The following is a 50,635-nucleotide window of genomic DNA, read 5'->3' on the forward strand; positions in this document are numbered from 1 at the left end:
GAACTGCCACCACAACTATGTGCAGAAGGAAACCCACTTCGGCCAGGACGTGTTCGTGACCCGCAAGGGCGCGGTGAGCGCGAAGAAGGGCGAGCTGGGGATCATCCCGGGCAGCATGGGCGCGCGCAGCTACATCGTGCGTGGCAAGGGCAACGCCGAGAGCTTCGAAAGCTGCTCGCACGGCGCCGGTCGCACGATGAGCCGCGGCGAAGCCAAGCGCCGCTTCACGCTGGCCGACCACCGCGCCGCGACCGAAGGCGTCGAGTGCCGCAAGGACAAGGACGTGATCGACGAGATCCCGATGGCCTACAAGGACATCGACGCGGTGATGGATGCGCAGAAGGACCTGGTCGAGGTCGTGCATACGCTGAAGCAGGTGGTGTGCGTGAAGGGCTGAGCCCCTGGCGGGCGGCAGCCCGTGCATCAACCAAGAACAAGAGAGGGAAGAAAGATGATTGAACTGGACGGCTCCGTCGGCGAAGGCGGCGGCCAGATCCTGCGCACCGGGCTGGCGCTGGCCATGTGCACCGGCCAGCCGCTGCGCATCCACAGCATCCGCGCGAAGCGCCCGAAGCCGGGCTTGATGCGCCAGCATCTGTCGTGCGTGCAGGCCGCGCAGGCGATCAGCAGCGCGGTGGTCAGCGGCGCCGAGTTGGGCTCGTCGTCGCTGCAATTCGAGCCGGGCGCGGTGCGCGCTGGTGACTACCGCTTTGCCGTCGGTTCGGCGGGCAGCTGCACGCTGGTGCTGCAGACGGTGCTGCCGGCGCTGATGCGCGCCAACGCGCCCAGCCGCATCGAGCTGAGCGGCGGCACGCACAACCCGATGGCGCCGCCGTTCCACTTCATCGAGCGCTGCTTCGCGCCGCTGCTCAAGCGCATGGGTGTGGGCTTGGCACTGCAGCTGCGCCGACACGGCTTCTATCCAGCCGGTGGCGGCGAAGCAGTGGCGACGATCACGCCCGCCGAGCACGGCCTGCAGCCTTTCGACCTGCTGCATCGCGGTGCGCTGCGTGAGGTGTATGCCGAGTGCCTGGTGCCGGGCCTGCCGCGTGGCGTCGCGACCCGCGAACTGTCGACGCTGGGCGAGGCGATGGGGTGGTCAAACGATCAGCTGCGTACGCCGGCGGTTCGGCAAGACGAGGGCCCCGGCAATGCGCTGATGGCGACGCTGGCCTACGAGCAGGTGACCGAGCTGGTCACCGCGTTCGGCGAGAAGAACCGCAGTGCCGAAAGCGTCGCAGCAGCGGCGGTGGCCGAGCTGCGTGTCTTCCAGGCCGGCAGCGGCGCAGTAGGCCCGCACCTGGCCGACCAGCTGGCCTTGCCGCTGGCGCTGGCGGTGCACGACAGCGGCCGCACCGCCGCCTACAGCTTCACCGAGCTGACCGAGCATGCCCGCACCAACTTCGAGGTCATCGAGGCGTTTCTGCCGGTGCGCTGCGAGACGCAGGGTGCTGATGGCGCCTGGCGCGTGACGATCAGCCCGCATTGATCGGGCCGAAGCGGCCGTCACTGGTAACAAGCGCCGGTGTGCAGCCGCTTTTCAGCCGATCGCGCGGGTGCTTTCACGGCGATGCTGGAGGCCTTCGAATGCGACTCGCGTTTGGCGACCCCACACCATGCCCTTGCCCGCTTCCTCCGGTCAGATCCTCTACGTGCTCGACGTGGCGCAGAAGCTGCACGAGATGGAAACTGGCCGCCTGCCGCTGGACCCGGTGGCCTACAAGCTGTTCGCCCGCCGCCTGAAACAGGCGCTGGCTGGCTGCTCGGCGCGTGACTTGCCCGGCAATGTGTCGCAGGCGCCGGCGCTGCGCGAAGCGATGGCCGATCGCTACTTCGTCGAACACGGCCACTTCATGAACGGGCAGGCCGCAGCCGACATCGTCTGGGCGGTGATCGACCGCGTGCAGGATCGTCTGCGCGGCTGAGTCGACCGACCACTCTAGCGGGCCCGCGCGCGCAGCTCGCGCACGCCGTGCCCCAGGCGCTTGCGCAACAACGTGCGCAGCGTCACACCATCTGCATAGCCCACCTCGGCCGCGATCTTCTCGATGTCGGCCTGGCTGGTGCGCAGCAAATGCACGGCACGTTCGACGCGCAGATCCTGGAAGTACGACAGCGGCGACTTGCCCAGCACGGCCTCGAGCCGGCGCTGCAAGGTGCGCTTGCTGGTGGCCAACGCATCGGCGGCTGCGTCGAGCGAAAACCCCTGGTCGAGCCGGCCTCGGGCCCAGCGCTCGAAGCGCTGCACCAGCGGGTCGGCATGGGCCAGGTGGTCCGGGATCATGAACGCGGCCTGTGACGGCCGCGAATCGACCAGCAGGTAGCGCGCCACGACAGCGGCCAGCTCGGGGCTGAGCTGGCGCACCAGCCACAGCGCGAGGTCGAGGTGTCCGATGGCCGCGCCGGCCGTGACGAAGTCACCCGAGGGAACCAGCATGCGCGACTCGTCGAGCCGCACGCCCGGGTAGCGTTGGCGAAACAGCGGCCCGAGCCACCAGGTGGTGGTGGCCTCGTGGCCCTCGAGCAGGCCCGATTCGGCGAGCAGAAAACCACCGATGCAAGCCGCGGCCACGCGTGCACCGCCGCCATGCCAATCGCCCAGCTGGGCCGCGCCGTCTCGGGTGTCGGGCCGCGCCAACGCATGCACCAAAGGCTCGGGCATCTTGGTGCCCAGCGCCGGTACGACGACCCAGTCCGGTTGCGGGCAGGCGCTCACCGGCTGCACCGGCACGTGCAGGCCCAGCGCGGTGCTCACCTGCTTGCGCACGCCGACGATCGTGATGTCGAAGCACGGCGCCGGCAGTTGTTGCAGCGCGGCGAGTTCGTTCGCGGTGGTGAAGGTGTCGAGCACCGATGCCAACCCGGTATCGAAAACGCCATCGAGCGCCAGCACGGCAATCTTCATGGCGTATATGGTATCGAAAATGTCATTTGCGGCAATGGCGTGATGGGGCTTCGATGCCGACACTGGCCCCCGTCGAATCACCGACGAACCCTTCAATCAGGAGTCACCCCATGATCAAGCTCGCCCTGTTCGCCCGCCTCGAAGCCAAGCCCGGCAAGGAAGCCGAGGTCACCCAGTTCCTGCAAGCCGCGTTGACGATGGCGCGCGATGAGCCGGCCACGCCGATCTGGTTCGCGCTGCGCTTGTCGCCGACCACCTTCGGTGTCTTCGACGCCTTCCACGACGAAGCCGGCCGCCAGGGCCACCTGACGGGCCCGATCGCGCAGGCGTTGATGGCCAAGGCGCCTGAGCTGTTCGCCAGCCCGCCTTCGATCGAACCGATCGAGGTGTTGGGCCTGAAGAACAGCGGCGCGGTCTGACCTGAATCAGGCCGGTGCAGCCGGATGTTGCGCTGCCCGGCGCGACAGTCGAACCGTGCCGGCCGCGTCGACCGACACCGTGCTGTAGTTCGCCGCGTACAAGCGGCGCAGGCGCACCACGTCCTTCTCGTAGTCGCGGGCGAGCTGCGCCTTGTGGCGCGCGCTCAGCAACCGACCGCCGACCTTGAAGAACTTGCGCTCTTCTTCACCCAGGTGGTGGTGCACCTTGTGGCTGAGTGCGGCCATCGTTGCGGTCCACTCGTCGCTGGCCTTGTCGCGCACGCTCAGGTCTTCGCACAACTCTTCGATGTCGTGGTGTTCGGACAAGGCGTGGCGCGTCGCGCTGAGGCCGGCGTCCGTCATCAGCATCGGCACGTACAAGAACCGTTCCTCGGCCGCCGCGTGCGCTTCGAGCTCGACCTTGAGCTGCAGGAACAGCATCTCGCGCCGCTGCGGGTGGCGCGTGTGCGTCAGGCGACGACACAGGCTGCGCTGGATTGCGTGGCTGTCGCGCAGGGCGTCGAAGAGCGTGGGTGCTGTCATGAGGTGAATGTCCTGGGATGTGCCGACTGCGGGCGACGGCCACTGCGGCCCAGTGTGGGCGGTCACGCCGAGGCGCCGCGTAGGCGCCGGGCGACTCACGTTGTAGGACCGTTCGCCGCGTCAGTGGTGGGCGCGCGGTGGGCCAAAGGCGGGTGCGCGGCTGCGCGGCGGCGGCAGGCCCTCGGGTGGCATGAACTGCTCGTCGGCCGCCAGGCCGGTGGGCAGGCCCAGCCGCTTCGCCAAGTGCGCCGCGTCGTATGGTGCGTGCACCTTCACATCGTTGTCGAAGTAGCAGTAGACGTCGCGCCTGGCGCGGCGTGATGCGGCCTTGGGCGACGCGAGTCGCGCGTCGGCCACCTGCCGGCCGTTGCGCCACGCGGCAATGCGCTGGGCCCAGCGGTCGAGCGCCGCGTCGCTGTAGCCGCTGGCATACAGCTCCTTGTCGCCGTGCAGCCGCAGGTAGACGAAGTCGGCGCTGAGGTCTTCCAGCTGCGGCCATTTGCCGGCCGTGTCGGCCACCACCAACGCTACCCGGTGCCGCCGCAGCATAGCGATGAAGCCGGGGTCGATGAAGCTGTCGTGGCGGATCTCCAGTGCATGGCGCAGTGGCTGCGAATGCCGCACCCGCAGCAGGCTGCGGCCGTTCAGGCGCTCGTCGTGCCCGCGCGCCAAGGCGAGTGCCGCATCGGTGTCATGCGGCAGCAGCTTCAAAAAGGCCTCGAAGCGCGCTGGGTCGTAGGGCAGGTGAGGTGGGCATTGCCACAGCAGTGGCCCCAGCTTGTCGCCAAGCGCAAAAACCCCCGAGGCGAAGAAGTTCGCCAGCGGTTGCCGCGCATCCTTCAGGCGCCGCATGTGCGTGATGTAGCGCGGGCCCTTGACCGCGAAGACGAAGTCCTCGGGCGTCTCGTCGTGCCACTGCTCGAACGACTCCGGCCGCTGCAGCGAGTAGAACGTGCCGTTGATCTCGATCGTCGGCAGCATGCGCGACGCGAACGCCAGCTCCTGCCGTTGCGGCAGCTTGGGCGGGTAGAACACGCCGCGCCACGGCGCGTAGCGCCAGCCCGAGATGCCGATGCGGATGTCGCCGTGTGCTGCAGCCATGCCGTGGCCCGGCAATCGGCGCGCCCGCAGATCGGACCGCATTCCAGTTAAATGGATCATTGTTCCTGTAAACTGGAAGACATGGACATCAACATCCGTATCGGTCGCCGCGTGCGCGAGCTGCGCGACGCGCACGGCCTGTCGCTGGACGCGCTGGCTGAGCGCAGCGGCGTCAGCCGCTCCAACATTTCGCTGATCGAACGCGGCCAGAGCAGCCCGACCGCGGTCGTGCTGGACAAGCTCGCCGCCGCGCTCGGCGTGACGGTCGCCTCTCTGTTCGAAGACAGTGCCAAGGTCTTGACCGAGCCCTCACCGATGGCCCGCGTCGCCGAGCAACCGCTGTGGACCGATCCGGCCACCGGCTACGTCCGGCGCAATGTGTCGCCCGCCGCGCGCTCGCCGCTCCAGCTGGTCGACGTGATCTTCCCGGCCGGCCAGCGCATCGCCTATGACAGTGGCCCGCGCGAGACCGAGGTCCACCAGCAGGTCTGGATGATCGACGGCACGATGGAGATGACGGTGGGCGACACGCACTGGCGGCTGGAGACCGGCGACTGTCTCGCGATGCGGCTGGACCAGCCGATCGTCTACCGCAACCCGACCCGCTCACCCGCGCGCTACCTGGTCGCGCTGGTGACCCTGCCTTTCATGCCCACCCGGAGAAACGGATGACCGAGCAAGTGACGATCCGGCGCGTCGGCGCCAACGAAGCCGCGGCCTGTGTCGAGGCACTGGCCGATCTGCTGATCGACTGCGTCGAAGGCGGCGCGTCGGTGAGCTTCATGGCGCCGCTGCCGCGCGAGCGCGCATTGGCCTTTTGGCGTGGCGTCGCCGAGGGGGTGGCCAAGGGCGAGCGGGTGCTGCTGGTGGCCGACGATGCGGGCGGCCAACTGGTCGGCACCGTGCAGCTGATCACCGGCTTGCCTGACAACCAGCCGCACCGCGCGGATGTGGCGAAGATGCTCGTGCACCGGCGCGCGCGGCGCCGCGGCATCGCGCAGCAGCTGATGGCCGCGCTCGACGACGAGGCCCGCGCCGAAAGGCGAACGGTGCTGGTGCTCGACACCGTGACCGGCGGCGATGCCGAGCGGCTGTACCAGCGCGCCGGCTGGCAGCGTGTCGGCGACGTGCCGGCGTATGCGCTGATGCCGAACGGCGAGCCCTGCGGCACGACCTTCTACTTCAAGCACCTGCCGTGAATCTTCCGTTCGAAGTCTGGGTCGGCTGGAGGTATTTCAGAAAGACCAAGGGGCACGGTGGCGGACCGCTGTCGTTCTTTTCGCTGATCACCACCGTCGGCATCGCGCTGGGCATGGCGGTGCTGATCACGGCGCTGTCGATCTTCAACGGCTTCGAGCAAGAGGTTGCCCGCCGCATGCTGGAAGTGGTGCCACATGTCGAGGCCTTGTCCACGAGCACCCGCCTGGCCCCAGCCGCGCTCGATCAGGCCATCCGCAGCGCCGCGCCGGACACGGTGGTTGCGACCGCCCCGTTGCTGATCGGCGACGCGCTCGCGATCCGTGGTGACCTCATGCGCGGCGCGCGCGTCAGGGGCATCGACCCGGACGCCGAGGCGAAGGTCACCGCGCTGGGTGGCCAGATCGCCCGCGACGCATTCCAGACACTGAAGCAGCCGGGGAGGAACGTGGTGCTCGGCTCGGCGCTGGCCGAACAGCTGCAGGTTCAGGTGGGCGACACGGTGGTCCTCACGGCGCTGCACGGCCCCGTCAACCCGAATCAGAAGACCGAGCTGCGCCCGTACACCGTGTCGGGCCTGTTCAGCGCGAACCACCATCTGTTCGACAGCGGCTACGCGTTCTGCTCGCTGGCGACAGCCAAGGAGTTGTTCGGCGACGCCGGCGTGGCGGGCGTCGAGATCAAGGTGATCGACCCGAGCGCCGCACGCAGCGTGGCCGAGCGGCTGGCCGCGGCGGACGAGGTCCAGCAACTGCCCGCCCCGGCCCGGTTCCGCGACTGGACGCAGACCAACCGCGCCTGGCACGACAGCCTGCAGCTGCAGAAGCGGATGATTGCGCTCATCGTCAGCCTGATCATCGCCGTGGCGGCCTTCAACCTGGTCAGCACGCTGGTGATGTCGGTCGAAGACAAGCGGGCCGACATTGCCATCCTGCGGACGATCGGGGCCTCGCCGGCGTCGATCATGCTGATCTTCATGGTCAACGGTGCGGCCGCCGGCGTGGCGGGCACGTTCGGCGGGTTGGCGCTGGGCCTGCTCGTCACGAGCCACATCACCGAGATCGTGGCCGGCATCGAAGCGCTGGTTTCCACCACCATCCTGCGCTCCGACATCTACCTGATCGACCACATGCCGAGCGACCCGCAGGCCGGCGAGATCGTCGCCGTGGCACTGATGTCGATCGTGCTGTCGCTGCTGGCCACGCTGTACCCCAGCTGGAAGGCGAGCCGGCTGAACCCTGTCGAAGGGCTGCGCCACGAGTAGCGCGTTCACTCAACCCCTAGCCTCGGCGGCCGTGCATGCCCCCCGGCTGCTGCATCATCGCGGGCTGAACCACAGGAGAGGCGCCCCGATGAACAACAACCTGCTCCACTGCGCGCTGGCCGTGTCGATGGCGCTGATGGCGCTTGCCGCCGGCCCGGCCACGGCCGTGACCGTGCAGACCTTGTCGCCGCAAGGCGAGGTGGCCCAGGTGCGGCAGGTGCGCGCCACGTTCAGCGAGGCGATGGTGCGCTTCGGCGACCCGCGGTTGCCGGCGCCGTTCGACGTCGCGTGCCCGGCGCCGGGCAGCGGCCGCTGGGTCGACGACAAGACCTGGGTCTTCGACTTCAAGGAAGACGTGCCAGCCGGCAGCGCCTGCCAGCTGACCGCCAAGACCGGGCTGAAGGCGCTGGGCGGCAGCGACCTCACCGGCACCACCCGCTACGCCTTCAACACCGGCGGCCCGATCGTGCGGCGAGCCTACCCGAGCGACGGCGGCAGCGGCTACGGCGGCCGGGTCGAGGAAGAACAGGTCTTCGCGCTGCTGCTCAACGGCGCGGCGACGCCCGAGAGCATCGAGCGCTTCGGCCACTGCCAGGGGTCGTCACTGGGTGAGCGCATTCCGCTGAAGGTCATCACCGGCAGCGTGCGCGACGAGATCCTGAAGGCGGTCAACCTGCGTGCGCAGCAGGCGCGCGTGGCCACGGTGCGCTGCGCGCGGCCGCTGCCGCCCGGCGCCAAGCTCGAGCTGGTCTGGGGCAAGGGCATTGCCACACCGTCTGGCGTGCCGAACTCGGCCGACAAGCGCCTGAGCTACGAAGTGCGGCCGCCGTTCAACGCCAGCTTCACCTGCGAACGCGAGAACGCCCGCGCCGATTGCCTGCCGATCCGGCCGGTGCGCTTGGAGTTCTCGTCGCCGGTGCCGCGCAGCGTGGCTGAGAAGGCGGCGCTGGTGCTGCCTTCGGGCGAGCGGCTCGCACCGCAGCTCGAAACCGGCCGCGGCGACCAGACCGAGCAGTTGCTGTCGTTCTGGGAGCGCGGGGTGCAGCGCTTCCTGTTGTTGATCGGCCGCAGCCCTGGCAAGACGAACGACGTGGCCGAGCTGCGCGCGCAGGAAGGCGTCAGTGCGGCGCACTGGAAAGTGGCTTTGCCCGAAGCCGCGGCGCTGCGCGTCGAGCTGCCGCCTGACTTCAAGGACGACGCCGGCCGCGCGCTGGCGAACGCCAACCGTTTCCCGCTCACGGTGAAGACCGCGAGTGCGCCGCCGCTGGCCAAGTTCGCTGCCGCGCCGTTCGGCGTGCTGGAGTTGAACGCCGAGCCGCTGCTGCCGGTGACGCTGCGTCACGTCGAAGCCGATCTGGCCGTGAAGGGGCTCAGCCCGGCCGGCCCGTTGCCGGTGCGCGACATGCGGCTGACCGACGACAGGCAGATCGTCGCCTGGCTCGCCAAGGTCAAGCGTTACCAAGAGCGCTGGCTGCCGCGCGACGAGGTCGAGGCCGAGCTGAAGCGCAAGCTGCCGCCGCCACCGCCCAAAACCAAGCCGGCGAAGCCGACCAAGCGTTATGGCGAAGACCTTCCGGAAGGCGAGGGCGATGAGGGCGAGTACGGCGACTACACGCCGCCCGACGAAACCAAGGCGGTGCAGACCCGCGCGGTGGGCCTGCTGAGCGGCGAGCCGAACGCCCGCCGCCTGTCGCTGCCGGCCAGTGATGCGAAGGAAGGCCGGCCGTTCGAGGTGGTCGGCATCCCGCTGCGCGAGCCGGGGCTGCACATCGTCGAGATCGAGTCGCCGCGGCTGGGCCGCTCGTTGCTCGACCGCGAAGCGCCGATGTACGTGCGCACCGCGGCGCTGGTCACCAACCTCGGCGTGCATTTCAAATGGGGCGCCGTCAATTCGGGCGTCTGGGTGACCACGCTCGACAAGGCCCGGCCGGTGGCCGATGCACAGGTGCAGATCTCGGACTGCCATGGCGTGCCGCAGTGGAGCGGCCGCACCGATGCCACCGGCTTTGCGCTGGTGCCGGTGAAGCTGCCGGAGCTGAACTGGGAAGCCTGCAACGGTGCGCGCGGCGACCTGGGCCGCGAGGTCGGCTACTTCGTCAGCGCCCGCAAGGCCGACGCGACCAAGGGCTGGACCGACATGGCTTTCGTCTGGTCGACCTGGAACGAAGGCCTCGAGGCGTGGCGCTTCCACCTGCCCATGGCCGGCCGCTGGGGTGACCCCGACGAACGGGCCACGCGGCTGCACACCGTGATGGACCGCACCTTGCTGCGCGCCGGCCAGACGGTGTCGATGAAGCACTTTGCCCGCCAGGAACAGCTGGCCGGCATCGGGATGGCCCGTGCAGATCAGTTGCCCAGCCAGCTCGTCGTCACCCACGACGGTTCGCGACAGGAGTTCAAGTTCCCGCTCGTCTGGCGCGCGGGGCGCTATGCCGAATCGACGTTCGAGATCCCACGTGACGCCAAGCTCGGGCGCTACGCCGTGGCGCTCGCTGGCGATGGCCGGGTGACGATGCAGGAGACCGGGGGCTTTCGCGTCGAAGAGTTCCGCCTGCCCTTGATGACCGGGCGCTTGGTGCCACCGAAGGGCGCGCTGGTGCAGCCGGCCGAGGTGCCAATCGACCTGCAGGTCAACTACGGCAGCGGCGGCGGCGCGGCCGGGTTGGACGTTCGCGTGTCCGCGCAGCTGCGGCCGGCCAATGGCGACACGTCGCGGCGAAACCAGGCCTACCCCGGCTTCAGTTTCGAGAGTCCGCGGCAGGCACGCGATGCCACCGTCGCACCGTATTTCGAAGAAGAATACGTCGACGAGAACGACGACGGGCGCATGCTCTCGCGCCGCGGCGGCACCGATGCCAAGCTGGTGGGCGACAAGCTCGCCGTCACGCTGGACAAGAACGGCGCCGGCCAGGTCAAGCTGACCGGCCTGCCTGCCGTGCAACGCGCCTCCGAGCTGCTGCTGCAGGCGACCTACGCCGATCCGAACGGCGAGATCCAGACGCTGACGCAGACCGTGCCCGTTTGGCCCTCGGCGGTGGTGCTGGGCGTGCGCACCGACCGCTGGGTGTCGGTCAAGCAGTCGCTACCGACACAGGTGCTGGCGCTCGACACGTCGGGCAAACCGATCGCGCAGCAGCAGGTGTCGTTGCGTGCCGTGCTGCACAAGGTGCAGTCGACGCGGCGCCGGCTGGTGGGCGGCTTCTATGCCTATGACAACCAGCGCGCCGACGAAGAGCTGGGCGAGGTCTGCACCGGCCGCACCGATGCGCGCGGCCTGCTGCTGTGCGACGTGAGCCTTAAGGTAGCCGGCGAGATCGAGCTGATCGCCAGCGCGACCGATGCCGGCGGCCACGCGACCCGCGCCGCGGCCAGCGCGTGGGTCACGCGCCAGGGCGAAACCTGGTTCGGTGGCGACAACGACGACCGGATGGACGTGATCCCCGAGCAGCGCTCGTACGAGCCGGGCCAGACCGCACGCTTCCAGGTGCGCATGCCCTTCCGCCACGCGACCGCGCTGCTGGCGATCGAGCGCAACGGCATCCTCGAAACGCGCACGATCGAGCTGCACGGCAAAGACCCGACCATCGACCTGCCCGTCAAGCCCGAGTGGGGGCCGAACGTCTACATCTCGGTGCTCGCGGTGCGCGGGCGGTTGCGCGAGGTGCCGTGGTATTCGTTCTTCCAGTGGGGCTGGAAATCGCCCTCGCAGTGGTGGAGCGACTACAAGCAGGCCGACGAACCGGTGCAGCCACCGACCGCGATGGTCGACCTGGCCAAGCCGGCGTTCAAGTACGGCATCGCCGAGATCCTGGTCGGCACCGCGGGGCACAAGCTGAAGGTCGACGTGACGACCGACAAGCCGAGCTACCCGATCCGCGCGCAGGCGCAGGTGAAGCTGAAGGTCACGCTGCCGGGTGGCCAGCCGGCGCCCGCTGGCACCGAGGTGGCGGTGGCCGCGGTCGACGAGGCGCTGCTCGAGCTGATGCCCAACGACAGCTGGGACCTGCTGAAGGCGATGATCCGCCGCCGCGACTACGACGTGGAGACCTCGACGGCGCAGATGCAGATCATCGGCAAGCGGCACTTTGGCAAGAAGGCGGTGCCGGCCGGCGGCGGTGGCGGCCAGTTCCCGACGCGTGAGCTGTTCGACACGTTGCTGCTGTGGAACCCGCGCGTCACGCTGGATGCGAACGGCCAGGCCTCGCTGACCGTGCCGCTCAACGATGCGCTGACGAGCTTTCGCATCGTCGCGGTGGCCGATGCGGTGCAGGGCGCGAACGCCGGCCTGTTCGGCACCGGCCAGGCCAGCATCCGCAGCACGCAGGACCTGCAGATCCTCGCCGGCCTGCCGCCGCTGGTGCGCGAGGGCGACCGCTACCGCGCGAGCGTCACGCTGCGCAACACGACCGCGAAGGCGATGGACGTCAAGCTCAGCGCCAGCGTCGACAGCAGCGAAGGTGCGCAGACGATGGCGCCGCAGACGCTGCGCATCGAAGCCAACGGTGCGCAAGAGGCGGCGTGGGACGCGCTGGTGCCGTTCAACGTCAAGTCGGTCGAGTGGACGCTGCAGGCCGAGAGCGCCGCCGCACGCGACAAGATGAAGTTCACGCAGAAGGTGGCCGAGGCGGTGCCGGTGACGGTGCAGCAGGCCACGCTGACGCAGCTGGACAAGGCGGCGTCGCTTTCTGTGGCGCCACCGCAGACGGCGCTGCGTGATGCCAAAGGCGTGATGCGCGGCGGCATCGAGGTCAACCTGAAGCCCAAGCTGGGCGACGGCCTGGCCGGTGTTCGCGCGTACTTCTGGGCCTACCCCTGGAGCTGCCTGGAGCAGCAGGCCTCGGTGGCGATCGGCCTGCGCGATGCGCCGCGCTGGCAATCGCTGATGACACGGCTGCCGCTGTACCTGGATGACGATGGCTTGGCGCACTACTTCCCGCCCGGCGCCGGCGGCCGCAACAGCGGCAGCGACACCCTGACGGCCTACCTGCTGTCGGCGAGCACCGAGGCGGGCAGCGAGTACGCGATCCCCGACGCGGCCAAGAGCCGCATGGAGGCCGGGCTGGTCGCCTTCGTCGAAGGGCGGCTGGAGCGCAAGTTCTGGGTGCCGGCATTCCTGCGCAACGGCGACCTCGATGTGCGCAAGCTCAGCGCGCTGGAAGCCCTGTCGCGCAGCGGCAAGGTGCAGCCGCGCATGCTGCAGGCTATCCAGATCGTGCCCAACCAATGGCCGACCGCCGCGGTGATCGACTGGCTGATGGTGCTCGACCGCACGCCGAACCTGCCCGAGCGTCAGCAGCGCATCACCGAAGCCGAGACCATCCTGCGCTCACGCCTGAACCTGCAGGGCACGCGCATGGGCTTTTCGACCGAGCGTGACGACAACTGGTGGTGGCTGATGGCCAACGGCGACAGCAACGCGCTGCGCCTGCTGGTCGCGGTGATGCAGCGCCCCGGCTGGAAGGACGACATGCCGCGGCTCGTGACCGGTGCGCTGCAACGCCAGCAGTACGGCCGCTGGTCGACAACGCCGGCCAATGTCTGGGGCGTGCTGGCGATGGAAGCCTTCTCGCGCCGCTTCGAGAACGAGCCGGTGGCCGGCAGCACGAAGGCCGGGTTCGACGGCGCACCGGCGCAGAGCCTCGATTGGGCTGCCAAGCCGCAGGGCGGCACCCTCGCAATGGGATGGCCGGCGCCAAAGCTCGGTGCTGCGTCGGCGCCGTTGTCCGCTGGGGACCTGAAGGTCACGCAAGAGGGTTCCGGCAAGCCCTGGCTGACCGTGATTTCGAAGGCGGCGGTGCCGGTCGAGCAACCGTTCTCGTCGGGCTACCGTATCACCAAGACGCTGACACCGGTCGAGCAGAAGATGGCAGGCAGCTACAGCCGCGGCGATGTCTACCGCGTCAAGCTCTCGATCGATGCACAGGCCGACATGACCTGGGTGGTCGTGCACGACCCGATCCCCGGCGGCGCCACGCTGCTGGGCAGTGGGCTGGGCCGCGACAGCGCCTTGTCGACCGAAGGCGAGCAGCGCGACAGCCGCGGCTGGCTGGCCTATGAAGAGCGCAGCTTCGAGGCCTTCCGCGCCTACTACCGCTACCTGCCCAAGGGCCCGCTGGTGCTGGAATACACCGTGCGCCTGAACAACCCCGGCGATTTCGGCCTGCCGCAGACGCGCGTCGAGGCGATGTATGCGCCCGAGATGTTCGGTGAATCCCCGAATGCGCGCTGGGTGGTCAAGCCGTGAGCATGCGCCGGCTCGTCGCGCCGATGCTGCTGATGATGGTCGGCGCTGCATGGGCCGGCGAGCTGCCGCGCTTCGGCGAGGTCAAGGCCGCGTGGCGACCGTCTGACCAGGTGCTGCTCGACCGCCATGGCGAACCGCTGCAGACCGTGCGCACCAACCTGAAGGTGCGCAAGCTCGATTGGGTGCCGCTGACCGAGATCTCGCCCGCCATGCGCACGGCGCTGCTGTTGTCGGAAGACAAGCGCTTCTACGAGCACAGCGGCGTCGACTGGTCGGCCGTGGGTGCGGCGGCCTTTGGCAACCTGTGGAACAGCCGCACGCGCGGCGCGTCGACGCTGACGATGCAGCTCGCCGGCTTGCTGGACCCGAAAGCCAGCGGCCGCGGCGGCAACCGCAGCCTCGGCACCAAGCTCACGCAGGCCGGCACCGCGCTGGCATTGGAGAAGCGCTGGCGCAAGGACCAGATCCTCGAGGCCTACCTGAACCTGGTGCCGTACCGCGGCGAGCAGGTCGGCATCGCCGCGATGGCGGCCACGCTGTTCTCCAAACGCCCGAGTGGGCTGGACGCGCAAGAGGCGGCGATCGCGGTGGCGCTGCTGCGCGCACCGAACGCCTCGCCGGCCACCGTGAGCCAGCGCGCCTGCGTCATCCTGCGCGAGCAGAAGCTGGACTGCGTGGGCCTCGAAGGTGCCACCGTCTACGCACTCGGCCACACCGCCGTCGCACGGCTGGATGGCGACACGCAACTCGCGCCGCATGTCGCGCGCCGCTTGCTGCGCGGCGAAGCGGCCCCGCAGGTCCGCAGCACGCTCGATGCGGGCCTGCAGCGCTTCGCCCGTGACACGCTGCGCCGCCAGCTCGCCGAGTTGCGCGGCCGTCAGGTCGACGACGGTGCGCTGCTGGTGATCGACAACACGAGCGGCGACGTGCTCGCGTGGGTCGGCTCCAGCGGGCCCGAGCTGTCGCAGGCCGGCGAGGTCGATGGGGTGCTCGCGCGGCGCCAGGCCGGCTCGACGCTCAAGCCCTTCTTGTACGGACTGGCGATCGAACAACGCTGGTTGACGGCCGCGTCACTGATCGACGATTCGCCGCTGGGGCTGGAGACAGTGGGCGGCCTGTACATCCCGCAGAACTACGACAAGCGTTTCAAGGGCCTGGTGTCGGTGCGCACGGCGTTGGCCGGGTCACTGAACGTGCCGGCAGTGCGCACGCTGGTCAGCGTCACGCCGGAGGCGTTCTTCCAGCGGCTCAACGCGCTGGGCTTGGGCCTGCGAGAAAGTGGCGGTTACTACGGCCACAGCCTCGCGCTCGGCTCGGCCGAGGTGGCCCTGGCCGACCTGGCCAATGCCTACCGCGCGCTGGCCAATGGCGGCCGCGTGTCCGCGCTGCGTTTCAAGCCCGGTGATGCCAAGGCCGCGCCGCGCGCCGTGCTCGACCCGGCTGCCGCGTTCATCGTGACCGACATGCTGGCCGACCGCGAAGCCCGCGCGGTGACCTTCGGCCTCGACAACGTGCTGGCCACGCGCCGCTGGAGCGCGGTGAAAACCGGCACCAGCAAGGACATGCGTGACAACTGGTGCGTCGGCTTCTCGCGTCGCCATACGGTGGCCGTGTGGATCGGCAACGCCAGCGGCCTGCCGATGGCCGACGTCTCCGGTGTCAGCGGCGCCGCGCCGATCTGGCGCGCAGTGATGGACGAGCTGTGGCGGCGCGATGCCGGCGCGACGGCCACCACGAAAGACCCGGCGCCACCGGCGGGTCTGGTTCGCCAGGCCTTGCGCTTCGACCCAGCCATCGAGCCGCCACGCCATGAGTGGTTCCTCGCCGGCACCGAACAGGCCACGATCGTTCGTGCCGACCAGGCCCCGCCATCAGCACTGATCGCTCAACCGATAGCCCGCACCGTGCTCGCCCTCGACCCCGACATCCCACCCGCCGCACAGAAGATGCGCATCGCCCCGGCCCACGCGATGCCCAACGGCTGGCGCTGGCGGCTCGACGGCAGGGTGCTGGGTGCGGCTCAGCCGATGCAGTGGTTGCCGTGGCCGGGCTCGCACCGGCTGGAGCTGCTGGATGCGAAAGGGGCCGTGCGCGAGGCGGTGGTCTTCGAGGTGCGCGGCGCACTGGTCAAAGGGCCGCGGGTGGCACAGGGTGAACCGAAAGGGCGCAGCCTTCACTGATCGGGCGGCGCCGACCTTCGCGCAGCGCCCCTACGGCCGCAGTGCGTACGCCTGCTCGAACAACGCCATCAGCGGCGCGCTGACCGGCGGCAAGCCGTCGATCACCTGCTTGGCCCAGTCGAAGTAGTCACGTCGCCGCTGCAACGACCAGTCGGCCGGTGGTGAGTTGGCGATGTCGCGCAGGTTGCAGATCTTGTCGGCCAGCTTGACCAGCGCGGCGCTGGGGCTCTTGCGCGGCGCGTGCTCGACCTGCAGGGCTTTGCGGCGGTGCTTGGGCAAGGCCTTGTCGTCGGTGACCTCGGCGACGATGCGGGCGACGGTGTCGCCAAAGCGTTCGCGCAGCTCGTCCAGCGTGGTCTCGGTGTCTTCCACCGTGTCGTGCAGGATCGCGGCGATCAGCACGTCCTGGTCGTCGATGCCGACATCGACCGCCAGCAGCCGCGCCAGCGCCAGCGGGTGATTGATGTAGGGGCTGGCCTCGCGGTCCTTGCGGCGTTGGTCGCGGTGGCGTTGTGCAGCGAAATGGATCGCGTCCAGCAAGCGGGCCGTGGCGTTGAGCGTGGTCATCGGGGCTTCCGTCAGGGGGGGCAGCCGGGGGCGGCCTGGCCGGCGCGCGGTGCGCGTGGTGGCCGCTTGACCAGCGTTGGCGCGGCCGTGCGAGGGCGGCCGACCACAGCGCCGGTCGGGACCATCGCGCCAGGCCGGAACAGCGGCTCCTGCTCGAACAACTGGACGACCCAATCGATGAACACCCGCAGGCGCGTGCTCATGTGGCGGCGTGACGCGTGGGCGATGTAGATCGGCTTCTCGTCGCAGGTCCAGTCGGGCAACAGCCTCACCAGGCGCCCATCGGCCAGCGCGTCGCTGACCAGGAACGCGGCGATCGACATCACGCCCAGACCGGCGAGCCCGGCGGCCACGTAGGCGTTGCTTTCGTTGAGCGACAGCACGCTGCGGCCCTGCACCGTCAGCCGCTGGCCGCCGCGCTCGAAGGCCAGCGGCCGCAGCTCGCCGCTGCCCGGCCTGAACAGGCTCAGCACGCGGTGTGCCGGTGCCTCCAGGTCGCTCGGGTGCTTGGGCACGCCGTGCGTGCGCAGGTATTGCGGCGTGGCGCAGGTGACGTAGTTGAAGACACCGAGCTTGCGCGCCACCAGCGATTCGTCCTCGATCACACCGCCGCGGATCACGCAGTCGATGTTCTGGCCGATCAGGTCGGTCAGGCCGTCGCCGACGCCCAGGCTGATCTCGATGTCGGGGTAACGCGCGTGAAAGGCCGGCAGCGCCGGGATCAGGAACTGGCGTGCGAGTGCGGCGCCGATGTCGACCCGCAGGCGCCCGCGCGGTGAGGCCTGTGCGTTGACGACGCTGGCCTCGAGCGCCTGCCAGTCGTCGAGCCAGCCGGCGGCGCGTTCGTACAGCCGCTGGCCGTCGGGCGTGATGTTCAGTCGCCGCGTCGTGCGGTGGATCAGTTTGGTGCGCAGGTGCGCCTCCAGGTCTTGCACCGAGCGCGTGACAGCGGCGTTGGTGGCGCCCAGCGAGGTGGCTGCCTTGGTGAAGCTGCCACATTCGACAACCCGGGCGAAGGCTTGCAAGGCGGCGAACTTGTCCATCCGATCGATTGTTGCACCACAGAAATACAGCCCGCTTGCCGCGGTGCTTGTTTGCCCCGGCGCCACGGCCTATCGTTCGGCCCGCGTCTTCCACCGGCGCCGCGGTCGGTCGGGGAAATCCGGCCCCGCGCCCGACGACCCTCATGGTCGCGACACCGATGGAGGAACTCCTTTCCCGTTTCCCGCAGAACACAGCAAGGACACATCATGTTGAACCCCACCGCCTTCGCAAGAACCGCTGTCGCCGCTGCACTGGTGACCAGCCTGTGGGCTGGCGTCACCACGGCGTCGGCACAGACGCCGCCCCCGCCGACGCTGGCCAAGGCCCAGGCCGGCTATGTGCGCATGATGCTCGGCGACGCCGAGGTCACCGCGCTGTCCGACGGCAGCGTCGTGCTGCAGTCCAGCATCCTGACCGGTGCCAAGCCCGAGCACGTGGCCGACCTGCTGAAGCAGGCGCACCAGACCGGCCCGCTGCACACCTCGGTCAACGCCTACCTGATCAAGGTCGGCAGCAAGCTGGTGCTGGTCGATGCCGGCGCCGGCAGCTTTTTCGGCCCGACGCTGAACAAGCTGCAAACCAGCATGAAGGCAGCCGGCTACGCGCCGGACCAGGTGACCGACATCGTCATCACCCACCTGCACGCCGACCACGTCGGCGGTCTGGTCAACGGCGACGCGATCCAGTTCCCGAACGCGACCGTGCATGCCGACAAGGCCGAGCTGGACCATTGGCTCGACGCGGCGAAGACCGAGGCTGCGCCGAAGGAGGCACAAGGCTTCTTCAAGATGGCGCAGGCGGCATTGAACCCCTACGTGAAGGCCGGCAAAGTCAAGCCGTTCACCGGTGCGACCGAGATCGTGCCGGGCGTGCGCACCCAGCCGACCCACGGCCACACGCCGGGCCACAGCTTCTACGTGCTCGAGAGCCAAGGCCAGAAGCTGGTTTTCTGGGGCGACCTGATGCACTTCGAAGAGGTGCAGTTCCCCGAGCCGGAGATCACCGTCGCGTTCGACGTCGACTCGAAGGCCGCCAAGGCCCAGCGCCTGACCGCGTTCGCAGACGCGGCCAAACAGGGCTACCTCGTCGCGCCGTCGCACGTCACCTTCCCGGGCATCGGGCACCTGCGCAAGCAGGGCAACGGCTATGTCTGGCTGCCGGTGCGCTACGTCAACGACAATTATTGACGCCCCCACGCCCGCTCCGGCGGGCCCCCCGAGGGGGCTCGCGCAGCGGCCCGGCAGAGCCGGATCCGCGCCCGCCACTTGAAGGGGGCGGCGCTTCGCGCGCCCCGTTGGGATCGGCCTAGCGTGTTGCGAAGATCGGGCTTGTCTGCGTGAACGGCGTCACCAGGCGCCACAAGCGCATGGCCCGGCCGAGGAACACGCCGCTCAGCGCGCCATACAGCAGGCTGATCGCGAGGGCGGACGTGGTGTGTTGCGCCAGCCCGGGTTGCAGCACCATCGCCACGCCGACGGCGTACTTGGTGACGAAGATCCCCATCATCATCACCAGCGGCACGGCGCTTCCCGGCAACGTGAACGTGCGTGTGGCTTCGTCGTAGCCGGTGCCGGCCGGCAGTGGGCGGCGCATCACCAGCCACGCGCTCGCGCTCAGCGCCTGCAGCCACACCAGCAGCACCCAGGGCTGCGAGTCAAAGCCGGCGCTGACGCCGTAGAACGACAGGCCCAGCATCGCCAGCGGCAGGATCGAGACCTTCACCAGGCTGGCGTGGCGCGCGGACAGCTGCAACAGACCGACCACCAGCAGCACGGCGAACAGACCGAACACCCAGAAGGGGGTGTGAAGAAGAATCTGCATCAGCATCGCGGGCTCCATCTGTTTGTGTTCAACATCGATGGGCGCGATGGTGCCGGGCCGCCTCGGCGGTGGCGAGCCGCTTGCGATCGGCGGGGCTCGGCCGGCGCGAGTGGTGGTGGAAATGGCGCCAGCGGCGGACGGTCAGCCCGCCCAGCTCGCGACGATGCGCGCGGCAGCGGCCAGCACCTCGTTGCGCGGCTTGGCGTCCTGCGAGGGCTGCGTCGTGTAGACGGCCAGCACCAGCGGCGCGCGGTGCGGCGGCCATATCACCGCGATGTCATTGGCGGTGCCGTGGTCGCCGGTGCCGGTCTTGTCGCCGACCCGCCAGTCGGCTGGCACGCCGGCACGGATGCGCTCGGCGCCGGTCGTGGCGCCGCGCAGCCAATCCTGCAGCTGGGCGCGTTGCAGCGCGGGCAGCGCCTCACCGAGCGCCAGGCGCTGCAGGCTGCGCACCATCGCGTCGGGCGTGGTCGTGTCGCGCGCGTCGCCGGGCAGGGCCGTGTTCAGCTCGGTCTCCCAGCGGTCGAGGCGGAAGCTCTCGTCGCCGATGCTGCGGGCGAATGCGGTGACCGCCGCCGGGCCGCCCAGGCGCTTCATCAGCACGTTGGCGGCGGTGTTGTCGCTGACCTGCACGGTGGCTTCGCACAACGCCGCCACCGTCATGCCGGCACCGACGTGCTGCGCGGTGATCGGCGAATAGCTGACCAGGTCGCGCTTCGAATAGGGCAGCCGCTGCTGAAGCAGCCGGGGCTCGCGCACGCTGCGCCCCAGCACCGCGGCGGCCAGCATCATCTTGAAGGTGCTGCACAACGGGAAGCGCTCGTCGGCACGGTGGCCGAGGTGTTCGCCGCTGCCGGCATCGAGCGCAAAGACGCCGAGGCGGCCTTTGAAATCGGCTTCGAGCAGCCTGAGCTGGTCGCGCGCGGCCGTGGCCTGGCGTTCTGCGAGGGACGGCAGGGACCAGCCGGCCAACGGCAGGGCGGTGCCGCCCAGCAGCAGCTGGCGGCGTCGGATATCGGGAGGGGTCGACATGCCGCTCATTGTGCTGACTGCGCCTGCCATTCGGCCTGCGTGATTTCGTAGACGGCCGTGTCCATGTCGTACCAGCGCTCCACGCCGCGGCAGCGCATGCCCAGCCGCTGCATCACCTTGGCCGATGCGAGGTTGTCGACATGGCAGACCGACAGCAGCAGTGGCGTCTTCAGGTGGTCGAAGGCCCAGCCGGCCATCGTGCGTGCCGCTTCGGATGCCAGGCCCTGGCCCCAGCGGTCTTGCCGCAGGCGCCAGCCGATCTCCAGCGGGTTGGTGGCGTCGCGTGCCAGGTGCTGGATGCAGCCGGCACCGACGATCTGGCCGCTGTCGAGTTCAACGAAGGACCACCACGAGTAGCCCCATTCGATCCAGCGCGCCTTGACGCGATCGATGGCGGCCCGGGTGTCCTCCCGCGTCTCGGCCTTGCCGGTGATGTAGCGCATCACCACCGGGTCGCGGTTCAGTTCGTACAGCCCGTCCAAGTGGACATCGTCGAAGGGTTCGAGGCGCAGGCGCGCGGTGCTCAGGATGGTCATGCCCCATTCTGAGTCACGACCGCACGGTCACGCGGCGCGCGCAGCGCCGCCGCTCTTCAAGTGGCGTGCGCGGAGCCGGCTTTGCCGGTCCGCTGCGCGAGCCCCCTCGGGGGGCAGTCCCCGGAGGGGGCGTGGGGGTCCACTTTCACCAGGAACTCGTCCAGCACCTGATTGAAGGTGGTGGGGTCGTCCAGGTGTGGCCAGTGGCTGGTGCCGCCGATCATCCGCCGTTTGAGCTGCCGAGCTTGGCGGTACAACGCTGTCGGGCTGTCGCCATGCAGCGTGTCGATCAGCAGGGCCGGGCCGGCGTAGCGAGCGAGCGCGGGCAATGGGTCGAACGCCAATATCGCCTCGATCATCGCCACCGTCGCGTCGCGGCCGATCTCGCCGCGTTCGACATTCAACAAGGCGTGCACGCTGGGTCGGGCCTGGGTCGTCAGCGATTGCCAGTACCTTTCCATCACTGCGTCGTAGTCGGTGTGCAGGGCGTCGAGGATGGCTCTGGCAGCCGCGGGGTCGGTGCGGCCGGGGGCGCCGACCAGCACCAGGCCGGCCAGCCGGTCGCGATGGGCGCCGGCGTAGGCCACCGCTGCGGCGCCACCCATGCTGTGGCCCACCAGCACGAAGCGCGGCAAGGCCAGCGCATCGGCCACCGCCGCAATGTCTTCGGCGATGCTGTCGATCGCGTAATCCAGGCCCTCGGGCGGCTCGGACTCGCCGTGGCCGCGCCAGTCCATGGCCAACGCGCGACGCTGCGGCCGCAGGTGCGACAGCTGGGCCTGCCAGTGGCCGGTGTTGCCGGCGAACGAGTGGACGAACAGCAGCGGCAGCCCGCCCTGGCCGCCGTCGTCGACGAACAACGCGCCGGCCGGTCCGGCGATGTGGCGGTGGAACGCATCGAGTGTCATGGTCAGCTCCTGCAAGTCCTCACCGATGGTCCGTCGACGTGAGGGGCGAGGCTGCCAGCGCTGACCGCATCGGCCTGTGAGAAAGCACCGACAGCCGCGGCGGACGGTCCTCGTCGTCAAGACCTGTTTCGAACTGTCACCAAGCCCGCGAAAACCCCTGCTTCAAGCACGCGTTGCGCGGCCGAAGCACGCGGTCTCAGCATCCCGAACCACGCGCGCCCCAGGTGCCACAACGAATCAGGGAGATTCATCGTGATGAACGCAACAACGGTCGCTCGCGGCCCGTCCTTCTCGGTCGCCAACCAGCATGCGCTGGCGACGATCCTCGAAGCCAGCCAGACCAAGAGCATCATCGCCTCGCGCGACATTTTCGACATCTCGGGCATCAAGCTCTGGGCGCGCGACCAGCCGGTCTCGAGCGCGCTGCAGCGCCGGCTGCTCGACCGTCAGCTGCGCAACCCGCTCGAAAGCTGCCTGCTGGCCGCAGACGGCGTCACCGCATACGCGCTGGTGCAATCGGTCGAAGCCTTGCTCGAACGTGACAGCCCGGTGACGGCGCTGATCCGGCCGCATGCCGGCCGCATCCTGAAAGAGGCGGCGCACCTGCCGCTGCATTCGGTGCCGCAACTGCTGCTGACGGCCAGCCAGGCCTCACGGCCGGAGTCCTTCGAGCATGCGGTGCAGGCGATGGCGCTGTGCGGCGCGATGATGGACGCGCACGGTGGCGGCACCGCCGAGATGCGTATGGCCTTGTTGTGCGGCCTGCTGCACGACCTGGGCGAGATGTACATCGACCCGCGCCACGGTGAGGCCGAGGCCGACCGGGAACTCGACTTCGTCAGCTACCAACAGCTGGTCGTGCACCCGCATGTCGGGCACCTGCTGATCGCCCAGCTGACCAACTACCCCGGCGCGTTGTCGCGCGCCATCGCCGAACACCACGAGCGGCTCGACGGCTCGGGTTACCCGCACGGGCTGCAGTCCGACGACGTTTCGGCGCTCGGCCGGATGCTGGCGGTCACCGAGGCCACGCTGGGCACGCTGCGCCACGCCGAACGGCCATTGCTGGCGCGTGCCAGCGTCTCGCTGCGGGCGGTACCTGGTGAGTTCGACCTGTACTGGACCCGCGTGGTCGAGGCCGGTGCCCGCGCCGAGCTGCCCAGCCGTGCCAGACTGGGCACCGCCGAAGTTCAGGCCCGCCTGGGCCGGCTGGACAGTGCCTTGCGCGCGGCCGAGGAGAGTGTCGCGGTGCTGGCGCTGGATGCCGAATCGCCGGCGCTGAAAAACGCAGTTGCGCTGGGGCGTCACCTGTTGGGCCGGTTGCGGGTGGGCTGGAACGCGAGTGGTTTGTGGAGCTCGCAAGCCCTGAACACGCGCGATGCAGCCGAAGTCGAGGCGATCGAGGAGGAGCTGGTGTTCCGCCTGCGCGCCATCGAGCGGGCGGCGATGCTGCGCGCCGGCGAGCTGGCGCCCCGCGATGCCGGCCGGCTGGCGACGCTGTGCGAGAGCCTGCGTGCCGTGACGGTCTGAATGAAGGAAGGGCCTGCCGCCACGCAGGCGGACAGGCCCTGTGCTGTGCCGGCCGAACAGTTACTCGGCTTGGGCCGGCGCCACGCTGGTGTCATCCACAGCCAGCGAGGTCAGCACCTGGTTGGTGATCGCCACCATCGAACCCGCATCCAGCGACTCCGCTTCCACCGGCTGCAGCACGGCCAGCGCGGCGCAGGCCAAGGTGATCAGCAGGTACGTCGGCGCGTTCATCTGCTTCATGGTGCGATCTCCCGGTTCTCAACCCGTCGGGTCGCTCAGGGGCGAACTTCGAGTCGGTTCTCGACGCTGACCACCCCGTTGACTGCCCGGGTCAATTCGGTGGCGCGATCACGTGATGCTGCATCAGGCGCAAAACCCGACAGGTTGACGCGGCCACTGACGGTGTCGACGTCGATCTTCAGCGCACTCAGCTTCGGATCGCCGGCCAGCGCGGCGTTGACCTTGGCGGTGATCGCCACGTCTTCGGCCCTGGTGGCCATCTTGTCGGTGGCGCTGTCGACCTTGGCGGCCATCTGGTCGGTGGCGTTGTCGATCTTCTGCTCCGCACGGTTCGCGGCGTTCTCGGTCGCGATCTTGGCCTCATCGGCCTTCTGCTCGGTTTTCGCGATCGCGCTGTCGAGCTTCTGGCCGGCGGTGGTGTCGTCCTGCTTCTGGCAGCCGATCATCAGGAACGAAGAGACCAAGGCGGCAGCCAGCACGCTGGCATGGGTGGTGGAGCGTTGATGGAAGTTCATGTCGATTCCTCTTTCGTTGTTCAGGCCGCGGCAGGGCGGCTCCATGTGAGGCCGGCGCGTCCCCACTGGGGTGCCGGGTCGTCGGTCGAAGGAACAAAAACCGCTCAACCGTGGATGTGAGCCTAGGTTTCGCGGGTCGAACCGCCTATCAGCGGGCCGCCCATCCCCTTGTCGGAAGTGGCTGACAAACCTCGGTGCCGTCCCATGAGCAATCGGTGTGCCTGTGCGCGCCCTGCAAAAAACACAAAAAGCTGCCCGCAGGCAGCCTTCGTGGGCGCCACAGCGCGCGCCGATCGGCACGCTGCCGGACCGGGCCGGCGTGTCAGAGCCGGCCGGCGCGTGAGCGGGCGAACCAGCCCGCCAGCATCGCCACCGCGGCACCGGCCGCCACGGCGATCAGCACCGACTTGACCGGCTCGTGCTGGATGTAGCCCACCGCCCGGTCGCCCGCACGATGCGCCTGATCGCGGACCTGGTTGCTCGCGTCACGCGCACGGTCCACGCCCCGGCGGGTCAGGGCTTCCATCTGCGCTGCGGCCCGGCTGAAGGCCGAGGGAGCCGCGTCACGCATGTGATCGACGCCCGCATCGATGCTGTCGAGCGCGCCGTTGGTGCCACGACGGGTGGCGTCCACCGCGCCGTGGGCCTTGGCGGCCAACTTGGCGGCCACCTGGTCGGCCGTTTCGCTGGCGGATTGGGTGAGTGAAGTCGTGGTGTTCATGGAGGTTCCTTTCGATCGGCAGGGAGGAAAACGAAGGCGGCCGTCAGGCCGCGACTAGCCCTTGCGCAGCAGCCCCATCAGGAATGCGGCGACGGCCATGACCAGGAAAAGAATGAACAGGATCTTGGCGATGCCCGCAGCGCCGGCGGCGATCCCACCGAAGCCGAGCAGCGCCGCGATCAGCGCGATAACGAGAAAGACAACGGCGTAGTGCAACATCTGGTGCTCCTTGGACGGCAAGGGCGGCGGGGGCTGCCCTGTTGAGGAAGGTCGCAGGTTTTGCTGCGATGCGTCCAATGTAGGCAGGCGCCTGCTCGCACTTCAGCAGCAGACAACGCGGCTGGATGTCGGTGCGCAATGCGAGAGCACGTAGGACGAAGCCTACGCTTTGATCGGCCGTGTGTCGACAGGCTCGTTCAGGCCGGCGCGCGGGGCTCGTTGGCCGAAACCGATGCGGCGTCGAGCGCGCCGTCGGCGGCAGGCTCGACCACCGGCGCGAGCGGCAGCCGGGCGCTCAGCGTGGTGCCGCGACCGGGCGCCGACTGCACGCTGAGTTGGCCACGCTCGGCCTCGACACGAAAGCGCATGCCGAGCAGGCCATGGCTGCCGCGGCTGCTCAGCTGGCTGGTGTCGAAGCCGGCGCCGTTGTCACGCACCTCGACGACGGCGTCGTCGCCGTCTGTGGCAAGGGTGACCTCGACCTTCGTCGCGCGGGCGTACTTCGCGATGTTGGTCAGCGACTCCTGGACGATGCGAAACACCACCAGGTCCGCGCCGGCGGCGAGCCGCACGGGCTCGAGCCGCGCCACGATCGGCAAGCCCATGCGCTCGGCCGATTCATTGCACAGGATCTCCAGCGCCGGCACCAGGCCCAGGCTGCTCAGCGTCGACGGGCGCAGGTCTTCGATGATGCGGCGCTTCAGCGCAATGCCGCTGTTCAGCGCCTCGACCAGGTGGGCCAGGCGCGGCGCCAGATCGGGCGCGGCCTGTTGCAGCTTCGGGCGGATACGCGCGACATCGAGCTTGGCCGCCGTCAGCAGCGCGCCGAGTTCGTCGTGCAGATCGCGCGCCAGGCGCGCACGCTCGTCTTCGCGCGCGGTCTGCAGGTGGCGCGCGAGCTCGGTCAGGTCGGCGGTGCGCAACCGTACCTCGCGCTCCAGCCGTTCGCGCTCGGCCTGGGCCTCGGCCTGGCGTTCGGCCAGTTGCCTGTCGAGCAGGCGGCCGGTGCGCAGAAAGCCACTCAGCACCAGCAGGCCGACCGCCGTCAACGCCGCCACGCCGAGCCGCCCCATCAGCAGGGTGTCGTAGACGCTGGTCAGCGCTTCGCGGCTGGCCAGGTTCTGCTCCTTCAGCAGCTCGTCGACCTCCTTGCGCAGTTGCTCCATCTGGTCGCGGCCGATGCCGGTGCGCACCATCTCGAGCGCCGTGTCGCGCGCGCCGCTCTTGTCCAGCCGCAGCGTCTCTTCCATCTCGCTGAGCTTGGCGATCACCAGGCTGGTGATGCGCTTGCGGTGGACGTCCGAGGCGGTGTCGCCAGCTTCGTTGTAAAGCTTCTCGATCTTCTGCAGGCCATCGAACACGTCGGAGCGTGCCGACTGGTACGGCACCAAATATTCGGGGCCGCCGGTCAGCAGGAAGCCGCGCTCGCCCGACTCGGCATCGGTCACGCGGCGCAGCACCCGCAACAGCTCGTAGCGGGCCTGGTCCATCGCGGCCAGGCGGGTCAGCCGTGTGTCGGCGCCGTGGTAGGCCAGCTCGCTCAGCGTGATCATCAGGCCGGCCACCAGCGCGGCCAGCGGGAATGCCAAGGTCTTGTAGCGGGCCCGTTCGAGCCAGGGAGCGAATCGGGTGGGCATGGCCTACACTCCCCTTGCCTTAAAACTGTTGACGACAGGTACGCCATGATCAGGGTTGGAATTGTGGATGACCATGTGATCGTTCGTACGGGGCTGCGCCAGTTCCTGTCCGAGCAGGTCGACTTGCGTGTCACGGGTGAAGCCGCCAACGGCCGCGAAGCCCTCAACCTGGTGCGTGCCGGCGAGGTCGACGTGCTGGTGATGGATCTGTCGATGCCCGACCAGAGCGGGGTCGATGCGCTGGCTGCGATCAAGGCGCGCGAGCCCGACCTGCCGGTGCTGATCCTCAGCGGGTTCCCCGAAACGCACTACGCCACCACCTTGCTGCGCCAAGGGGCGAGCGGCTACCTCAACAAGGAGTGCGACCCGGAGGAGATCGTCACCGCGATCCGCACCGTCTACCGGGGTCGCAAGTACATCACCGCCGCGGTCGCCGAGCTGCTGGCCGACGGGCTGGGTGGCGACCCCGACAAGCTGCCGCACGAGCAGCTGTCCGAACGCGAATTCCAGGTCTTCCTGCGCCTGGCCAAGGGCGAGACCATCGGTCACATGGCCGACTCGATGGCGCTCAGCGTCAAGACGGTCAGCACCTACCGCACGCGGGTGATGGAGAAGATGAAACTCTCGTCCAACAGCGACCTGACCTACTACGCGCTGAAGAACGGCTTGATCCAATAGCCGCACGGTGGTCTGCCGGCCGCCTTGCCGGCGCGTCAAGCTTGGGGCAGGGGCCGGCTGAGGCCCTCGCAATAGGCCAACAGCTCTTCGAGCTCGGCCGACTTGTCGAACACGCGGTCGGCGCCGAGTTGTGCGCAACGCTTGCGCATGTCGGCGGTGGCGAAGTTGGTCAGCACCACCAGCCTGGCGTGTGGGTGCAGCGCACGCGCTTGACGCAGCACCTCCAGCCCGGTGCCCTTGCGAAGGAAGATGTCGATGATCATCAGGTCGCAGGCATCGCTGGGCTGCGTTTGCAGCCAGTCGACTGCGCTGCGCTCATCTTCGGCCGTGCCCACGATCTGCACCGCCAGCAGCTCTTCGAGCGTGGCGATCAGGTTCTGCCGGATCACCGCGCTGTCTTCGACGAGGAAGCACCTGAGCGGGTTCGGCAGGGCGCTGGCAGGCATCAGCGAGGTCATACGAACGAGAAGCGGGGGGCAGCCGCGAAAAGGTCCCGAAACCCGCCGCGGCCTGCGAGGGCAGCCTTGGGTGCTTGGTCGGATTATCAAACGCCCATCCGGCCTCGGGCGTCCGTGCAGCGACGTGTTTCTTGTCGGACGAATCCTACGGCGATTTCGCGGGCCCGGTGGCGGCCACCTTCTGCTCCGACTTTCGGGCCGGCTTGTCGGCAGCCCCTTGCGCCATCTTCTGCGCGGCCTGCTGGTGCCGCTGCACCAGTTCCCGGCAGCCGGCGAGCTTGGCCTTGGCTTCGTCGCCGCCCGTGTCGATCAAGGGCAACAGCGTCGCCAGCGGATTCAACATGCCCAGCAGCACCGCCGGCACGACGCGGCGAGCCAGCGGGCCTTTGTCCAGCGACAGATCCGGATCGCCCAGGGTGCCTCGCACGTGCACCGGCGTGCGCAGTGCCAGAGGGCTCATGTCCTTGGGCGCGACGCGGGCGATCAGGTCGAGCTTTTCGCTGGCCAGCGACAGGCTGCCTGTTGCCCATAGCGTCGAGTCGCTGGTGTCGACGACCAGGACTCTGGGCGAGACCTGGCCTTTTTGCACCTGCAGATCGGCAGCACCACAGTTGACTGCCAGCGCGTCGTCACCGCGCAGCATCACGCCCAGCGCCTGCGCGATGTCGATGCCGGCCGCCTCGACCACCAGGTGCGACATCCGGCCGCGGGTCCACAGCAACTGGGCCTGGCCATCGGCGGTGGCCAGCAGGTCGGCGATCGATCGGCCGTGGCCGGTCAGCCTGAAGCGACCGCCGAGGTCGCCGGCTACATAGGGCGGCTGGTCCTTGGGCCGGTCCTGTTGAATCCACTGTTCCAGGCGCAAGCCGCTGGTCGACAGATCCGCTGTCCACACGCCGTTGTCCGGGCGCCGCCCATCGAGCTGAATGCGGCCCCAGACCCGGCCTTGCGCCAGCGTCGCATCCAGGTCCTCCAGCGTGAGGACGCTGTCGTTCAACGTCAGGTGGGCTTTCAGCGGCCGCAGCGACTGCAGCTTCGGGTGGCCGAGTTCCAGCTGGTCCAGCTTGATGCGTACATCGGCCTTCATCATCGCCAGCGACGGCAGGTCCAGCGGCCGGTCGGGTAGCACGCGCTCGTCGTTGTCCGATGGACCCGGCTTCGTCTTGGCCAGCTCGGGTTCGGGCGCGGCGCCGATCGCCGGCCCCAGATCCTGCAGCCACAGCACCGGGCCGCGCAGCTCGCCGGTCAGCGAGGGCAACTCGCCGGGGCGGTTGCGGAACTCGAACTCGCCGGCCAACCGGCTGCGGCCGATATGGGCCGACTGGACCTGCGTCGTCCAGCGGGTGCCTTCGCGCTGCAACTGACCCTGCATCGTGAACTGGGCGGTGGTCGGCAAGGTGACCCCCAGCGGTTCACCGACCGCGGCGAGCGACGGGCCGCTGAGCAGGTAGCGCCCGTTCAGCGTCTGCTGCCCGAGCAGGTCGCGCACGTTGCCGTCGAACTTCAGCCTGGCGCGGCCGGCACTTCCTTCGAAGCTGAGCGGCACATCGGAGGGGCTCAACGCGTCTATGCCGGGCAACACCGAACCCGTGCGCGCCTGCAGCGCGATCGGCGCGTCGCGGTAGCGGCCCTTGGCCTCCGCCGTCCAGCCTGGCTGGTTCTTCCATGCGTCTGGCAGGTAGGCGAACTGGCCTTCCAGCTGGACGGCGCTTGGCGCGTCGATCAGCGTCAGCCGGCCGCCGCGAACGATCAGCGATTCGAAGTGCACGCCGTCGATCGGCGGCTTGTCTGTGTTGGGGGGGGTGGCTGGGTCAGCGCCGAATTGCCAACTGGCGCGGCCATCGGCCTTGCGTTCCAGTTGCAGTTGCAGACCATCGGCCTGCAGGGATTGGACAGTCAGCGCATCACCGCTTCGGGCCGCCATCAGGTCGCGGTAGCGCAACTTCAACTCGGCTTGTCGGGCCTGCACCATCGGGCCCAGCTGGCTCCATGACGGATTCGCGATGTTCAGCTCGGCCACCTGCAGCCGGATGCGGCCCAGCAGCGACAGGCGAAAGCCGTTCGCCGCGTCGTCGCCGAAGTCGACATCGCGTTCGAGGTGGCCGGTCATCCAGCGCTCGGCCGGATGGGCCAGGAAGCGCCAGCCTTGCCATTCGGCCACGCCGACCGCGGCCACCAGGGCCGCCACCAGCGACAACGGCAACGCCCAATGCCAGCGATGGCGGGGACGTGGTGGCGGCGCTGGCGTGGGCGTCGGGGGTTGAGGTTCGTGATTCACGGTGGAGGCTTCCGCTCACTCGGCCCAGGGCAGTCGTCGGGCCAGGGAGTGGTGGGCCACGTCGCTCAGGACCGCACGACGATCTGGTTCTTCACGGCCTTCACGCCGTGCACATTGCGCGCCAGGTTCTCGGCTTCGCCGCGCTCGGTGCCGGTCTTGGCAAAGCCGGACAACATGACCTCGCCGTTCAGCGTTTCGACCTTGATCGAGGTGGCGTCCACGGCCTTCGATTCGACGAACTTGGCCTTCACGGCCGTGGTGATCGTGGCATCGTCGATGTACTCGCCGACCGATGACTGGCCGCGCGAGACGGCGCAACCCGGCAACGTGGTCAACGCAGCCAGGGCGGTGGCGATGGCGACAAAGGTGGTGCGGGCGTTCATGATGGGGACCTCCGAGGCGTCGGCATGCGGCCGTGCCTGTTTCTCTGTTGCAGTAATGCAAGGTTTCGAACCACCGGCCCCGCGCCCCTCGGGCCTGGCCGGCATCGGATCGACAGGCTGGGCGGCGGCGCTGCCGACGGGGCCGACTTGTCGATGGCGAGACCTTAGGTCCCGGCGCCGCCCACCCCCATCGGAAGACTGCGCCGTCCGCTGTAGGACGCCGCCGCGCCCGGCGCAGGAGTGGCCAAGCCCGGCCTGGTTGCGCTGCTGTCCTACATCCGACCCGCCCGGTGCCCGACGCCCCCCGCGCGCCGACCTGCGCAGACTGGAGCGACGTCCCCACCGCGAAGGAGAAGACGATGATCACCCATGCCCATCACGACACACGCGTACACGCGCAGCCCCCGGCACAGTACCCGCTCTACGAGCCGGCCCGCCGGCACTGGCCGGGCGTGTTGGCGGCCGTGGCAGTGGCCGCCGCGGCAGCGCTGCTGGCGGTGAACGACACCGATGAGAAGGACACACTGCCGCCGCCGCCCGCGGCGACCGAATCGGCGACGACGTCGAATGCTGCACCGCCGACGAGTGAGCGGCCCACCGAACGCAGCGTGGAAGACACCAGCCGCGTCATCGTGACCGACGAGCAGCCGGTGGACGTCTCGACGCCGGTGCAGGAGGACGAACCGGCGCCGGCACAGTAGCGCAAGCCACGCGCCTCGGATCGTCCCGAGGCCCACCGAAGCGGCCGGGTCATACCGGCCGCTTCTTGCATGCGCTCGACACAAAAAGGCCCCGGTCGTCTATCCGACGGGCCGGGGCAGCTTCAGGATTGAGGGGGGGTCGGGCGCGTCCGACAGGCCGTCAGCGGCCGTCCGTGTTCGGGCGACGGTCGACCCAGTTCGGCACGCCGTCGCCGTCACGGTCGGCATCCCGCGAGTTGCGCACACCGTCGTGGTCCTTGTCGTGGCGGGCCCAGGCGCCGTGCGTGAAGTGCCATTGGCCATTGCGCTCGACCCAGCGCGGTTGGACGTAGACATAGCCCGGGCGGGCAGCCGTCCAGGTGCCGCCGACCCACACATGCGTGTTGCCGCGCCAGGCCCAGTAGCCCGGTGTCCAGACGAAGCCCGGGCGTGCCGCGGGCACCGGCTCATAGCGAGGTGCGGGTGGCGGAACCCGCAGCACCAGGTTGACGTCGACCTCGGCCGAGGCGGCTTGCGGCAGCATGGCCGCCACCGGCGCCAGCAGCGACAGGGCGATCACGGATGCTTTGAACATGGTGTGCTCCTTTCATTGAAAGACATGCCATGTCGCGCATCTTCGGCAGCGCGCCGCGCACGCTCCATCGGACGCGGGCGGTTCGGCGTGTAGGGCAAGGCCTTCAGAGAGGGCCGAGTCCGGGGTATGGGCAAGGTTCGGGCCTGCGCGGCAGCGCGCTGCGCACCCGAGCCGAATCAGGCCAGCGCCATCGACAGGTAATGCTCGCCCAGCAGCAATGCAAACAGCGCGAACAGGTCGACGATCGAGTAGCGGAACGTGGGCATGGCCCAACGGGCGGGGTCTTGCCGCAGCCGCCGCGCGAACCAGACGAAGCGCGCGCCGAAGCCGGCTGCGCCGAGCGTGTAGAGCCAGCCGCCGACGCCGCTGACCAGGCCGATCGCCTGCGGGACCAGCGTGATCGCCCATAGCACGATCGCGTACTGCAGCACGCGCAACGTGGTGAAGGGCACGCCGTGGATCACCGGCAGCATCGGCACGCCGGCGCGGGCGTAGTCGTCCCTGCGGTGGATCGCCAGGGCCCAGAAATGCGGCGGTGTCCAGACGAAGATGATCAGGAACAGCAGCAATGCCCCCGGCTCGACCTGCCCGCTGACGGCAACCCAGCCCAGCAGCGGCGGCGCCGCGCCGGCGGCACCGCCGATCACGATGTTCTGCGGCGTGCGGTGCTTCAGGAACAGGCTGTAGATGCCGGCATAGCCGATCAGCGAACCCACGGTCAACACGGCGCACAACACGTTGGTGAAGGCCAGCAGCAGCGCCGTGCCGGCCAGCCCGATCACACCGGCGAACAGCGCGACCTGCGGCGTGCCGAGCGCGCCGCGCGGCAGCGGGCGGCCGCGCGTGCGCGCCATCACCGCGTCGATGCGCTGGTCGACCAGGTGGTTGATCGCTGCGGCGCTGCCGGCCACCAGTGCGATGCCGAGCGAGCCGAAGGCCAGCACGGGCCACGGCGGCGCCGCGGGGCTGGCCAGCAGCATGCCGACCACGGCAGTGAACAGCATCAGTGCGACGACGCGCGGTTTGGTCAGCTCGAAGTATTCGCGCCAGGCGGCCCGGCGGCCGGCTGGCAAGGTCAGCGGGGTGGCGATGATGGATCTCCTAGCGGAAGAACAGCAGCCGGGTCAGGTTGGTGTAGTTGGCCTCCGAAGCCATCAGGCCCACCAGCACGATCAGCGCCCCGGGCGGAATCAGGATCGCGCAGACCAGCGCCATCCTCTCCCAGGCCATGTGCATGAAGACGGCGACGATCAGCCCGGCCTTCAACATCATGAAGACCAGGATCAGCGTCCAGCGCAAGGCGCCCTGGAAGTGGAAGTAGTCCACCAGGTACGACAGCGTGCTGAGCACGAACAGCATGCCCCAGATCTTGAAGTACAGCGCGATCGGGTGCTGCTGGTGCTGTTGTTGCGGCCGCGCCGCGGCAGCGAAGGGAACGAGTTGCTGTTCCATGGCGGACCTTTCACCAGAGGTAGAACAAGGCGAAGATGAAGACCCAGACCAGGTCCACGAAGTGCCAGTACAGGCCGACGATCTCGACGATCTGGTAGTTGCCGCCGCTGGGCGCTGGGCCGCTCCCGAGACCAGCACCCGCCGCGGGGGGCAGGCCGGGCCCATGCCCGGACTTGGGGGCACCTGTGTCGTACTTGCCGTTCAGCAAGCGGATCGCGACCACCGCCAGGTAGATCACGCCGGCCGACACGTGCAGACCGTGGAAGCCGGTGACCATGAAGAAGACCGAGCCGAACTGCGCCGCTCCCATCGGGTTGCCCCAGGGCCGCACGCCTTCGTCGATGATCAGCTTGGTCCACTCGAAGGCCTGCATGCCGACGAAGGTGGCACCGAAGAAGGCGGTGATGAACATCAGCCGCGCGGCGTTGACCTTGTCGCGGCGGTAGGCGCAGTTGACCGCCATCGCCATCGTGCCGCTGGAGGTGATCAGGATGAAGGTCATGATCGCGATCAGCAGCAACGGCACCGGCTTGCCGGCGATGTCGAGCGAGAACACCTCGCTCGGGTTCGGCCACGGCACGGTGGTCGAGGCGCGCACCGTCATGTAGCCGGTCAGGAACGAGCCGAAGATGAAGGTGTCGGACAGCAGGAAGATCCACATCATCGCCTTGCCCCAGGCGACCTGGAAGGTCTGCTGGTCGCCCGACCAGTCGGCCACCAGGCCGCGCCAGCCGGCGACCTGGCCGTCATCGTGGGGGGGCGCATGGGCTGACGGCGCGGCGCCGCGGCCGCCGCCTGCGACAGCGCCGGGTGGATCCAAAGGCATGTCGGTCATCGCGTCACTCCTTTGATGTCGTTAGCTGCGACCGCAGATGTAGCGCACGATCTCGGGGGTCAGCAGCGCGAGCGCGGCGAACAGCACCAGCCACACGGCGAACAGGAAATGCCAGTAGCGTGCACACAGCTGCACCCGCCAGGCCACCGCTCGAAGCTCGGCCGCTGGTGTCGACAGGGCTTGTGCGGCGATGCTCCACGCCACCAGCCCGCCGAGCACGTGCAGGCCGTGCAGCGCCGTCAGCACGTAGAAGAAGCTCGCGGCCGGATTGCCGCTGAGCATCACCCGCTGGTCGATCAGCGCTTGCCAGCCCCACAGTTGCGAGCCAACGAACGCCGCCGCCGCGGCGCCACCGGCGATCAGCATCGGCTTCAGCCGCGTGCCCTGGCCGGCGGCCGCGGTCGAACCGGCGAAATGCATGAACACCCCACCGGCCAGCAGCAACAGCGTGGACAACCACAGCTGCGGCGGCATCGGGATCGGCGACCAGTCGACGGCATCCATCCGCATGCCGTAGGCGACGAGGAACAGCGAGAAGAAGGTCGTCGCGACACCGATGAACAGCCACAGCGCGGTGCTGGTGGTGCGGGCGCGATCGGGCTCGACCGCATCAAGGGGCGTGCGCGGATCCGGCTTTGCCGGGCCGCTGCGCGAGCCCCCGCGGGGGGCAGCGACCGGAAGGGAGCGTGGGGGCATCATGTTCCTTTCAGCGTTCTTGGGACGGCTCGGCGCCACCGGCCGATGCCGGTGCGTTCTGCGGGATGTAGTCCTCGTGCGAGCCCGGCATGTTGAACGCGTAGGCCCAGCGGTGCACGACAGGCAGCTTGGCGCCCCAGTTCAGGTGCTTGGGCGGTGTCTGCGGCGTGAACCATTCGAGCGAGCAGGCGCGCCACGGGTTGGGCGGGGCCTTTTCGCCGTACTTCAGGCTCCACAGCAGGTTGACCACGTAGATCAGCTGCGCCACGCCGAGGAACAGCGCGACCACCGTGATGAACTCGTTCAGCGTGTGCGCCGACGGCGGAATGAACTGGTAACCCTCGTAGTTGTGGTAACGACGCGGCATGCCGAGCACGCCCAGATAGTGCATCGGGAAATAGATCAGGTAGGTGCCGAGGAAGGTGATCCAGAAGTGCCATCTGCCCAGCGTGTCGTTGAGCATGCGGCCGGTGATCTTCGGGTACCAGTGGTAGATGCCGCCGAAGACGACCAGCAGCGGCGCCACGCCCATCACCATGTGGAAGTGGGCGACGACGAAGTAGGTGCCCGACAGCGGGATGTCGACGCTGACGTTGCCCAGGAACAACCCCGTCAGGCCGCCAGACAGGAAGGTCAGCAGGAAGGCCAAGGTGAACAGCATCGGCACCGTCAGGTGGATGTCACCGCGCCACAGCGTGAGCACCCAGTTGTAGACCTTGATCGCTGTCGGCACCGCGATGATCAGCGTGCTGGTCGCGAAGAAGAAGCCGAACCAGGGGTTCATGCCGCTGACGAACATGTGGTGGGCCCAGACCACGAAGCTCAAGCCTCCGATGATCACGATCGCCCAGACCATCGTGCGGTAGCCGAAGATCGCCTTGCGCGCGTGCACGCTGATCAGGTCCGAGACGATGCCGAAGGCCGGCAGCGCGACGATGTAGACCTCGGGATGGCCGAAGAACCAGAACAGGTGCTGGAACAGCAGCGGGCTGCCGCCCTTGTGGTCGCTGACCTGGCCCAGACTGACCAGCGCCGGCATGAAGAAGCTGGTGCCCAGCGTCTTGTCCAGCATCATCATCACGCCCGAGACGAACAACGCCGGGAAGGCCAGCAGCGCCAGGATGGTGGCGGTGAAGATGCCCCAGACCGACAGCGGCATGCGCATCAGCGTCATGCCCTCGCAGCGCGCCTGCAGCACGGTGGTGACGTAGTTCAGGCCGCCCATCGTCGTCGCGACGATGAAGATCAGCAGCGACACCAGCATCAGGATGATGCCCCAGTCCCACCCCGGCGTGCCGGGCAGGATGGCCTGTGGCGGGTACAGCGTCCAGCCGGCGCCGGTGGGCCCGCCGGGAACGAAGAAGCTCGCCATCAGCACGATCACGCTGAGCAGGTAGACCCAGAAGCTCAGCATGTTCATGTACGGGAACACCATGTCCCGCGCACCGATCATCAACGGGATCAGGTAGTTGCCGAAGCCGCCCAGGAACAGGGCGGTCAGCAGGTAGATCACCATGATCATCCCGTGCATCGTGACGAACTGGTAGTAGCGCTCGGCGTTGATGAACTCGAACACGCCCGGAAAGCCGATCTGCAGCCGCATCAGGTTGGACAGCACCAGCCCGACGATGCCGACCAGGATCGCGGTGCCGCCGTACTGCACGGCGATCACCTTGTGGTCCTGGCTCCAGACGTACTTGGTGATGAAGCTCTGCGGTTCGTGGTGTTGGTGCAGGTCGTCGGTATCGGCGTAGGCCATTGCGGTGTCCTGTCAGCTGGGGCGGCGGGGAACTGCCGGAATCGTCATTGCGGCGCGGTGCCCTGTGCCTTGATGTAGGCGACCAGCGCATCCATCTCGTGGTCGGTGACGGGGATCGGTGGCATCACCTGCGCGAAGCCCTTGATTGCGCGGGCGTTCGGGTTCTTGATGAAGTCGCGCAGGTAAGCGTCGTCGACCTTGGCGGTCGAGCCGTCGACCATCGTCTCGGTCTTGCCGAACAGGTTCTTCCAGGTCGGGCCGACGCCGGGATTGCCATCGATCGTGTGGCAGGCGGTGCAGCCCTTGGACTGCGCGATCGCAGCGCCCTGCGCCACCAGGTCGGCGCCGGTGGCGCCCGATGGTGCCGACGGTGCTGGCGGCTTCATGCTGACGCCGAAGGTCGTCTGCTTCTTCAACCAGGCCTTGAAGGCGGCATCGTCCTCGACGACGACCAGCCCGTGCATGTTCGGATGGCCCACGCCGCACAGCTGTGCGCACATCGCCTCGTAGCGACCGGTCTGCGTCGGCGTGAACCAGAACCAGCTCATCTGGCCCGGCACGATGTTCATGCGGGCGCGAAACTGCGGCACGAAGTAGTCGTGCAGCACGTCGTGCGAGCGCGCCAGCACCTTGACCGGCTGGTTCAGGGGCAGGTGCACCTCGTTGCCGGTGATCAGCACGTCGTCCTGGCCGCTGGCGTCGGCCGGGTCCAGCGCGAACGGGTTGGTGGCGCTGAAGAAGCGGGCGTCGCTGCCGCCCAGCTTGCCGTCGTCGCCGGGGAAGCGGTAGCGCCACTGCCATTGCTGGCCCAGCACCTCCAGTTGCATCGCGTTGGAGGGCGGCTGCACGTAGTCGGCGTAGACCTTCAGCCCCGGTGCCAACAGCGCCACGATGCCGACCGAGGTGATGCCGATCAGCCAATGCTCGAGTTTGCGGTTGTCCGGCTGGTAGGCGGCGCGCGGGCTGCCCGGCCGGTGCCGGAAGCGCCACAGCGTGTAGACCACGAACAGCAGGATGACGACGAAGAACGCGCCGGTCACCCCCATCGTGATCGACAGCGTCTGGTCCATCTGGGTCCAGTTCGAGGCAAGCGGCGTCAACCACCAGGGCGTGAGCAGGTGGAAGACGACACTCGCGACGACGATCAGCAACAGCGCGATCGCGATGCTCATGGTTCGAAGCTCCGACGTGGGCGGGCCCGGTGCTGGGCTGGTGCCGGCGGCACGGCGTCGTGCTGCGCGGCCGGGGACACGGCGGGCCGCCTCGGGCGGCCCGGTGGGGGGCGGGTTCAGCCTTGGTCTTGGCGCCGCTGGCGGTACTGGGCCAGCTTGCCGTACAGCACGGCGGCGGTGATGCCGAATACCACGTGCGCACCGAACGTGCCCCAGGCCCGCATCTCGGCGAACCACGGGAAGACCTCGGTCAGCGCGAAGAAATTGAGCAGGTACAGCAACGCACCGAAAATCGCGCCGATCACCGGCAGCGACACCCTGGTGTCGTCGTCATAGTGGTAGCCGGCCACCACCGCGCCCAGCACCAAGCCGAAGCTGATGCCCAGCACGTAGTGCGTGGCCAGTGCGACGCCGACGATGGTCGGGTCGAACACATGGGCCGGTGCATGCAGCACCGAGTAGGGCCCCATCGTGATCGCGGCGACGAACTGCGAGATGCGCCACGGTGCCTCGCCCATCATCGCGCCAGCCCACAGCAACTCCAGCACCATCAACACCGCGCCGGCGGCGAAGCCGGCGACGGCGGCCGCCACCAAGTCGGGCGAGCGGCCCTCCCAATGGTGCAGACGAAGACGCAGTTCCATGGTCACCTCCAAGAACGCAAAACGGCCGCAGAGCGGCCGGGCAGGGCGGGAGAGGATTCGACAAGGACAAGGACAGGCACGACAGCCGGCACGGCGGCCGGGGCAGGCAGCAGGGCATCGCCAGGGGGGGCGACAAAATTGCCAAAAGCGCGACGGCGCCCGCGCATGGGGGCGCACTGCGGGTGGTCCAGCGCTTGTTGCGGAGCGCCAGGCCGCTCGGTTCGCGACGGGCGGGTTCGCCTGCGCATAGCCACCCCCTTGCAAAGGTTATGCCCCGAGGAATCGTCTGCGACGATCCCGCCCCCCGAGGGGGTCAAGGAACTAGGGAACGGCCCGTCGTTCCTTGAGGCAGCAAGAAAGAGATTGCAACCGTTGCGGCGGTTTTACTCCTGTTGCCGGCTCACGGCAAGGCGGGCTCTACCCTGGCGCGGCCGGGTTTTACAAACCGGTACGAGCCGGGGGCCGATGGGCTCAGTGCGGCAGCCAGCCCAAAGCGCGATGGCCGGTCGGCGTCGTGTCGAGCGCACGTTCGCCGTCGTGCCGACGCAGCCAGCCGCGTTCGACGAAGTGACTCAGTAACGCACTGCCCAGCGGGCCGGCAAGATGGTCGCGTCGCTCGGACCAGTCGAGGCACGGATAGGCCTGGCGACGCGCGCCGGGCGAGGCCAGCCGTGCCTGCCAGGCCGCGCCGTCGAGACCCCAATCGTTCAGGCCGCGCCCGCCCGCGTCGCTGAGGGTGAAGACCGGCCCGGCGACGCTGGCACCGGAGCACAGCCAACCTTCGCCCTGCAGGTGCTCAAGCAGCGCGACACCGGCGCGGCCAGCCAGGTGGCCGTAGCAGCAGCGTGCTTCACGCAGCCGCGCGCGCCCGGGCCGGGCCCAGGTGGACTCGTGGCTGCCGCGTTCGGCCACCAGCGCCAGCGCCTCCAGCGCGTGGGCCACCTCGGCATCGGCCAGGCGGTAGTAGCGGTGGCGGCCGCGCGGTTCGCAAGCCACCAGGCCCGCGTCCAACAGCTTGGCCAGGTGGGCGCTGGCGGTGGCCGGGCCGACCGACGCGCAGGCGGCGAGTTCGCCGGCACTGGCCAGCTCGCCGCCAAGCAGGTAGCTCAGCATGCGCGCGCGGGTGGCGTCGGCCATCAGCGCGGCCACGCGCACCAGGCGCGGTTCGTGGGCAGCGGGTTTCACGGGCATCAGAGCAAGGCGGCGTTCGAGTCGGTGGGCGCTTCTTCGCGCTCGACCAGACTGTAGTCGCGCAGCACCTGCGCGACGCGGATGCGGTAGCTGGCGAACACCGTGTCGCGACCTTCGCGCTGGCCTTCACGGTGCGTGGCCTGGTTGCGCCACTGCCGCACTGCGGCCTCGTCGCGCCAGGTCGACAGCGACAGGAAGGTGCCTGGTCGACCGAGGCTCTCAAAGCGCTCGACCGAGATGAAGCCGTCGATCTTCTGCAGCGCGGCGGCCAGTTCGGCGGCGATTTCGAAATAGTGCTCGGCCTGGCCCGGTTTCGGGGTCACTTCAAAGATCACGGTCAGCATCACGCAGCCTCCAGCGCCGGGCGTTGCAGGAAGCTCGAGTCGACCACGCGAGTGAAGGTGCGCCATTCCTGCAGGATGAAGCGCTGCTGCTGCGCGAACTCGAAATTGGCACGGCCCTCGGCGTCTTCGCGCAGGCGCTGGCGGTAAGCCTCGTAGGCCGCCAGGCTCGGGAAGGCAATCAGGCCCCAGGCCTCGTCGTTGGCGCCCTCGTGCGGCATGAAGTAGCCCAGCAGGTGGCCGCCGCAGCGCGGGATCACGCGGGCCCAGGTCTCGGCGTAGCGCTCGAAGGCGTCGCGCTGGAAGGGGTCCAGGCGGTAGCGGATGAAGCAGGTCAGGGTCATGGTGGTCGTGCAGTGTTTGCGATGGAGTCAGTGTCCGCCGCGATCCGGGGTCGATGTTTCGACGGTGGACGAAACGTCGACGTGGCGGTCTGATCGGACGTAATGTCCAGACGGCCGACGACGACCAAGCGTGACAGCGGCCGCCGCCGCCGCTGCTCCTGAAGCCTTGACGGTTTCGCGCTGATCAGACCGACAGCGCGGATGCGGTGCGCAACCGCATCCGCAGCCCGATCGGCGACATCGTCAGCGCCAGGCGCTCTCGCACCGGCGCGCCGTCCACCGTGTCGACCGATTCGATGCGGAACGATGCCAACAACATCGAGATCACCATCTTCATCTCGGCCAACGCCAGGTAGCGCCCCGGACAGATGCGCGGCCCGGCGCCGAACGGCATCGAGACCCGCTTGGCCGAGCTGGCCGCCTGGCCGGCCGGCCCGTGCGCCAGCCAGCGTTCGGGCATGAAGCGCTCGGCGTCGACGAAGTGCGTGTCGCTGACTGCCGCCGGCCGCATCAGGCACATGACGAGGCTGTTCACCGGCACCTCGATGCCGGCGACGACCGTGTCGCGCGCCGCCTGCTGGATGATCAAAGGCGCGACGGGCCTCAGCCGCATCGTCTCGTGCGCACAGGCCTCGACATAGTCCAGCCGTTGCAACTGCTCGGGCTGCGTCACCAGGCTGGCCGGGCCGACCACCGCGCGTGCCTCGGCCGCGGCTCGCGCGGTGGCGTCGGGGTGGTGGTGCAGCTGCCAGATCATCCAGGCCAGCGTGTTGGCGGTCGTGTCTTCGCCGGCCAGCAGCATCGTCAACACATTGCCCGACACGTCTTCGTCGGTGACCGTGCTGCCGTCGCGATCACGCGCGGCCAGCATCGCCTCGATCAGGTTGCGCGGGTTCGCGCGCAGCGCCGGGTCGGCCATCAGGCGGGCCTGCGCCGCAGCGATGAAGCCCTGCACTGCGTCGGCCAATGCGGCCAGGTGTTGGTCGAGTCGGCGGTCGGCCGGCAGCTTGAACCAGCCCCAGTAGCGCACCGGCGCCATCACGCGCTTGAACAAGGCCGGCAGCACCTTGTCCAGGTGCTGCTGGATCACCTCGTCGTCCGACTCGATGGTGTTGATGTCGGCGCCGAAGGCCAGGCCGGCGGTCACGTCGACGGTGTAGCGCATCAGGTCGGCTTGCAGGTCGATCGGCTCGCCACGCTGCGCCGCCCTCTGCCAGCGCTGGGCGAAGCGTTGCGTCACCTTCACCAGCGTCGGGAAGAAGCTCTTGATGTGGGTCGGGTCGAGCCCGGCCAGCACCATCGGACGCTGGCGCCGCCAGGCCTCGCCGTTGGCGCTGAACAGGCCGTGAAAGCCGAACTCGCGCGCGGTCTGGCTCAGGCGCTCGGTGCGCTTGAAGCCTTCGGGCCGGTCGCGCAGCACCGCGGCCACCACCTCGGGGTTGGACAGCACCAGGAAGCGCCGGCGGCCGATGCGCATGCGGTAGGCCTCGCCGTACTGCCGGGCCCAGGCTTCGGCTTGCTGGTGCAGGCGGTCGCGGTCCAGCTGCAGTGTGTTGCCCAGCAGCGGCAGCCCGCGCGGGCCGGGCAGATCGGCGATGCGGCGAGGGGCGGGTGGCGCGGCCGTGGCAGCGGCTGGCGTCGTCGTTGGGGTCGGTGTCATGGAGTTCTGTGCCATGGGCCTCCAGCAGGTGCGGCCGACGCAAGGCCGGCAGCGAAAACACTACGCCCAAACACCTGCCGACACATCCCCCATCCGGGGGAAGCGCCGCGGGCATGCCGGCCCTGCGCCGGTTAGCGCGGCGCGGTGTCTTCGAGCACCGAGAACCGCACCGCGAAGATGTCGCGCCGATGCACGGAGCCGTCGGCCGCCTTGTCGATCACCAGCAGTTGTTGATGGTCCGCCGGCCCGGCCGGCAGCACCAGCCGGCCGCCGGGGGCGAGCTGGTCGAGCAGCGCCTGCGGCACTTCTTCGGGCGCGGCGCTGACGATGATCTTGTCGAACGGCGCCTGCTCGGGCCAGCCCTGATGGCCGTTGGCCACCCGCAGCGTCACGTTGTTGCAACCCAGCTGGCGCAGCCGCTGGCGGGCGCTCAAGGCCAGCGCCTCGATCAGCTCGACGCTGTAGACGTGACCGGCCAGTCGCGACAGGATGGCCGTCTGGTAACCCAGGCCGGTGCCGATGTCGAGCAGTTTGTCGTCGGGCTGAGGGTCCAGCAGATCGGTCATCACCGCGACGATGAAGGGCTGCGAGATCGTCTTGCCGCAGCCGATCGGCAATGGCGAGTCGGCGTAGGCGTAGGGCCGCATGTCCAGCGGCACGAAGGCGTGGCGCGGTACCTCGGCCAGTGCGTTCAGCACACGGCGACTCAAAGCCGCCTTGCCCAGGCGGCCGCAGTTGAAGATCACCAGCGCGGTGATCTCGGCCAGCATGCGCTCGCGCGCCTGCACGTAGTCGTCTTCCTGGGCCATGACGTCTTCGGGTCCCCCACGAACCGGTGGCCTGCCGATGCATCGATGCTACGCCCGCCGGCCGTCGTTCACCAGAGGCGCTCGGCGTCGCCGCGGACCCTCAGGCCAGCGTCTGTTTCAGCAACAGCTTCAGCTGCTTGCGCCCGGCGGCGTTGCTGCCGCGCCAGGCTTTCAGCGCCAGCTCGAGAAACTGTTCTTCCGCCGGCGACAGGCCTGGCGACGCATGTTCTTCGTCGAGCCAGCCATGCGCCTGGCCGCACGCGGCCTCGATCTGCCGCGCCAGCTTGTCGCCGATCGGCCGGCTGCTCTTGATCTGGCTCCACATGCTGGGACTGACCTGCAACGCCTGCGCAAAAGCCTGCTCCAGCCCCTTAGGCGGCTCGCCGGCCCGCATGCGCGCTTCGGCGAATTGCTGGAACAGCTGCAGGGCGTTGTGACGGCGGGTCAGCGTGAGGTTGGGCTCGGTCAAGGTGTGGCAGAGGAGCGACGGCTTCGGGGAGCGGATTGTCGCACCGGCTTGACGCGTCAGTGAAGACTCTTTACAGTTCGCCCCGTCGCTTTGAAACCCGTTTGCCTTCAGCATGAAGACCCGCGCCGCGCATCATCACCAGCCTCTGTTGCCGATCTCCGGCAGCCGTGCGCTCGTGCGTGCCGCCATGCCGGTGTCGCTGCATGAAGAGGGTTTGGCGACCCATCCGGGCCGGGGAGCTGCGTAGCCAGCACGCCCCGCCACTCGAATCTTTCGAGGCCCGGATCCCGCCAAGGATCCGGGCCTTTTGTTTTTGACGCTCGTGCGTCTCCCATCGCGGGTGTGTTTTGGCACAACGGTCGTCCCGGCGACCGGCATGTGCGCCGCTGGAATGCCAGCGTCGTGCAGCGAAGGCGCCCGGCCCAGCAGCCTTCGCGCCGGAGCACAACCGCGATGGGAGCGACGAGCTTCCCAAAGAGCCGTGCGCGCCCGAGCGCTACGGCGCAAATCGGCCGCAACGATAGGGCGGCGCCGGAACCCGTCACCGGATGGAATGCCGGGCCGCCTTGGCCCTTGTGGAGGGAGAGAAGAAGATGAAGAACGAACAACTGCCGAAGGTCGACATCCAGGTCAAGCAACCGCCCGTGCTGTTCAGCAAGACGCAGGGCCTGATCGACCAACTGACCCACCGCCTGGGCGGGCCCGTCGTCGCGTACTGGAACGGTGCACGCGGCTCGGTCTGCCACAGCGACGTGGTCGCGCTGTACCACGTGCTGTCCCGTCTGGGCCAGCACGAGACGATCCACCTGTTCCTGAAGTCCGACGGCGGCAGCGGCCAGGTGTCGCTGCGGCTGGTCAACCTGCTGCGCCAGCACTGCCAGCGCCTGGTGGCACTGGTGCCGTTGGAGTGCGCGTCGGCTGCGACGATGGTCGCGATCGGCGCCGACCGCATCTTGATGGGCCCGACGGCCTACCTGACGGCGGTCGACACGTCGCTGAACCACGCGCTGTCGCCGCTGGACCGCGACAACGACCGCGTCAGCGTCAGCCTGAACGAGCTGCAGCGCGTGATCCGCCTGTGGCGCGAGCAGCAGGCGCAGGGCGAGGCGACGCCGGAGAACGCGTACAAGGCGTTGTTCCAGTATGTGCACCCGCTGGTGATCGGCGCGGTCGATCGTGCGGAATCGCTGTCGATCATGCTGTGCCGCGAGCTGCTGGCGTACCACATCGCCGATGCCCAGAAGGCCGACGCGATTGCCAGCGCGCTGAACGGCAAGTACCCGTCGCACGGCTACCCGATCCTGCTCGACGAGGCCGTCAAGATCGGCCTGCAGGCCGAGCGCATGCCGGCCGATGTCAACGCGCTGTTGGTGCAGCTGAATGCCTGCTACAGCGAGATGGGCCAGAAGGCGACGACCGATTTCGACGAGGTGCGCGCGCACAGCAACGAGATCGCCAACATCTGGGAGTCGCAAGGCGCGCAGGTCTACTACCAGCAGGACAAGGACTGGTTCTACCGCTCCGAAGAGCGTCGCTGGATCACGCTGAACGACAACAGCGGCTGGCGTCGCATCGAGCGTGTCGGCAAGCGCATCCAGCGTGGCCTGCTGCACGTGTCGTGAGGCGCCGCACCCGGCGTTCGATCAGGTCGGCCGCCGGCTGAAGCGCATCTCGGCCAGCTTCACCAGCCGGCCCGATTGCAGCGCGACCTGGAAGAAGGTCAGCGTGCGCTGACCGTCTTTCTCGTAGGCTTCGGTCATCCGGTAGTTCACCGAGTGGCCGGCGCCATCGGGCTGCAACGCGGTCCAGTACATCGTGCGCGTCTCGGCGTTCCAGTGGCCGTAGTCGGTGCGCACCGCGCCGTCGTTGGTGTCGACCCAGGTGTCGACGTATTGTTTCGCGACCGGATCCCAGCCCCAGACCCCGTGGCCCTGGAAGGCTGGCTTGGCTGCCGCGCCGTCCGGCCCGTGCACGACCAGGTCGTTGGTGACCCAGTGGCCGTTGGACAGCAACACGTTGGTCTGCACACCGCGGGCGTTGCCGTTGGCCTGGCCGGTGGCCGGGTCGAAGAACTGGATCTCGGCATCCCAGACGCCGGCCTGCATCTGCGTCGGTCGATGCCGCTCCGGATCCGGCGCGTCGGCTGCTGCCGCCGTCGCCGAGAGCACCGCACACCAGGCCAGGGTCCACCACGCACGCATCGCTCGTCTCCTCGGTCGTTCGGAATGCGCGGCAGCCTAGACGGCGACGCGCCGGGGCGCTCGCCGATGCGACGGGCTGCGCATTTCCGGGCACTGAAACCGGCCCGGCGGGGCTGAAGCCACTGCCGCGGCGGCGTACCATCGCGACGTGGTCGGCGGCCCCGCTGGCCTTGACGACGCGAAGGGAGATCGCGATGCAGCGATGGACACCCCGGGTCACCGACCTGGCCGGCGGTCTGCAGGTGCGGCGCGCGCTGCCGGTGGCGGCGCGGCGTTCGGTGGGTCCGTTCGTCTTCTTCGATCACTTCGGCCCCGTGAGCCTGGCGCCCGATGCCGACACCGACGTCGGGCCGCACCCGCACATCGGGCTGGCCACCGTCACCTATTTGTTCGAAGGTGGTTTCCTGCATCGCGACAGCCTCGGCACGGTGCAGGACATCGCCCCTGGCGCCGTCAACTGGATGACCGCCGGCCGTGGCATCGTGCACAGCGAGCGCACGCCCGACGCGCAATGGGGCCAGGTGCGCCGGCTGCACGGGCTGCAGCTGTGGGTTGCATTGCCGCTCGACGCCGAGCAGGGCGAACCGAGCTTCCAGCATGTGGCGGCCGAAGACATCCCGCAGGGCGCGATCGACGGAGCCGACGTGCGCGTGCTGGTCGGCGAGGCGTTCGGCCTTCGATCACCCGTACGCACCGCTTCGCCGACGCTGTACCTGGATGTCGAGCTGCCGGCCGGTGTGCCATGGACGCTGCCCCGGCTGGCCGAAGAGATGGCGGTCTACAGCCCGACCGAGTGCATCGAACTCGCCGGCGAGATGCTGCCGACCGGCGAGATGGCGCTGGTGACCGGTGCCGACGGTGCCCTGCTGCGGGCGGCGTTGCCGACGCGTGTCATCGTGATCGGCGGCATGCCGCTGGAGCCGCGCCTGATGTGGTGGAACTTCGTCGCCAGCGACCGCGCACTGATCGAGCGCGCCGCAGACCGCTGGGCCGCGCGCGATTTCGAGCCGATCCCCGGGGAGACCGAGGGCCTGCTGATGCCGCCGCGGCCGCTGCACCCCGGCGTTTGATGGCAAAGCTACTGCGCATGGCCGGGAGGTGCTGGCTGGCAGATTGGCGGCACGCCGCGGGCTGTGCCAGCCTGCTGGCCGCAACGGCCCAGGTGTGCGCGGCCGAACCGCTCAACCTGTACTTCTTCGAGCGCCCGCCCTATGCGGTGCAGCGGGCTGGCAGCGACGAGGTCCACGGCCTGAGCGCCACGCCGGCAGCGCAGGCCTTCAAGTCCGCGGGCATCGCCTTTCGCTGGGTCGGGATGCCGACCATGCGCCAGCTCGTCACGTTGAAGAACAACGGCGCCCCGCCGGCGTGTGCGGTGGGTTGGTTCAAGAACCCCGAGCGCGAGCTGCACTTCAAATTCAGCAAGCCGATCTACCGCGACAAACCGACCGTGGCCTTGGCCCGAGCGGACTACACCCAGGCCAGCGCCACCCTGGCCGACACCCTGCGCCAGCCGGGCCTGCAGGTGCTGATCAAGGATGGGTTCTCGTACGGCCCGCTGATCGACCAGCTGCTCATCCAGAGCAAAGTCGAGCGGATCGTGACCAGCGCCGATTCGGTGCCGATGATCCGCATGGTCGCTGCACAGCGCGCCCACTTCATGTTCGCCGCCGAGGAGGAGGCGGCCTACCTGGTCGAACAGGCCGGCGTGCCGACGACCCAGCTGCGTACGCTGCGCTTCACCGACCTGCCGCATGGCGAGCGCCGACACATCCTGTGCAGCAAGACCGTGCCGGACGAACTGATCGAACGGCTGAACAAGGCAATCACCGTCGAGATTCCGTGAGGCTGGGGCTGGGGCCGGTGCCCAAGGCCCCGCCCACCACCGTGCGTCACACCGTCGAATCGGCGGGCACGGCCTGGCCGCGCAGCCCGGCGATGTCGCGCATCGGCGGGGCGCCGAACTGGCGGCTGTATTCGCGGCTGAACTGCGACGGGCTTTCGTAGCCGACGCGGTAGGCGGCGGTCGACGCGTCCAGCCGGTCGGCCAGCATCAGGCGCCGCGCTTCGGTCAGCCGCAGCCATTTCTGGTACTGCAGCGGGCTCATCGCCGTCAGCGCGCGGAAGTGGTGGTGGAAGGTCGACGGGCTCATGCGCACCAGCTCGGCCAATGTTTCGACGCGCAGCGGCTCGGTGAAGTGCATCTTCAGCCAATCGATCGCGCGGCCGATCTGGTGGCTCTGGCTACCCGCCGCGCCGATCTGGCGCAGGCGGTCGCCCTGCTCGCTCATCAGCAGGCGATAGAGGATCTCGCGCTGCGCCAGCGGCGCCAGCGCCGGGATCGCCGCCGGCTCGTCGAGCAGCTCGACCAGGCGCTGGAACGCCGACAGCAGTGGCGCAGTGACGCGGCCGGTGGCCATGGCCCGCTCGGCCGACTGCGGACGCGGCGGCGGCACCTGGCCGTCCATCATCAATTGCGCGATCTCGTGGGCGTCCAGCCGCAGCATCACCGCCAGGTAGGGCCGCTCGGGGCTGGCCTCCAGGATTTGCGCCACCGCCGGCAGGTTCAGCGAGGCGATCAGGAAATGGTCGCGGCCGTAGACGAAGCTGTCCGAACCCAGCAGCACGCGTTTGCTGCCCTGCACGATCAGCGCGACACCCGGCTCGTAGACGCCGCAGACCGGCCCGGCCGTGGTGCTGCTGCGGAACATCGCCAGGCTCGGCAGGTTCGGCAGCCGGTGCAGTTCGCCGTCCGGCGCCCAACGCAGGATCGCCTTCGCCAGCGTCTGGCGGGCAGCCTCGGCGCGGTCGTCGTCGGGATCAGGGATGGGCTGGTTGACTCGTTGCAGCACGGCGCGGCTCCCGGGCAAGACACCCATGCTAGCGAAGACCGGCCACCCCTTGCCGGCTGCTGCCGCCGGTCGGACGATCAGGCAATGAAATCGCAGCATCAGGCTAACCGCGATGTCGCCTGGGGATCGACACTCGCCGGCCTACAGGAGGATTTCGCATGACGACCACCTTGAACGTCAACGGGCGCGACCAGGCGCTCGACGTCGATCCCGGCACGCCCATCCTCTGGGCGCTGCGCGACACGCTGGGCATGACCGGCACCAAGTTCGGCTGCGGCGCCGCGATGTGTGGCGCGTGCACGGTGCACTTGAACGGCCAGGCCATCCGCTCGTGCGTCACGCCGATCTCGTCGGCGGCCGGCCAGAAGATCACCACCATCGAAGCGGTCACCGACGGCCACGACAAGGTCGGCCAGGCGGTGCACGCCGCATGGGTCAAGCACGATGTCGCGCAGTGCGGCTACTGCCAGAGCGGCCAGATCATGTCGGCCACCGCCTTTCTCAAGTCGCTGCCGAAGGGCAAGAAGCCGACCGAGGCCGAGATCGACGCCGCGATGGCCGGCAACATCTGCCGCTGCGGCACCTACGCGCGCATCCGCGCCGCGGTGAGCGACGCCGCCAAGTCGCTGGCCTGAACAAGGAGACGCGCATGCACTTCGAACACACATCCGACCAGAACCTGGCCGAAGAACTGCCCAAGGCCCTGCGAGCCATCCTGGCGCGAGACGACGCCGCGCCGCGCGGCGTCGCCCGCCGCAGCTTCCTCAAGCTCTCCGCCGCCGGTGGCTTCGCGCTCGGCGCGTTTCCGCTCGGTGCCGGCGCCCAGGGCACCGCGCCGGCCGCCGGCCTGAAACCCTTCCAGCAACCCTCGGCATTCGTCCACATCGCCGCGGATGGCACGGTCACCGTCACGATCAACCGGCTCGACTTCGGCCAGGGCGTGCAGACCGCGCTGCCGATGATCCTGGCCGAGGAACTGGACGCGGACTGGTCCAGGGTCCGCAGCGTGCACGGCACCAACGATCCGGCCTACGTCGACCCGCTGTTCGGCATGCACCTGACCGGCGGCTCGGGCTCGATCGCGCACAGCTACATGCAATACCGCGAGCTCGGCGCGCGGGCGCGGGCGATGCTGGTGTCTGCAGCCGCAGCGCGCTGGAAGGTGGATGCCGCCACGCTGAGCACGCGTGAAGGCATGGTGCTCGGCCCGAATGGCCAGCGCCTCGGCTACGGCGAACTGGCCGAAGAAGCGATGAAGCTGCCGGTGCCCGACAAGGTGGCGCTGAAGGACCCGAAGGATTTCAAGCTGATCGGCCAGCCGACCACGCGCATCGACGCGGCGGCCAAGAGCAGCGGCAAGCAGAACTACGGCATCGACGTGCGCCTGCCCGGCATGCTGACCGCGGTGGTCGCGCGGCCGCCGGTCTTCGGCGCGAAGCTGAAGTCGGTCGACGACAGCGCCGCGAAGGCGGTGCCCGGCGTGAAGGCGGTGCTGCGGGTACCGACGGATCGCGGCGGCGAAGGCGTGGCCATCATCGCCGAGGGCTACTGGCCGGCCAAGCAGGCGCGCGAAGCGCTGAAGGCCGAGTGGGATCTGGGGGGCGTCGAAAAGGTCGACAGCGCCAGGCAGCTCACGCAGTACCGCGCGCTGGTCAGCCAGCCGGGGCCGCGCAAGTTCGACGCGGATGTGTCCGCGCTGGCCAATGCACCCAAGCGCATCGAAGCCGAGTTCACCTTCCCGTACCTCGCGCATGCACCGATGGAGCCGCTGAACTGCACCGTGCGGCTGCAGGGCGACAAGGCCGAGCTGTGGATGGGCTCGCAGATGCCGGGGCTGGATGGGCTGGCCGCATCGAAGGTGCTCGGGTTGCCGCCGCAGAACGTGGCGGTGCACGTTCAGATGGCCGGCGGTGGCTTTGGCCGGCGAGCGATCGCGACGAGCGACTACGTCGTCGAAGCCTGCAACGTGGTGAAGGCCGCGCAGGCGGCCGGCATCGCCGCGCCGATCCGCACGCTGTGGAGCCGCGAAGACGACATCCAGGGCGGCTACTACCGGCCGATGCACCTGCACAGCGCGCGCATCGGCTTCGATGCGCAGGGCAAGGTGCTGGCCTGGGACCACGTGATCGTCGGCCAGTCGATCGTCGGCGGCACGCCGTTCGAAGCGATGATGGTCAAGGACGGCATCGACGCCACCGCAGTCGAAGGCATGAAGGAGCCCTACGACGTGCCGATGCGGCTGACCGTGCACCACCCGAAACTGAACGTACCGGTGCTGTGGTGGCGAAGCGTGGGCTCGACCCACACCGCCTACGTGATGGAGACGCTGATCGACGAGATCGCGCGCCAGACCAAGCAGGATCCGGTGGCCTACCGGATGAAGCTGATCGGCAGCGAGCACCCGCGGCACCGCGCAGCGCTGCAGCTGGCGGTCGACAAGAGCGGCTACGGCAAGAAGAAGCTGCCGGCCGGCCGCGCCTGGGGCGTCGCGGTGCACGAGTCGTTCAACACGGTGGTC

The 50,635-nt window shown here is 68.9% G+C and carries 52 protein-coding genes; 19 read left to right on the plus strand and 33 right to left on the minus strand.

The genetic code is table 11. The annotated features are described in order from the left end of the window. The 3 genes from VFY73_RS02890 to VFY73_RS02900 form a co-directional block, all read left to right on the plus strand. Window positions 1-397 (plus strand): RtcB family protein (locus VFY73_RS02890; protein ID WP_329716406.1); only part of this gene is annotated, 397 nt, incomplete at its 5' end. 54 nt (window positions 398-451) lie between these two features. Beyond that, window positions 452-1,489 (plus strand): RNA 3'-terminal phosphate cyclase, encoded by a 1,038-nt coding sequence (rtcA, locus tag VFY73_RS02895; RefSeq protein ID WP_329716407.1) that lies wholly within the window; start codon window positions 452-454, stop codon window positions 1,487-1,489. 127 nt (window positions 1,490-1,616) lie between these two features. Next, window positions 1,617-1,925, plus strand: a complete 309-nt coding sequence (locus tag VFY73_RS02900; protein WP_329716408.1) for a hypothetical protein — start codon at window positions 1,617-1,619, stop codon at window positions 1,923-1,925. A gap of 14 nt (window positions 1,926-1,939) precedes the next feature. Here the strand turns inward: VFY73_RS02900 and VFY73_RS02905 are convergent, their stop codons facing one another. Next, on the minus strand, window positions 1,940-2,905 hold the full coding sequence (locus VFY73_RS02905) for a GlxA family transcriptional regulator (RefSeq protein WP_329716409.1): 966 nt from the start codon (window positions 2,903-2,905) through the stop codon (window positions 1,940-1,942). Between the two features lie 110 nt (window positions 2,906-3,015). On the opposite strand from VFY73_RS02905, the gene VFY73_RS02910 reads away from it, so the two are divergent. Next, window positions 3,016-3,324 carry an antibiotic biosynthesis monooxygenase gene (locus VFY73_RS02910; RefSeq protein WP_329716410.1) on the plus strand — a complete coding sequence of 103 codons (309 nt, stop codon included), beginning with the start codon at window positions 3,016-3,018 and terminating at the stop codon, window positions 3,322-3,324. A gap of 6 nt (window positions 3,325-3,330) precedes the next feature. On the opposite strand, the gene VFY73_RS02915 is transcribed toward VFY73_RS02910, so the two are convergent. Both VFY73_RS02915 and VFY73_RS02920 read right to left on the minus strand, forming a co-directional pair. Continuing rightward, window positions 3,331-3,867 (minus strand): hemerythrin domain-containing protein, encoded by a 537-nt coding sequence (locus VFY73_RS02915; RefSeq protein WP_329716411.1) that lies wholly within the window; start codon window positions 3,865-3,867, stop codon window positions 3,331-3,333. Between the two features lie 120 nt (window positions 3,868-3,987). After that, on the minus strand, window positions 3,988-4,968 hold the full coding sequence (locus VFY73_RS02920) for a DUF72 domain-containing protein (protein WP_329716412.1): 981 nt from the start codon (window positions 4,966-4,968) through the stop codon (window positions 3,988-3,990). Between the two features lie 81 nt (window positions 4,969-5,049). On the opposite strand from VFY73_RS02920, the gene VFY73_RS02925 reads away from it, so the two are divergent. The 5 genes from VFY73_RS02925 to pbpC all read left to right on the plus strand — a co-directional run bounded on the left by VFY73_RS02925 (window position 5,050) and on the right by pbpC (window position 15,853). Then, a complete protein-coding gene (locus VFY73_RS02925) occupies window positions 5,050-5,640 on the plus strand; it encodes an XRE family transcriptional regulator (RefSeq protein ID WP_329716413.1) in 591 nt (196 codons plus the stop codon). Next, complete coding sequence (locus VFY73_RS02930) at window positions 5,637-6,167, plus strand: GNAT family N-acetyltransferase (protein ID WP_329716414.1); 531 nt, start codon at window positions 5,637-5,639, stop codon at window positions 6,165-6,167. The genes VFY73_RS02925 and VFY73_RS02930 overlap by 4 nt, the downstream gene beginning before the upstream one ends. Further along, a complete protein-coding gene (locus VFY73_RS02935; protein ID WP_329716415.1) occupies window positions 6,164-7,429 on the plus strand; it encodes a lipoprotein-releasing ABC transporter permease subunit in 1,266 nt (421 codons plus the stop codon). The genes VFY73_RS02930 and VFY73_RS02935 overlap by 4 nt, the downstream gene beginning before the upstream one ends. 88 nt (window positions 7,430-7,517) lie before the next feature. Further along, window positions 7,518-13,673 carry an MG2 domain-containing protein gene (locus VFY73_RS02940; RefSeq protein WP_329716416.1) on the plus strand — a complete coding sequence of 2,052 codons (6,156 nt, stop codon included), beginning with the start codon at window positions 7,518-7,520 and terminating at the stop codon, window positions 13,671-13,673. A 2-nt stretch (window positions 13,674-13,675) separates the two neighbouring features. Continuing rightward, a complete protein-coding gene (gene pbpC, locus VFY73_RS02945; protein WP_329716417.1) occupies window positions 13,676-15,853 on the plus strand; it encodes a penicillin-binding protein 1C in 2,178 nt (725 codons plus the stop codon). 30 nt (window positions 15,854-15,883) lie between these two features. On the opposite strand, the gene VFY73_RS02950 is transcribed toward pbpC, so the two are convergent. Then, window positions 15,884-16,420: an HD domain-containing protein gene (locus VFY73_RS02950; protein WP_329716418.1), complete on the minus strand. Its 537-nt coding sequence runs from the start codon at window positions 16,418-16,420 to the stop codon at window positions 15,884-15,886. A gap of 11 nt (window positions 16,421-16,431) precedes the next feature. Continuing rightward, window positions 16,432-17,463 carry a LysR family transcriptional regulator gene (locus VFY73_RS02955; RefSeq protein WP_329716419.1) on the minus strand — a complete coding sequence of 344 codons (1,032 nt, stop codon included), beginning with the start codon at window positions 17,461-17,463 and terminating at the stop codon, window positions 16,432-16,434. A gap of 207 nt (window positions 17,464-17,670) precedes the next feature. Here VFY73_RS02955 and VFY73_RS02960 point away from each other — a divergent pair, with 207 nt between their 5' ends. Beyond that, window positions 17,671-18,651: an MBL fold metallo-hydrolase gene (locus VFY73_RS02960; protein WP_329716420.1), complete on the plus strand. Its 981-nt coding sequence runs from the start codon at window positions 17,671-17,673 to the stop codon at window positions 18,649-18,651. A gap of 118 nt (window positions 18,652-18,769) precedes the next feature. On the opposite strand, the gene VFY73_RS02965 is transcribed toward VFY73_RS02960, so the two are convergent. The 4 genes from VFY73_RS02965 to VFY73_RS02980 all read right to left on the minus strand — a co-directional run bounded on the left by VFY73_RS02965 (window position 18,770) and on the right by VFY73_RS02980 (window position 21,761). Next, window positions 18,770-19,291, minus strand: a complete 522-nt coding sequence (locus VFY73_RS02965) for a DUF6622 family protein (protein ID WP_329716421.1) — start codon at window positions 19,289-19,291, stop codon at window positions 18,770-18,772. A gap of 135 nt (window positions 19,292-19,426) precedes the next feature. Further along, window positions 19,427-20,317 carry a class A beta-lactamase gene (bla, locus tag VFY73_RS02970; RefSeq protein ID WP_329716422.1) on the minus strand — a complete coding sequence of 297 codons (891 nt, stop codon included), beginning with the start codon at window positions 20,315-20,317 and terminating at the stop codon, window positions 19,427-19,429. Between the two features lie 5 nt (window positions 20,318-20,322). Continuing rightward, on the minus strand, window positions 20,323-20,853 hold the full coding sequence (locus VFY73_RS02975; RefSeq protein WP_329716423.1) for a GNAT family N-acetyltransferase: 531 nt from the start codon (window positions 20,851-20,853) through the stop codon (window positions 20,323-20,325). A 56-nt stretch (window positions 20,854-20,909) separates the two neighbouring features. Continuing rightward, window positions 20,910-21,761 carry an alpha/beta hydrolase gene (locus tag VFY73_RS02980; RefSeq protein ID WP_329716424.1) on the minus strand — a complete coding sequence of 284 codons (852 nt, stop codon included), beginning with the start codon at window positions 21,759-21,761 and terminating at the stop codon, window positions 20,910-20,912. Window positions 21,762-22,016: 255 nt separating this feature from the next. Here VFY73_RS02980 and VFY73_RS02985 point away from each other — a divergent pair, with 255 nt between their 5' ends. Further along, on the plus strand, window positions 22,017-23,291 hold the full coding sequence (locus tag VFY73_RS02985) for an HD-GYP domain-containing protein (protein ID WP_329716457.1): 1,275 nt from the start codon (window positions 22,017-22,019) through the stop codon (window positions 23,289-23,291). A 60-nt stretch (window positions 23,292-23,351) separates the two neighbouring features. Here the strand turns inward: VFY73_RS02985 and VFY73_RS02990 are convergent, their stop codons facing one another. From VFY73_RS02990 to VFY73_RS03010, 5 genes are all read right to left on the minus strand, one after another. Then, window positions 23,352-23,531 carry a hypothetical protein gene (locus VFY73_RS02990; protein ID WP_329716425.1) on the minus strand — a complete coding sequence of 60 codons (180 nt, stop codon included), beginning with the start codon at window positions 23,529-23,531 and terminating at the stop codon, window positions 23,352-23,354. A 35-nt stretch (window positions 23,532-23,566) separates the two neighbouring features. Then, a complete protein-coding gene (locus VFY73_RS02995; protein WP_329716426.1) occupies window positions 23,567-24,046 on the minus strand; it encodes a BON domain-containing protein in 480 nt (159 codons plus the stop codon). A 322-nt stretch (window positions 24,047-24,368) separates the two neighbouring features. Then, window positions 24,369-24,767: a hypothetical protein gene (locus tag VFY73_RS03000; protein WP_329716427.1), complete on the minus strand. Its 399-nt coding sequence runs from the start codon at window positions 24,765-24,767 to the stop codon at window positions 24,369-24,371. Window positions 24,768-24,821: 54 nt separating this feature from the next. Beyond that, window positions 24,822-24,986, minus strand: a complete 165-nt coding sequence (locus VFY73_RS03005) for a DUF1328 domain-containing protein (protein ID WP_329716428.1) — start codon at window positions 24,984-24,986, stop codon at window positions 24,822-24,824. Window positions 24,987-25,183: 197 nt separating this feature from the next. Then, window positions 25,184-26,623 carry a CHASE3 domain-containing protein gene (locus VFY73_RS03010; protein ID WP_329716429.1) on the minus strand — a complete coding sequence of 480 codons (1,440 nt, stop codon included), beginning with the start codon at window positions 26,621-26,623 and terminating at the stop codon, window positions 25,184-25,186. 45 nt (window positions 26,624-26,668) lie between these two features. Between VFY73_RS03010 and VFY73_RS03015 the strand changes: the two genes are divergently transcribed. Next, a complete protein-coding gene (locus VFY73_RS03015) occupies window positions 26,669-27,301 on the plus strand; it encodes a response regulator transcription factor (RefSeq protein WP_329716430.1) in 633 nt (210 codons plus the stop codon). 35 nt (window positions 27,302-27,336) lie between these two features. Here the strand turns inward: VFY73_RS03015 and VFY73_RS03020 are convergent, their stop codons facing one another. From VFY73_RS03020 to VFY73_RS03030, 3 genes are all read right to left on the minus strand, one after another. Then, on the minus strand, window positions 27,337-27,747 hold the full coding sequence (locus VFY73_RS03020) for a response regulator transcription factor (RefSeq protein WP_329716431.1): 411 nt from the start codon (window positions 27,745-27,747) through the stop codon (window positions 27,337-27,339). Between the two features lie 157 nt (window positions 27,748-27,904). Then, window positions 27,905-30,037: an AsmA family protein gene (locus VFY73_RS03025; RefSeq protein WP_329716432.1), complete on the minus strand. Its 2,133-nt coding sequence runs from the start codon at window positions 30,035-30,037 to the stop codon at window positions 27,905-27,907. A 65-nt stretch (window positions 30,038-30,102) separates the two neighbouring features. Then, window positions 30,103-30,420 carry a BON domain-containing protein gene (locus VFY73_RS03030; protein WP_329716433.1) on the minus strand — a complete coding sequence of 106 codons (318 nt, stop codon included), beginning with the start codon at window positions 30,418-30,420 and terminating at the stop codon, window positions 30,103-30,105. A 359-nt stretch (window positions 30,421-30,779) separates the two neighbouring features. Between VFY73_RS03030 and VFY73_RS03035 the strand changes: the two genes are divergently transcribed. Further along, complete coding sequence (locus tag VFY73_RS03035; protein WP_329716434.1) at window positions 30,780-31,121, plus strand: hypothetical protein; 342 nt, start codon at window positions 30,780-30,782, stop codon at window positions 31,119-31,121. A 160-nt stretch (window positions 31,122-31,281) separates the two neighbouring features. On the opposite strand, the gene VFY73_RS03040 is transcribed toward VFY73_RS03035, so the two are convergent. The 14 genes from VFY73_RS03040 to VFY73_RS03105 all read right to left on the minus strand — a co-directional run bounded on the left by VFY73_RS03040 (window position 31,282) and on the right by VFY73_RS03105 (window position 43,067). Then, the gene (locus VFY73_RS03040) at window positions 31,282-31,695 is read right to left on the minus strand and encodes a hypothetical protein (protein WP_329716435.1); all 414 of its coding nucleotides are present in this window, start codon (window positions 31,693-31,695) and stop codon (window positions 31,282-31,284) included. A gap of 176 nt (window positions 31,696-31,871) precedes the next feature. After that, window positions 31,872-32,786, minus strand: coding sequence for a heme o synthase (cyoE, locus tag VFY73_RS03045; protein WP_414654379.1), 915 nt, complete (start codon window positions 32,784-32,786; stop codon window positions 31,872-31,874). 10 nt (window positions 32,787-32,796) lie between these two features. After that, window positions 32,797-33,147, minus strand: a complete 351-nt coding sequence (locus tag VFY73_RS03050; RefSeq protein ID WP_329716437.1) for a cytochrome C oxidase subunit IV family protein — start codon at window positions 33,145-33,147, stop codon at window positions 32,797-32,799. 10 nt (window positions 33,148-33,157) lie between these two features. Next, on the minus strand, window positions 33,158-33,982 hold the full coding sequence (locus tag VFY73_RS03055; RefSeq protein WP_329716438.1) for a heme-copper oxidase subunit III family protein: 825 nt from the start codon (window positions 33,980-33,982) through the stop codon (window positions 33,158-33,160). Window positions 33,983-34,003: 21 nt separating this feature from the next. Continuing rightward, complete coding sequence (locus VFY73_RS03060; RefSeq protein WP_329716439.1) at window positions 34,004-34,678, minus strand: cytochrome c oxidase subunit 3; 675 nt, start codon at window positions 34,676-34,678, stop codon at window positions 34,004-34,006. Between the two features lie 10 nt (window positions 34,679-34,688). Then, window positions 34,689-36,437 carry a cytochrome c oxidase subunit I gene (locus VFY73_RS03065; protein WP_329716440.1) on the minus strand — a complete coding sequence of 583 codons (1,749 nt, stop codon included), beginning with the start codon at window positions 36,435-36,437 and terminating at the stop codon, window positions 34,689-34,691. 44 nt (window positions 36,438-36,481) lie between these two features. Then, window positions 36,482-37,609 carry a cytochrome c oxidase subunit II gene (locus VFY73_RS03070; protein WP_329716441.1) on the minus strand — a complete coding sequence of 376 codons (1,128 nt, stop codon included), beginning with the start codon at window positions 37,607-37,609 and terminating at the stop codon, window positions 36,482-36,484. A gap of 116 nt (window positions 37,610-37,725) precedes the next feature. Further along, a complete protein-coding gene (locus VFY73_RS03075) occupies window positions 37,726-38,253 on the minus strand; it encodes a hypothetical protein (RefSeq protein WP_329716442.1) in 528 nt (175 codons plus the stop codon). A gap of 471 nt (window positions 38,254-38,724) precedes the next feature. Next, window positions 38,725-39,438, minus strand: a complete 714-nt coding sequence (locus tag VFY73_RS03080) for a metalloregulator ArsR/SmtB family transcription factor (RefSeq protein WP_329716443.1) — start codon at window positions 39,436-39,438, stop codon at window positions 38,725-38,727. A 5-nt stretch (window positions 39,439-39,443) separates the two neighbouring features. After that, on the minus strand, window positions 39,444-39,788 hold the full coding sequence (locus VFY73_RS03085) for an antibiotic biosynthesis monooxygenase (protein ID WP_329716444.1): 345 nt from the start codon (window positions 39,786-39,788) through the stop codon (window positions 39,444-39,446). Next, window positions 39,788-40,129, minus strand: a complete 342-nt coding sequence (locus VFY73_RS03090; protein WP_329716445.1) for an NIPSNAP family protein — start codon at window positions 40,127-40,129, stop codon at window positions 39,788-39,790. Before VFY73_RS03090 ends, VFY73_RS03085 begins: the two co-directional genes overlap by 1 nt. 184 nt (window positions 40,130-40,313) lie before the next feature. After that, the gene (locus tag VFY73_RS03095; protein ID WP_329716446.1) at window positions 40,314-41,789 is read right to left on the minus strand and encodes a cytochrome P450; all 1,476 of its coding nucleotides are present in this window, start codon (window positions 41,787-41,789) and stop codon (window positions 40,314-40,316) included. Window positions 41,790-41,920: 131 nt separating this feature from the next. Beyond that, window positions 41,921-42,598, minus strand: coding sequence for a protein-L-isoaspartate(D-aspartate) O-methyltransferase (locus tag VFY73_RS03100; RefSeq protein ID WP_329716447.1), 678 nt, complete (start codon window positions 42,596-42,598; stop codon window positions 41,921-41,923). A 100-nt stretch (window positions 42,599-42,698) separates the two neighbouring features. Then, window positions 42,699-43,067, minus strand: a complete 369-nt coding sequence (locus tag VFY73_RS03105) for a hypothetical protein (protein WP_329716448.1) — start codon at window positions 43,065-43,067, stop codon at window positions 42,699-42,701. 112 nt (window positions 43,068-43,179) lie between these two features. Here VFY73_RS03105 and VFY73_RS03110 point away from each other — a divergent pair, with 112 nt between their 5' ends. Both VFY73_RS03110 and VFY73_RS03115 read left to right on the plus strand, forming a co-directional pair. Next, complete coding sequence (locus tag VFY73_RS03110; RefSeq protein ID WP_329716449.1) at window positions 43,180-43,314, plus strand: hypothetical protein; 135 nt, start codon at window positions 43,180-43,182, stop codon at window positions 43,312-43,314. 346 nt (window positions 43,315-43,660) lie between these two features. Beyond that, complete coding sequence (locus tag VFY73_RS03115) at window positions 43,661-44,689, plus strand: SDH family Clp fold serine proteinase (RefSeq protein ID WP_329716450.1); 1,029 nt, start codon at window positions 43,661-43,663, stop codon at window positions 44,687-44,689. Window positions 44,690-44,710: 21 nt separating this feature from the next. Here VFY73_RS03115 and VFY73_RS03120 read toward each other — a convergent pair whose 3' ends face one another. Further along, window positions 44,711-45,268 (minus strand): DUF1579 family protein, encoded by a 558-nt coding sequence (locus VFY73_RS03120; RefSeq protein ID WP_329716451.1) that lies wholly within the window; start codon window positions 45,266-45,268, stop codon window positions 44,711-44,713. Window positions 45,269-45,462: 194 nt separating this feature from the next. Between VFY73_RS03120 and VFY73_RS03125 the strand changes: the two genes are divergently transcribed. Continuing rightward, entirely contained in the window at window positions 45,463-46,338 is an 876-nt protein-coding gene (locus VFY73_RS03125) for a pirin family protein (protein ID WP_329716452.1), read from the plus strand. Continuing rightward, a complete protein-coding gene (locus VFY73_RS03130) occupies window positions 46,338-47,111 on the plus strand; it encodes a transporter substrate-binding domain-containing protein (protein WP_329716453.1) in 774 nt (257 codons plus the stop codon). Before VFY73_RS03125 ends, VFY73_RS03130 begins: the two co-directional genes overlap by 1 nt. 46 nt (window positions 47,112-47,157) lie before the next feature. Here VFY73_RS03130 and VFY73_RS03135 read toward each other — a convergent pair whose 3' ends face one another. After that, window positions 47,158-48,117: an AraC family transcriptional regulator gene (locus VFY73_RS03135; protein ID WP_329716454.1), complete on the minus strand. Its 960-nt coding sequence runs from the start codon at window positions 48,115-48,117 to the stop codon at window positions 47,158-47,160. Window positions 48,118-48,275: 158 nt separating this feature from the next. On the opposite strand from VFY73_RS03135, the gene VFY73_RS03140 reads away from it, so the two are divergent. Together VFY73_RS03140 and VFY73_RS03145 are read left to right on the plus strand one after the other, a co-directional pair. After that, window positions 48,276-48,752 (plus strand): (2Fe-2S)-binding protein, encoded by a 477-nt coding sequence (locus VFY73_RS03140; RefSeq protein WP_329716455.1) that lies wholly within the window; start codon window positions 48,276-48,278, stop codon window positions 48,750-48,752. A gap of 14 nt (window positions 48,753-48,766) precedes the next feature. After that, a partial coding sequence (locus VFY73_RS03145; protein ID WP_329716456.1) for a xanthine dehydrogenase family protein molybdopterin-binding subunit occupies window positions 48,767-50,635 on the plus strand: 1,869 nt, incomplete at its 3' end.

Origin of the sequence: Ideonella sp., from assembly GCF_036277275.1 — a bacterium.
Taxonomy (GTDB): Bacteria; Pseudomonadota; Gammaproteobacteria; order Burkholderiales; family Burkholderiaceae_C; genus Ideonella.

Coding starts and splice junctions, on each gene's coding strand:
- rtcA (WP_329716407.1), top strand. CDS start 452: ATGATTGAACTGGACGGCTCCGTCGGCGAAGGCGGCGGCCAGATCCTG.
- VFY73_RS02900 (WP_329716408.1), top strand. CDS start 1,617: ATGCCCTTGCCCGCTTCCTCCGGTCAGATCCTCTACGTGCTCGACGTG.
- VFY73_RS02905 (WP_329716409.1), bottom strand. CDS start 2,905: ATGAAGATTGCCGTGCTGGCGCTCGATGGCGTTTTCGATACCGGGTTG.
- VFY73_RS02910 (WP_329716410.1), top strand. CDS start 3,016: ATGATCAAGCTCGCCCTGTTCGCCCGCCTCGAAGCCAAGCCCGGCAAG.
- VFY73_RS02915 (WP_329716411.1), bottom strand. CDS start 3,867: ATGACAGCACCCACGCTCTTCGACGCCCTGCGCGACAGCCACGCAATC.
- VFY73_RS02920 (WP_329716412.1), bottom strand. CDS start 4,968: ATGGCTGCAGCACACGGCGACATCCGCATCGGCATCTCGGGCTGGCGC.
- VFY73_RS02925 (WP_329716413.1), top strand. CDS start 5,050: ATGGACATCAACATCCGTATCGGTCGCCGCGTGCGCGAGCTGCGCGAC.
- VFY73_RS02930 (WP_329716414.1), top strand. CDS start 5,637: ATGACCGAGCAAGTGACGATCCGGCGCGTCGGCGCCAACGAAGCCGCG.
- VFY73_RS02940 (WP_329716416.1), top strand. CDS start 7,518: ATGAACAACAACCTGCTCCACTGCGCGCTGGCCGTGTCGATGGCGCTG.
- pbpC (WP_329716417.1), top strand. CDS start 13,676: ATGCGCCGGCTCGTCGCGCCGATGCTGCTGATGATGGTCGGCGCTGCA.
- VFY73_RS02950 (WP_329716418.1), bottom strand. CDS start 16,420: ATGACCACGCTCAACGCCACGGCCCGCTTGCTGGACGCGATCCATTTC.
- VFY73_RS02955 (WP_329716419.1), bottom strand. CDS start 17,463: ATGGACAAGTTCGCCGCCTTGCAAGCCTTCGCCCGGGTTGTCGAATGT.
- VFY73_RS02960 (WP_329716420.1), top strand. CDS start 17,671: ATGTTGAACCCCACCGCCTTCGCAAGAACCGCTGTCGCCGCTGCACTG.
- VFY73_RS02965 (WP_329716421.1), bottom strand. CDS start 19,291: ATGCTGATGCAGATTCTTCTTCACACCCCCTTCTGGGTGTTCGGTCTG.
- bla (WP_329716422.1), bottom strand. CDS start 20,317: ATGTCGACCCCTCCCGATATCCGACGCCGCCAGCTGCTGCTGGGCGGC.
- VFY73_RS02975 (WP_329716423.1), bottom strand. CDS start 20,853: ATGACCATCCTGAGCACCGCGCGCCTGCGCCTCGAACCCTTCGACGAT.
- VFY73_RS02980 (WP_329716424.1), bottom strand. CDS start 21,761: ATGACACTCGATGCGTTCCACCGCCACATCGCCGGACCGGCCGGCGCG.
- VFY73_RS02985 (WP_329716457.1), top strand. CDS start 22,017: ATGAACGCAACAACGGTCGCTCGCGGCCCGTCCTTCTCGGTCGCCAAC.
- VFY73_RS02990 (WP_329716425.1), bottom strand. CDS start 23,531: ATGAAGCAGATGAACGCGCCGACGTACCTGCTGATCACCTTGGCCTGC.
- VFY73_RS02995 (WP_329716426.1), bottom strand. CDS start 24,046: ATGAACTTCCATCAACGCTCCACCACCCATGCCAGCGTGCTGGCTGCC.
- VFY73_RS03000 (WP_329716427.1), bottom strand. CDS start 24,767: ATGAACACCACGACTTCACTCACCCAATCCGCCAGCGAAACGGCCGAC.
- VFY73_RS03005 (WP_329716428.1), bottom strand. CDS start 24,986: ATGTTGCACTACGCCGTTGTCTTTCTCGTTATCGCGCTGATCGCGGCG.
- VFY73_RS03010 (WP_329716429.1), bottom strand. CDS start 26,623: ATGCCCACCCGATTCGCTCCCTGGCTCGAACGGGCCCGCTACAAGACC.
- VFY73_RS03015 (WP_329716430.1), top strand. CDS start 26,669: ATGATCAGGGTTGGAATTGTGGATGACCATGTGATCGTTCGTACGGGG.
- VFY73_RS03020 (WP_329716431.1), bottom strand. CDS start 27,747: ATGCCTGCCAGCGCCCTGCCGAACCCGCTCAGGTGCTTCCTCGTCGAA.
- VFY73_RS03030 (WP_329716433.1), bottom strand. CDS start 30,420: ATGAACGCCCGCACCACCTTTGTCGCCATCGCCACCGCCCTGGCTGCG.
- VFY73_RS03035 (WP_329716434.1), top strand. CDS start 30,780: ATGATCACCCATGCCCATCACGACACACGCGTACACGCGCAGCCCCCG.
- VFY73_RS03040 (WP_329716435.1), bottom strand. CDS start 31,695: ATGTTCAAAGCATCCGTGATCGCCCTGTCGCTGCTGGCGCCGGTGGCG.
- VFY73_RS03050 (WP_329716437.1), bottom strand. CDS start 33,147: ATGGAACAGCAACTCGTTCCCTTCGCTGCCGCGGCGCGGCCGCAACAA.
- VFY73_RS03055 (WP_329716438.1), bottom strand. CDS start 33,982: ATGACCGACATGCCTTTGGATCCACCCGGCGCTGTCGCAGGCGGCGGC.
- VFY73_RS03060 (WP_329716439.1), bottom strand. CDS start 34,678: ATGCCCCCACGCTCCCTTCCGGTCGCTGCCCCCCGCGGGGGCTCGCGC.
- VFY73_RS03065 (WP_329716440.1), bottom strand. CDS start 36,437: ATGGCCTACGCCGATACCGACGACCTGCACCAACACCACGAACCGCAG.
- VFY73_RS03070 (WP_329716441.1), bottom strand. CDS start 37,609: ATGAGCATCGCGATCGCGCTGTTGCTGATCGTCGTCGCGAGTGTCGTC.
- VFY73_RS03075 (WP_329716442.1), bottom strand. CDS start 38,253: ATGGAACTGCGTCTTCGTCTGCACCATTGGGAGGGCCGCTCGCCCGAC.
- VFY73_RS03085 (WP_329716444.1), bottom strand. CDS start 39,788: ATGCTGACCGTGATCTTTGAAGTGACCCCGAAACCGGGCCAGGCCGAG.
- VFY73_RS03090 (WP_329716445.1), bottom strand. CDS start 40,129: ATGACCCTGACCTGCTTCATCCGCTACCGCCTGGACCCCTTCCAGCGC.
- VFY73_RS03095 (WP_329716446.1), bottom strand. CDS start 41,789: ATGACACCGACCCCAACGACGACGCCAGCCGCTGCCACGGCCGCGCCA.
- VFY73_RS03100 (WP_329716447.1), bottom strand. CDS start 42,598: ATGGCCCAGGAAGACGACTACGTGCAGGCGCGCGAGCGCATGCTGGCC.
- VFY73_RS03110 (WP_329716449.1), top strand. CDS start 43,180: ATGAAGACCCGCGCCGCGCATCATCACCAGCCTCTGTTGCCGATCTCC.
- VFY73_RS03115 (WP_329716450.1), top strand. CDS start 43,661: ATGAAGAACGAACAACTGCCGAAGGTCGACATCCAGGTCAAGCAACCG.
- VFY73_RS03120 (WP_329716451.1), bottom strand. CDS start 45,268: ATGCGTGCGTGGTGGACCCTGGCCTGGTGTGCGGTGCTCTCGGCGACG.
- VFY73_RS03125 (WP_329716452.1), top strand. CDS start 45,463: ATGCAGCGATGGACACCCCGGGTCACCGACCTGGCCGGCGGTCTGCAG.
- VFY73_RS03130 (WP_329716453.1), top strand. CDS start 46,338: ATGGCAAAGCTACTGCGCATGGCCGGGAGGTGCTGGCTGGCAGATTGG.
- VFY73_RS03140 (WP_329716455.1), top strand. CDS start 48,276: ATGACGACCACCTTGAACGTCAACGGGCGCGACCAGGCGCTCGACGTC.